Source organism: Leptolyngbya sp. UWPOB_LEPTO1, from assembly GCF_017302695.1.
Classification (GTDB): domain Bacteria; phylum Cyanobacteriota; class Cyanobacteriia; order Leptolyngbyales; family Leptolyngbyaceae; genus Leptolyngbya; species Leptolyngbya boryana.
This window is the reverse complement of record NZ_JAFLCJ010000003.1, coordinates 1-57,671: the sequence shown is the minus strand read 5'-3', so window position 1 is coordinate 57,671 and position 57,671 is coordinate 1. Positions and strand designations below refer to the sequence as shown.

Sequence of the window (57,671 nt, the reverse complement as noted above, 5' to 3'; positions counted from 1 at the left end):
CCAACGATTGCACGCGATCACCATTCAATTGAGCGATCGCAAAAAGGGTGGCTGCTTGAACAATTGGATTGTAATGTGAAAGCAACAGCTCTAAGTAGCTGATCGTATCTTGAGTTGAGATTTCTGCTGAATTCGGTTGTACTGAAGTCGCATCTGAATTCTGCTTCCTTAACTCTACGACGATTAACTCCTGTTTGCGCTGAACCGTGTCTTTGAGGACTTTGAGCACTGCTGCCTGACTTTGAAGCATCGGATGATTCAAAGCTCGATCGCATTCGATCCATTCGGACAATCGCGCCTGCAAACCTGCTAGTTTCTGATCTGCTTCTGGAGAAAGACCGCTCTGAATCCAATCTTCCTCTTGTTGGCTAATTGAGTATTGTTGATTGAGTGTGCGAATTGTTGCACCATCTTGCTGTTGAAGCCGCATCAAGCGTTCAAGCGATTTTTGATAGCCTGTTAATCGGATTTGGTTTTCGAGCGATCGCTGACGATTTGGATTTAAAATCTCTGGATCTTCAATTCCCAATTCTTCTAGCACTTCACGGTGTTCATCATCGGAAACGCCCAACTCTTGCCGCATTTGCTTTAAGACTTCTAAGCTACTAGAGTAGTTCACATACCCTTCTTCTAATGCCTCTTTCACGACACCTTTGTAAGCTTCATGGCGTTTCTCACGGGTGAAACCGGGCAGAATTTTCGCAAGAACATACACTTCGTTAGTATGCAGATCATCGAGCGATCGTCCCTCTAGATACTGCGAAACATCAATCTGTAATTTTGCTAACTGCTTGCGGAAGCGACTCGCTAAATTCTCACGTGAATAGAGATCAGAACTCCGTCGCCAAGCCTGTTGTAACCACAGTGTACTGAGAAAAACGATCGCAATATCAAAACTCGCTTGCACCCAGTATGGCATCAGTCGCAGTAAAGGACGACCTGCAAAAAAGAAGAAAAAGTTAAAAACACCGAATGTACAAATTACAAAAATGCGATGCTGAATGATATCAGGATGCAGCTTGAGTTGAGATTTGAGACGGTGCTCGATCAATCGCCCCATGAAATAAGCGATCGTAGTCGATGCACCTAAGACGAGAGGAACTGCCAAAATCTTAGGGATTGGAAGGGGTTGCCCGTTCAAGTACAGCCCAGGACTCATCAAAGATGCAAGCTGATCAGCATCACGATTCCATGCTCCAGAAAAGTAATAGTCCCAATTACCCGCATAGAGATAGTAGTAAACAAAGTAACCGATCACTAATCCAACATAGCCATATCGAATCAATGATTCTTCCGGCTTATTCAAGCCATCCCAGTAAGTTCGCTCAGAGTCAATGTCAAGACAAGGGCTTTGACAGGCAACACACGCACTTTTTTCTTTGCCATCGGTCTCGACTGTCCGACACATCGATTGCGTAATTTGGCTATCACTCATGTGCGCTTTACTGCCAAGTAGTCCTCTCGGCTCACTAAAAACAGTCTGTACCGGAGCCATCGGACAAAAGTACTGACACCAAGATTTGCCGCTATAGAAATAGCCAACTGCGATCGCAGCAATGATGGTAAAGACCAGCCATAAGCCCAAAACGAAGCGATCGGCATTAAAGAACAGAATTCGTCCACACAGTCCTACAAACAGCCAGCCAAATTGTACATAAAGATAGTTCCGACCGAGCCACGAATCAGAATTGACCTTTGCTAACTCATAGCGGACTTTCCCTGTTTTCTGATTTTCCCGTTTGAACTGACGCTGCCAACCCAGGGCACGTGGAATTTGAGAGAGAAAACTCAGCGGACAGATGCGCCGCCAGAGTTCGTGTCCAAACACAAGCAGGATAAAAATTCCAGCAGGAACGATCGCCCCCCAAAATAAGATGGCTCCGATCGCGTAAGGTGCTTCAGCAATACAGGTTCCTTGAACTTGCACACATTCTCCAGTCAGGCGCAATGGACTCCAAGGATGACTTTGTTCTGTCAAGGCTGGAGTCCAAGGGTCATAAAACAGAGAGGCAATAACAAGAAGCCACCCGATCGTAAGAACCCATCGAATGACGTGCATTTGACGTTCTGGCAGTTGTGCAAACATTAGGTCGCTCCATTCAATAGAGAACTGTTGATAGCTTTCTTCAGAAGAACTCAGTGTTCCGCCCTTCTTAAATCACGTTGGGAATTTTCCCAAACGATTACGAATCCGAATGAATGGATTTCAGCATCATAACTTTGTACTGCTCTCGTTGTATGGCTTAAGTTCTCCAGATGACTCATAGAGTAGAATCACTCCTCTCAAGGTGGATTCACTCTGGAACTTCCATGCTTCAAGTTGAGCGTGAGCTAAGCCTCAAGAGCGATACGAATCGCTTCGCATTTTCATATTCTATGCTGAGAGCGATTTCGCCCTTGTGGCATTCTACTTTAGCGCAGAGGATACATGAAAGGATTAGCAGGCAAGACGGTTTTAGTGACGGGAGCAAGTTCTGGAATTGGTCAAGCGATCGCGATTCGTTTTGCTCAAGAGGGCTGCAATGTTGTCCTGAACTATCGAAGTGATTCTGAAGAAGCAGAACAGACCGCAGCGATCGCGCAACAGAGCGCAACCGAAGCGGGACATTCTGTGCAAACGCTTTTAGCTCAAGGTGATGTTGCTCAAGAAGCTGATATTCTGCGGATGGTGCATTCTACAATCGAACAGTTTGGAGGCTTTGATATTCTGGTGAATAATGCTGGCATTCAATCAGAATTTGCGTCTCACGAGTTGCCCACTGAGAAGTTTGATCAAGTGATCAATGTCAATTTGCGAGGAGCCTTTCTCTGTGCGCGCGAGTCGATCAAGCATTTCCTAGCACAACACCGTTCTGGTGTGATTCTGAATGTTTCTAGCGTTCATGAGATCATTCCCCGTCCGATGTATTTGAGCTATTCCATCAGTAAGGGTGGAATGGGCAACTTGACGAAAACCCTAGCGCTGGAATACGCTAGTCGCGGAATTCGCGTGAATGCGATCGCACCTGGAGCAACGATCACTCCGATCAATGAGAGTTGGGTCGAAGATCCGCAGCAAAAAGCGATCGTCGAAAGTCATATCCCGATGGCGCGAGCGGGATATCCTGAAGAGATGGCGGCTTCGGCTGCATTTCTTGCATCTGAGGAAGCGGCCTATATTACTGGGCAAACACTATTTATTGATGGGGGGCTGACGCTGTATGCAGATTTCCGAGAATCCTGGTCAGCCTAGTCCAGTTGTTGCGGCACGTGCCCGTTTGGGCGAATGTCCAGTGTGGGATACCGAGCGACGAGTCTTATTTTGGGTCGATGCTTACAATCATCGAGTGCATCAATTTGATCCAGCAACTCGGAGAAATCGCTATTTGGAAACGGGCGATATCGTCAGTGCAATCGTGCTAGCGGGTCAAGATCGCTTACTCATCGCATTACGCGATCGGCTTGCTTTTCTCGATGTAAACACAGGCGCGATCGAGGTTGTATATCAAATAAAATTCCCTTGCCCGAACACTCGCTTCAATGATGGCAAGTGCGATTCTCAAGGGCGATTCTGGATTGGTGCGGTGAGTGATGCGCCAGAGCAAGCAGAACTTTATCGCTATGATCCTGATGGTTCGATGCATGTGATGGAAACAGGACTAACAATCTCAAATGGATTGGGGTGGAGTCCGGATGATGCAACGTTCTATTTGACCGATTCGGCTAAGCACTTAATCTATGCTTATGACTTTGATGCGAAAAGTGGTGCGATCGCGAATCGTCGTGTCCTGATCGATTTGAGCAGGGAGAGTGTCGATGGTGTCGTAGTTGAACCAGATGGCATGACGATCGACCAAGCCGGAAATCTCTGGATAGCCCTCTGGAATGGTTGGCGAGTCGCTTGCTTTAATCCGAACGGTGAAGAGATTCACAGCATTCAATTACCTGTTCAGCGACCAACGAGCGTTACCTTTGGCGGGGCTGAACTCAGAGATTTGTATATTACCAGTGCTTCAGTTGGATTGAGCCAGAAAGAAATTCAAAAAGGATTTAACGCAGGAGATTTGTTTTGTGCTGCGGGTCAAACCGCGATCGCAAAGCCAAACTTTAGATTCGGACACGATCCCTTGTAATCACTCCCCACTCCCCAAAGTAAATACCCTCAATAGCAACCCAATCACTCGATCGCTCTCCCCTGCCGACTGCCAAACAGATGAGCATACACATAAGTAAACACACATCCAAAGAGCACAATCTGAAACGTCAGAAAAATCCACAGCATCAAAATCATCACACTGCCAATCACACCATAAGATAGAAAAGCAGCCCCAAGCGAGATCACACTATTACTGACTAACTGCTGTAATCCGACTAATCCAGCAGTCGTCAGTAATGCTCCTAACCACACATCTTGCCAAGCCACCCGCACCGAGGGCAAAATCTTGAACAATACACAAGTTGCTAATGCCAGAATAAAAAATGCTGATCCAGTTTGCAGCCCTTGGCTCAATTGTGATTCGTCGATCTGGAGAAAAGCAAAGGTCGCTTGAAACGTAGACACAAGTTGCAGAATTGCTTTAATCGCAATGCTAGTTATCAGCGAGGAGAGCAACAATAAACCTGCTCCCATCATCAATAAAAACGAAAACAATTTGTTCACAATAAAGAAAAGCACGATCTTTGGAACTGAGCTACTTTCAGGCGATCGATTGGACGATCGCCAAATCTTATTCACTGAAGCTCTCAAAATCTCAAACACCGAGCTAGCTGTCCACAACAGCACTCCAAACCCAATAATTCCAGCGCCAGCACTATTTCTGTACAGTGCAAGCAGTGTGTTTCTGACTAAGCCATGAACTTCAGGGGGTAGAAAACGCTGTCCTGCTGCTTGAATTTGTTGAAATGCTTCTGTTCCGGGTTGAACCCATGAGCCAATCACGCTCAAAAGCACGAGAAGCATAGGGAACAGAGAAAACAGTGCAAAATAAGACAGAGAAGCTGCCATTCCAGGACAATTATCGTGATTCCACTTCATTCCTGTCCGAATCAGCAATTGGGCAGGCTTGGAAGGCAGAATATTCGATCGTAGATAGTGCAGCATTCTAGAGCGCCATCAGTGAGATAGGTTCAATGTCTGGATCATAGCTCATCAGATCGCGTGCTCTTTGAGCGATTGTCGTGCTGTGATCAGAATTGACTTTCAGAGTGGAGTAGACATCGGAATTGCCTGAGATTCATCAAATTCAGGTAGCGTTGCTAGCTTACGAATCGAAACATGAACATCCATATTCAAGTAATCGCCAGTTTCGCCAAACCATGATCCCGACAAAGGAATCACCTGCCCTGGATGCCGTGCGATCGCCACTCGAATCAAATCATATCCTGCTGTAATTCGGTTCGTGGGATCATACGCTCGCCATCCCGCACCGGGTAAGTAAACCTGCACCCAAGCATGAGTCGCTCCTGAACCTGTCATTCCAACTTCACCGCCATCTAAAGCAGAATCATAGAGATAGCCACTGACAAATCGACAAGCAAGCCCCAATCGCCGCAATGCTTCAATCATGAGCCAAGCATAATCCCGGCAAGTTCCCGACTTTAAGCGCAAGGTTTCCGCTGGACTCTGAGTTCCTTCGACTTCGCGCCCTTGATAAGTCAACGTCTGGTTAATGGAATCCATCATCCGGTGCAAGACATCCAAGGTATTGTCTTGATCCCCTGCGACAAAATGTTTTGTCCATGCAGCGAGATGACCTTCGGGATCTTCAGTGTGGGGACGAATGAAACTCGATAAATCATTCCATTCGTCTGGTGTGTATTGAACGGGGATCTCTTCTGCACGGTGATCGAGGGGAAAATCCGCGATCGCTGGAATCCCAAAATGCTCGCCTCGCATTCGGTAGGTCACGATCAATTCCTTGGCAGGCTGGCTAAATGTTAGTAACGTCACATTATTCGAGAGCGTATCCATCATCCAGCGCATCTCACAGGGAATATTCGCCTCTAATGAATAGCTAAGGATGCGCCCACCAAATCCCATACTGGGCAAAAAAATTGCTCGATGCTCCCCAAACGTTACCGGGTTTTGATACCGATACGTGGTGATGTGTTCCAGATCGTAAATAACACTCATAGTATTTCATCAAAATTTACTAGTAACTGAAGTCTGTTCTGCCCGGCTTGATGAGGGTTCTCTCAAAGACCATACGATACAGTAAAGCCTCAGCGATCGCGAAGTCCGCTGAGGCTCTGGGTTCAATGAAGCAGGCTAAATTTCTTCGTCTTTGCGTTCTTGGCTGAGGCGATTGATCAAATTCAGGACTTGATCGCCGCGCTCTAGGGATCGATCTTCGATAAAGATAACTTCTGGGGTGCGGCGCAGCCGAATCCGTTGTCCTAATTCACTCCGAACATAGCCTGTCGCAGATTTTAATCCTGCCATCGTTTCGGCTTTGGCCGTTTCGTCGCCGTAGATGCTGACAAAAATCTTGGCATGTTGTAAATCGCCCGAGACATCGACATCAGTGACGCTCACCATACCCGTTCCGACGCGATCGTCTTTGATGCCATTTAACAACATTTGACTCACTTCGCGTCTGATCGATTCTGCGACACGAGCCATTCTTCGATCTGTCGCCATAACAATTCGTTCCTATGAGGTGCTTAAGGTTTTGATTCTAACATTTCCGATGTTCTACACAGGATTTAAGCCCAACATCGCCCGTAAGGTGAAAGAAAGAAAAGCAAAACTCGCGAGGAGGATGCCAACGGTCGCGATCGCGGTAACAGGGCGTTTGAATAGAGGCGCAAAGGGTGCAAGCACATTGAGAATGACACCGAAAATGACACCAAAGATAAAACGTGGATACTTAGAAACAGTATTCCAAAGGTCTTGCATCATAACGTTAGGTTCCTAAACTATTCTCACTTTATCAATTTTGTCCACTCGTAACTGCTTTGACTAATGCGTCAAATAACCAAATCGACACTTTGCGGCGAGTATAAGCCCGCGCCAGCTTAACTTTCACGCCTTTAGGTTTTTCGTTGCTGTGTAAACTGTAGCGATCGAGTGCAGCTTGATGCAGTTGGCGCGCTTCCAGGATGCGAGCATTGCTCGTTTTAGTGCTCGTTTCAATCCGGGTGAATATCCATAGCCAGAGAGCTTTTCGACACAAGGATGAGCCGCCAGCGCGCGATTTTTTGCTACTGCCTGAGTCTTCACGGACTGGAGCACATCCGATCGCTTTTTGAAATCGTCTCAGTGACAGATAGCGCGTGGTGGGATTGCCTGAATTTCTGCCCTTGCGAATATGTACTTCTGGTTTGCCATTGAGTAGAAAGTCTTCGAGTGGATAGATCGCTGATAGCAATAGGGCTGAAACTTTTTCACCGAAGCCAAATTCTGCAAACACTTTCAAGTAGGGTGTGAATTGCGGATCGCTCTGCACTAAGTGGCGCAGTTTTTGGGTGATGAACTGCTCCTCTCGAAAGCAGGCGGTGAGCGCTTTGGCTTGTAGCTCAATTTCGTCGGTAATTCCAAACCCGATCGACTGCTCTAGCAGCCTATCGTAGCGCTTTGAGTTGCGCTCTCCAGCGAGCCAGCCCCAAAATAGCGGCGCGCCATCGCAGTGTGCGTTCATCTTCTCCGGAAAGGCTTGCGCCAGGTCTTGCCGCAGTCGATTGACGATCGGATTTTTGCGGCGATCGAGGTGCTGGAGCCGAAGGACGAGTGAGCGAATCTGTTGAATTTTAGGCTCGCGTTTTCTCAGATAGTCGAACTTGCTTTGCTTAAATGGGTCGAGTCCATAGCAGGCGAGTGCGAGCGAGTCGGCAAAATCATCCTTGTCGGGTAAGCCTAATGATTTACGGTAAGCTCGCGCTTTGCCGTGATCAACGGCACGACACTCAACTCCTGCTTCTTCGAGTCGCGCTACCCACAATGCAGAATAAGCCGTTCCGGTGGGTTCATAAATCGCGATCGCGGGTTTGAGAGCAAGCAGCTGATTTAAGCCCTCTCGATTGAGGGTGAATTCATGAAAGTCGTATTGCTGGTAAAAGGTCTGCGGATGCGTGGGGCGCTCGGTGAGTAGGCACGCAACAATTTTGCCGGAACCAATATCGATTCCGACGACGCGGGGGCTGTTCATACTTTCTATCCGGGGACTAAATTGAGTGGAATTGTGTCAATCAAGCCTACGAGTCCCCACAATCGGTGAGATTAATTCACTTTTCAGGCGTTGAGATTGACAAATTGAAAGACTTTGAGCCGCGCTTAAGGGAACTAGAGGCACATGAGCCTACTTCATCATGAAAGCGCTTAGCTAAAAGCCACGGGACGATCAACCGCGCTTAGGAGAATAGAAAGGCAATATGCCTACTTCACTTTGAAAGCGCGGGACTCATGCCGCGACAGACATAATTAGGCATTCAATCGAGGGATTTAAACATCCGAATTATGTCTGTTTCATTTGCTGAGTTTGGCAAAATCATCAGGCGGACTGAAATCGGAAAAGTATCGGACGGATTTCGGAAAAGTATCGGAAAACCTGATCGGATGGAAATCCGCTAGGCTTTTCTGTCCGAATCCGATTTGTCCGAAAATCCGAAGTTTGTCCGAACGGACGGGTTAAAGAGTTAGGAGAAGTCGCCATTCTTTCTGGTCAGAATTGCGCCATTCTCCTGCTTGAATTCCGGTTAATGCTGTTAGTAATTGCCTCACTTGCTCAGTGTTCAAGCCGTATTTTTTAGCCCAGTTTGATCGCAATTTCTCAACCGCAATCCATCCTTCTTGATCGCCATACTGCGCGCCTTGACCACTGAGATATTCAACGCATAGCCAGCCAATATCGCCACACGCTTGCATCACGTCCTGCTTGATTTTGAGTAAGTAGGTGGCTTGTTCTGGCGGTGCAAGTTCAGAGTGAGGAGTCACTCCCCACTCCCCACTCTGCTCCGGGTAAAGGTTGCCTAACTCCTGCATCTGCTGATTGTGATCGAGATCCATCGTTGCCAGGTTTCGGTGATGCTGATTCATCATGCCGTGTGAGATTTCTCGCTCGATCAGTGACTCGGTAAGTTCCTGTCTACGTCCTTCTTTCTGCCACTTGGGGAGAATGTGCAAGGCGTGGATAAAGCAGAGAATCGGAACCAGAAAAGTGAGCAGCTGGATCGACGGCGGCAAGAGTTTGGCAAAGCAGATGAGGATAAACCAGGTAAAACAACCTGCACCAAACGTGACTGCCCATTGTTGCCCGTAGTCGGCTTGAGGCATCCAGGTCATGAAGCGAGCCATCCGATTAGACCTCCAATCATGAATACCAGGAAAAGTGCGATCGCTAAACCGAGTGAGGTGTCCTCCCCCCATCCAAAATGCTGATCGAGCAGTGGACCCGCGAAGTAACTCATGAGGGTGAGAACGAGCAGGATGAGAAGAACGACCCATAATCCGACTGTGAGCGGGGGAAGGTGGCGCGCCATTAGCCCAATAAAAGAACTAATGGCTAGACCTAACCCCAATAGGGTCGCGAATCTAGCCATTTTGAACATATTCGATTAGCTCCAGCGGTTGCTTACGTCAGAGTAGAGCGCTTGGTATTCCGAGACTTTCATCTGAGCATCGTGGTGAGACGCGCCCAGGCTGTAGCCCATTTGAGCGTATGCCGGGGTGAGGTTGTAAAGCGTCTTCGCCTTGCTGACATCCGCTTTTTTCTTGGTGGCAGTTGTGCGAGCCACGGTCGTTTGATAAGCGCGGAAGCTGGATTGATCCGCTGCATCTGAGGATTCAATCGATCGCAATGCCTGATAAGCCTGACGGTTGTTTTTCGCCTGACGTTTGCGAGTGGCGGCGGTGATTCTCAGTTTGTCCGCTTCTTCTTGGGTGAAGTTGCGATGTCTGCTGACAACTTTCTCGGTGCGAATTTCGCTACTGTCACCCGGATTCCAGGGAGTAGGCGCGCCGCTGGCGACATTCATCACGTCGTTTGGGGTCATGATTTGATTGACCTTGGACATTTTACCGTTTGAACTTCCGAGTCTCATTTGATGTGCTCCTTAATTTGCAGAATGAATTTATCGATTGCAGAATGCGAGACAGTTGGTGGGAACCACTTTCTCTTGAGTGACGATCACGGGTTTTTCGATAATTTGCGGCTGAGCCGTGGCAGCAGCTGGCGGTGTGATCAGATTGATAGCGACGTGAGTGACGGCGGCGATCGCGACGGCAGCCATGCCCACTGCGAACCAGAACAAGCCGTCTTTATCGGAAAGTAGCTTGACGAGTGCAGAGTCAGGAACCAGCCGATAGTCTGTGCCGTTGTGACGGTAGACCGGGTAATCGGTCGGTTTGGTGCTATGCCATTGAATTGGCTGATGTTTGGTTAGATTTGGCATGATATGGATGAGTAGATTTGCACAAACAAATCAGCGATCGCACTTCCGCGGAGAAGCACGATCGCTGATTTCATTGATTGAATTCTGAGGTTACTTGCATAATTGGATTGCTCCGTCTGGGTGATGCTTGTACGGGGCTAGGGGGAGGCGAACTCCCCCGAATCAAGAATTTATTTTGGCTGCGATTTCACCTCCTATGGAGTTACTGTGTGCGCTGAAGTGTAGATAAGGACTACGCTTCAGTGTTTTCTGTTTCTGCAAGTAGCGCGTTCCTGTCTGGAAACTCGAAGCCTATAGCTTTCAAAACCTCGTCAACAGGCGTTTCTGCGAGTACAGACACCTTGAGAACAAAATCAATCTTGTCAGGCAAGCGTCCTTCGTTCTCGTATCTCTGCCACATGCGAGGCGACACGCCGACAGCTTTCGCCATCTGCGACCTGTTAAGTCCAGCTTTTTCTCTTAGAGCTTTCAAGCCTGCATTACCTCGAACTGAAGTATTGACCTCCATATTATCAGACATCCGTGTCCGTCGGACATAGATGTCTGGTATCCTTAAGGACAGGACACCCATGTCCGGTGTGCATCCGTGCGGGGAAGGACTGCCAAATCTAGCCCTGCACGGCTAACCAAATGATCTAACGAATCGGACATACACTTCCGATTCTCTTTACACCAGTGAAAAAAGTACTCAGATTTAAGTCCGAAAAAAAAGCGCGATCGCATTTCTCCGGAAGGTGCGATCGCGCGCTTACCTGAAACGAGGCTATCTCATGACTAACGAAGAAATCATTGATCGCTTACGCCGTCTCACGACCTGGCTCGCTGAAGACCAGCAGGAACAAGCAGCCGACTTACTGGATGAACTGAGCAGCCGACTCAGTGATCAGGTCATAACCATGAATCTTGGTATTAGTGGCAGTCCAGCAATTCTGGCGGCTGCAATCGGCAAAATCATCACGGACAACACCAGCGAAGCCGATTTAGAACAACTTCGCAACGACTTGATGTTGAGCCTTGCCAATCGACCGGACTAAGAAAAAAGCGATCGCACCACTTCCTGGCAGTGCGATCGCTCAAAAAAAATTGCTTAAAGATGTAACCAAAGGATAGCTTATGCAACTCCAATCAAGACCAACAAATCGCGATGCCGATATTTTGGCGGCGATCGCGCTGGAACTTGGGGACTATCTTGAATTTCTCACCCCAGAGCAGCGCCGTGAGGCTTTACTCCTGATTTCGCTCACAACCTATACAGGCTCGATCCACCTGGCGGCAAATCATTTTGCCCTGTCCATTTCCACGATGTCGCTCCCCCGAAAATTCGGTTTACTGGCGGGGCGGTTGTCGCGAAATGGGCTGCTCACTTTGTCGATCTCGCTGGCTCAATCCCTCAAGGACTACCCATGAATGATTTAGAACGAAATCGCATTCGTCGGTTAGAAAACCAAGTCAACGCCTTGATTGCTCAACTTGCCATCACAAACACCGATTTATGGCATGTGGTCGGAGAACTTTACAACCTCTACGATCCGAGTCATCCGAGAGCGATTGAACTGAGTAAGAAGCAACTCTCAATCAGCAATCGGATCGAAGCGATTCGATCGCTCAATCCTCAACCCAAAACCTTCTAACACCAAACAAGCCAGCGGGAAGATTTGACCCCTTCCCCGCTGGCTTGTTCTCTGAAAGCGCAAATTCATCTACCGATGCCAACAAATAACCGTTTGCTGGCGTTTTTACACGAGAAAAATTACGTAACTAGGACTTAGCTCAAATGGTAACAAGCCATAACGCCCCCGTCTACTTCGATATCCGCAACTTTGTGGAATTCGACAGCCAGAATCGCGCAATCTGCCCCGCTTGTCAGCAGGACAAAGGAACGGATTACACCAAGCGCAATTTGAGTGTTGCGACAAACGGGGCGTACAAGTGTCATCGCGGCTGCACTACCCAAGAAATTCGAGATGCACTCGGACAATCTAAACCGCGCATCGTTCCCACTGCCCTCGCTGCTCCCGTCGCTGCTCCGACTACGACTGTTTCTCCACAGAAGATCAAAGAGTCTTGTGAGCTTCTACTCAAATCTGACAATCCCGCTCGCCAGTGGCTCAACGATCGCGGCATTGATGACGGCATGATTGCTCGCTATCAGCTAGGGCTAACCAGATCGCGCTGCAATGGTCAGATGCTGCAATCGATTTCAATCCCTATTCCCGCAAATGCAGACGGCACGCAGTTCTACCAAAAGAAACGAGTCGCCCCGTGGTTAGAGTCGCCACCACCGGGGTATCAACCGTGGTCACAGAAAGGAATCCCTGCTTCAACTTGGTTCACCTGGAAGCCTGTAGAGGCGACTGCCACCTATTTGTGTGAGGGTGAATGGGACGCGATCGCACTCGGTTGGGCAATGCGACAAGCTGACATTCCGATTGCGGTTGCCTCATTCACCTGCGGCTGTGGCACTGTACCGTCAGACGAGCAACTTTCTCTACTCCCTGGTACGGTCTACATCTTCTACGACCGCAACGATAAGCCAACGAAAAACGGCACACGACCAGGCGAGGAAGGAGCCAAAAAACTGGCGGCTGCTCTTGGCGATCGTGCGCGCATTGCTCAAGTTCCGATGCCTGAATCCTGCACTGTGAAAGGTTGGGATGTCTCGGACGCGCTGAAAGCAGGATTTAAACCCTCTGACTTTGTGAGCGCTGCTGAATCTGCCACGGCATTGCAGCCAGAACCGATCGAGAATAACCCCCTCTGGGCGCGATTGCAGTGGAATGACGAACTACTCGACACCGCACCTGACTATACCGAATGGCTTGTGCCCGACCTGCTCACAGCAAATGAATTGTTTCTGCTTGCCGCTGGACCTCGTACCGGAAAGAGCTTGCTCGCAATGACACTCGCCCTGTCGGTTGCAAAAGGCGAGTTATTTCTGGGTAGACCGACGACTCAGGGCACGGTTCTCTACATTCGCATGGAAGACAGTCCTGCTAAAACCAAAGAGCGTGAAACAGCGCAGGGCTGGACAAGAGGGCTTCCGGTCGTATGGCTCGACAAATTTAAACTTTCAGAACTGGCTCACTTACGTCCGATTGTGGAGCGACTTGATCCGCGCCTGATTGTGATCGACACCCTCTCACGAGTCAAAGACTCCCAGGTGAGTGAATCCAGCGCTGAAATGAGCCAAGTTTTAGAACCTCTACAAGAACTGGCGGGTGAGTTCAATTGCTGCGTCTTACTCGTTCACCATACGGGCAAGGTTTCAGTTGATGCAGCTGACAAAATCGACATTTTTGACACGATTCGCGGTAGTTCAGCGATTCGCGCCGTCTGCCGAGGCTCACTCATCCTTGCCGCCGGCGATCGCAATTTTCGCCTGCTCGCTGAGAACGGATGGGGAAAACATGACCTCAATATCTTGCTGGATGCCAACACATTGCAGTGGCGCTTATTGGGTCACTGGAATCCGATGGTCAACGGTGAACAGAAAGAAATGGTGCTGGAATTCATGCGCCACACCGAGAAAGCCTCGCTAGAAGAGTTGCACGAGGCGTTAAACATCCCGAAACGTAGTCTATACACGGTTTTAGACCGTTTACAAACCACTGATATCGCAGGCGAAAAAATCGTCAAGGAAGGAAAGCGCAGAAGCTATTTTTATCGCCTAGAGCATAAAGACGCTATTCAACAAGCGGAATATCTGTTGAATAGGCGTAATCCAGATGACGACTGCGATAGAGGGCTATATTCAACAAAAAATACATTTTTTCCTGAAAATGGATCGATCATCGATCAGAACTCCGAAACTGGCACAATCTACGCACACGAAGCTGATCGATCCGAAAAATCAGATTTGCCTGTTGAATTGCCAAAAACAGGGGTAAAACAGCCCTCAAATCCGCATGAAATAAGGGAAGCTCAAAATCCACGATCGATGATCGATCAAAATCCGGATGCTCTTTTGTTGAATAAGGGGGCTAAAACAGGATCAAAGCCAGATACAGAGGGCAATGCGCCTATTCAACAGCTATTCAACAGTATTCAACACGTTGAATACGACTGTCACACACCTTCTGTGATCGATCCAATTCAACAGCAAATATTCTCTGGCGGCATCGATCGCAGAATTGACCCGCGAAAATTAGCCCTTGAAGAAGGTGATCGCGTGGAGATTTGCGAGGGTCGATTTTCGGGGTCAAGGGTCAAAGTCGTAAGCATTCTTGACAACGGATTAATCGAAGTGAAAGCCGATCGCTGGCTCGTGACGCAGAAGTATGAGCGCAAAGATTTGAAGCTGCTGAAGAGGTTCACCGAATGATTACCGCTTCTCAAATCTTTGCGGCTCGCGAGGCGTTGCTGAGAATGGCGCGTGGTAGGCAGTTGGCATTACCGATCACCGTGGAAGTTGTGCCGATAAAAAAGCACTCTCCCTTACGTCGGATGAGGGAGAAGCGGCGGTATGAGCAGCTGAGACTGTTCTAGGGGTGAGATGCGATCGTCACTCAGATGTGAATGCCGGATATTCCGCGATCGCAGTTCTAGAAGCTGCGATCGCTCGATACTCTTGAGCCAGCTGCTCTAATCCCAACGCAAGCTCTAAATGTGAAATGCCACCTATTTCTGGCAAGTGAATCACTAAAAATCCAACGTGAGTCTTAACGGCTCTCACGTTCTCCGGGTCCATATTTTCCATTGGTTGTCTCAGATGTGGTGAGGCGATCAAGTTTTTCGTTGAATAAACTCATCTCTTGCTGAATTTGCTGAAGGGCGTGAAAAATCTCAGTTTCCGTCCGCTTGCTCATCTGCAGGGCGAGATTAATATCTGTCGTAGCTGCACCCATTCGCTCGATCGCGAGCGCAATTTTATCGTGACTACCCTTCAGCTGGATCAGCATTTCGGCTTGCTGTTTGAAGTGGATATTGCGATCGTTGCGAATATCCTCAATCAAACTCGCTGTCAGCTTTTCCTCGCTGGCATCTTTCTGCTTGAAAAACCCTACGCCTTCTTTGATCAGGTAAACGACGATCGCCACCATCAGCCCACCTTCCATCAGAGGAGGGGCGGCAGTTGGGAGGGGTGAGGGTTGAAGCGGTTGAGCGGTCATCGCTGAAATATTACTCATGTTGCTTGCCCCCAAAGCAGCATCTCACCGACCGAAACGTTTACGCCGCCTGTGCTGTTAGAAAAGACAAACGTGTAAATCGTGTGAGCGGTGTTGAAATCTGTATCACTAGCGAGGTTGATCGTTTGGACTGTGGATACAGTTGCCAGAGTGCCAGAGTATAGCGGCGTTCCAGCTGTGCTGGTAACTGCTCCAGCAAAGATGCTCAAATCTCTAGGATGATTGAAATTTCCGTTGAACTGCCCTAACCAAAGCTGCACTTGATTAAGGTAGACAGCGGTTGAAAACTGCACTTGTACGAATACCGTTGAAGCATTCGTCACCATCATTCCAACGGTGTTACTACCATCACGCAAAGCGCTCATTGTGTAGGCTGTGCCGTGATAGGTGTAGCTTCCGTTATTGATCGGCGTGTAGGTCAGCGGGTCAAGCTGCGCTGTATTGCGGCTTGAGATTGTGTTAGACACTAAGCCTGCGTTCCTCAAGCAATCTAGAATCGCCACGCTCGTTGTCCTCAATTGCTCGTTCGTTGGGTTCGATGGAGGATTTGAAATTGTGGGCGGTGTAGTAGAAGCCCTAGCAGCGCGGGTTACTGGCATTAGACAAACTCTCGTACTAAAGCGTTTCCACCTGTAGCCGACCAAATCCCGGCGATGTTGCCTGTGTAGGCAATCGGAAGCTCATACAAATCGCCATTGTTGAGCGAGATAGTAAACGCAGAAGTCGAAGCGGTTGCACCTAGCTCGACATACAAAATACCAGTGCCGTTGTTCAAGATAGAAGCGCTCTTTCGGTTTGCGTTTGCAGCGAGCAGCTGGACAGAAGTTGTCGAAGCTGTGACAGCCGAAGCTACGACATTTGAGCTAGTCGGAGTATTTACAGTGACTTGAGTTGCGCCACCACGAGAAATGGGCATAGAAGAAACCTCAATCTGAACATCAAAGGGCGTTGCAAAATTCGGCACTCTGAGGGCAAGAGCGCGATCGCTGAAAAATGGGGGCGCTTCAAATTCGAGAATCCGGGCGTGAGGGGTCGCAGTAATGCGGCGCTCGTCATAGATATCAGTGGAGTCCGGATCAACTTGAGCAAGCCAAACCGGAACACCAGCCGTCTCAAACGTGAGCCTGACATAACCTAACTCTGAGCTAATTACTGGAGTAGATTGCCAGTCTTGCCCTGCGGTAATCGTCGCGATCGTTGTCCAGGTCATCAGAATAAAAGTTGGACTTGCGTTTGCAGTTCTCGAATCAAGTCTTCAGTACTATCGCTTTCTGAGCCGATGTACTCGTACAGAGTCAGAGCAATCTCACTAAACCACCACGGGCAACTAAATTTCAGTTGATAAGTGGTTGAGAACTTCGGGAAAATCAGCAATCTTGCACCATTGCAGGGCAACTGGTAGCGATTAAGCGCCAATTGCCCAATGTCAGACATACCAGAATCGACTAGGGGCGTGAGTGATCCGCCGCTTCTCCAAGTCGATTTAGCGTACTGACTGAACGTTTTAACCGCCAGAATGCGCGATTCTGCTTGCACGGGTAGCACCGTATCAGGAATCAACGATCGCTCTCTGGCGCTGATTTGCTGAGTCGTAAATTGATGCTGATAGAGGAATTGCCAGTTTGTACTGTTAGCGGGATTGATGATTAATCGGCTCATACATGAGGCAACCAGATGATCGTGTCTGCATCCTCTAGAGCCGTTCCCTGATCAATCACAGCGCCAATGTTCTCGTCAACAATGCCCCAGTACTCATCTGGCTCTACGCCAAATTGAGCAAGGCAATCCTCTAACTCATCGATCGTCGCGTCTCCCTTGAGAAACTTCTCAGTTAGGCGCTGGATCGTGAAATGAGCATCAATTTCAGCTGCAATATCGCTTTTGTTGTGATCTGGGGTGAGTCCCAGATCAAGCAGGAACGGCTCTAGAACGTGCATGAATTAGACCTTCTCTTCGACTAAGGTGAATTTAAGGTTAGTCGAAGAACCTTTCGCCTGAGTTGCGATTTCGTTGAAAGCATCCACCATCGTATCCGTGCTTCCCGCTTTACCAAACGGAATCGAAGCGCTTTCGGTGTTGTACTTCAGGTACTTCAATCCAGTGAGCTTAGAAGTAGCAGCAACACCAGTTGTACTAGACTGCTGACGGCGCACGATTCGAGCGGGGCGGTACGTGTTCAACTTGATCGGGGTGTCTGAGCCTAAAGTCGCTGTGACACGGGTGCTTACCTCGCTCAAGCTGCTGAACAAGTTCCAGGACGGAACCAGGGCGGAAGATTGAACTACGATCGAAGTTCCTAGGGGCAAGGCAAAAGGATCAAGGTAAAGCTTAATCGAGTCTGGACGGTTGCCTTTCGTGCCGATTCCCTCGCCTTGTTCAGCCAGTCCTTGCAAGTAATTAAGGTATTTGGTGCGAGCGTTCGCGCCACGCATTCCGCGTAAAACGAGTGAAAATCTGGGTGCTGTTGACATACGTTGTAAAAGTGTTTGAGGGTGAGTAACTATGCGAGAAACTTGCATTCAATTTACCCACCCAAAAACACCTATACGAGTTTCTGGAAAGGTTGAACCTTTCCCAGTAATGTCTAGAATTTTAGGTTCGATAGCTCGTCACCAAAGCATTGTCATACCGTCCAGAGCGGTCGAATAAGTACACGGGTTTCGCTAGACCTGCGAGCTTCACCGTGGCGTATTGAAACCGCACCTCAGCAATTGGGCGACGGCGGGGAAGACGGCGGGATTTGCCAAGAATTGTCTCTCTGGGTGGAATGGTGGGAAAGGCTTCAGAAGGGCTACCGTTCTCGATACGGTTGAAGAACTCCCAATCAGGCGTATGCGATTGCAGGTCTAACACTTTGCCGATAAGGGTTCGCGCGTCGGTTTCATTGCGGGTCAGCAGTTGAAGCTGATAGCCTTTGTCCCAGTCGGTGTAAGAGCAAAGTTCCTTACCCTTGCGCCACACAAACCCTTGACCTGTGCCGAACTCAGTCTTGATTTTGTTGGCAAGGGCGAGAGCTTCGGAGTTAGAAAAGGTTGTACTCGTTTGAGTCATCAGACGGAATGAGACTTCGCCTGAAACGGGGTCATAGCCGGGTTCAACGTCTTCTAAATCTTCCAGGAAGTAGAGCGTCACTTGTGGACGGGTGCGACGTAACACGCGGTAATTCAAATCGCGATCGCTGCTCACTATGCCCTGATTCCATCGCTGTTTAATCAGCATGTCAAAGAGCAGCATTCTCGATAGAGTCATATCCATTGTGTCCATCTCTGCGTGAGTGCAGGCAGTTCTCAAACTAGCTCTAGGGGTGTTGATGTCAGGGTCATCAGTCGTAATGTCGCTGAACCATTCGCGCACCTCTGGGTTATAGGTGCGTCGAATGGTGTCTTGCAGGTGTTCAGCGGGGCTGAAATTGTTCGGTAAAGGCATTACTCTGCATCTCCTTTTGTGCGGTCTGTTGGTTGCAGAGTGGGCGATTTACTTGCGGCATTCGACTGATCAGCCGTGGCTTTTGTCGAATCGTTATCGGGGCGACTGTTGGGGGTTGCTTCCTTGATTGCCTTGTCAAAGGCTTCTTTCTGCTCCCTAAATTCGTTCACTTCTTCAGTGATTGATCGAACCTCGCCCACAACACTAGCAATTGAGCTTGCGGCATCATCTAGGTTTTCTTGACCATCCCTAAATTTCTGCATTCTCTGCTGCCATTTGCTCTGGGCTGTAACCCGCTCTGGCATCCAGGGATAAGCATTCTCGCCCACGACTCGGAAGCGTTTCAGCGCGTTGCCAATTTTTCCGGTATTTTCTGCCGTCCATTCGGCAATTTCGCGGGATGAGTCAGCGATCGATCTGACTGTCCAAACAATTTGGCTCGCAGTGGTGACAATGCGATTGAGCTTAGTAAAGGTTGCTTTGGTCCCGTTCCAGGTTTCTGCCCCTAGCGCATTCTCCATCGTTTCATTGACTGCCTTACCTAGCACTTCGTTAAAGTCAAAAGCTTCGGCGGCGGTCTTATCTACGCCAAACATCGGGGCAAAGGTTTGAACGGACTGCGTAACGACATCGCCCAAGGTTTGACCCAGATTTGCAGACAGCATCGCGGCATTATGCAACGATGCAGCGGTGCTGAGTGTGTTCATCACTTGGGTGAGTCGCGCGCGCAGTTCAGCCAATCCAAAGCGCGATCTGATGTTGGCAGTGCGATCGCCCATCATCTGAGCGAATGGAGCCATATTTGCGGGAACTTGCACGGGTTCTTTTACGAAAATTGGACCTGTGATTCGATTCCAGTTAATGAACTTATCAACCATCACCGTAACGGTTTGATTCTGGTTCTGTTGCCCTCGCTGTAAGTCGGCAATGCAATCGTTTTGGCAAAGTGGCGGAGTCGATAAATCAGGCTCAACTCTGCGCTCTGCCTTATCTTGAATTTCCTGGATTTTGTCAGGCTTCACTCTGCCATCCTTGAGAAAATCAGTAGTCACTCTGCCATCTAATCGCTGTCTTAGCCCAACTTCTGGAGCGAAGTTAGGGCGCTGCCTTAAATTGACTTCTGGAGCGAAGTTAGGGCGCTGATCTGTCCTGATTTCCTGTCGAATTTCATAGCGGGGCTTGGGGTCGATTCCAGGCTCGATCGGTGGGCGCACGGGTGGCTCAAGTCTTCGACCGGGCGGCGGTGGAGCAAAAACCACGGGCGGCGGTGGCTCAAGTCTTCGACCGGGCGGTGGCGGTGGTTCAAGTCTTTGATCTGGCGGTGGCGGTGGCTCAAGTCTTCGACCGGGCGGTGGCGGTGGCTCAGTTACTCGCCTTCCTGGCGGCGGCGGTGCAAAGATAAATTGAAACGGCGGCGGCTCAAGATTTGGGTCGATTCCGTTTTGGCGATCGCCTTGGAATTCGCCGCCATTAAAGGGCTTTGCCGCGTCGGAGTTGTATCGAACTCGAAAATTACCAAACCATAAACCAGCGGTAGAAACTGGCTCCCCGATTAACTCTCTAATCTGCTCGCCATTCGCGTTTTTCCACACCAAATAGAAGCGATTGACAATTCTCATGCCAGATTCATCGATCGTCTGCGGATTAGTGGAATGAGGGGTGCTTTCATCCGCTGTTTCACGCTCGATCGATAAGGGAATTCCGATTCTCGGCTGAAAATTGCTAACATTCGTGTCTTCTTCTCCCGGTCTGAGAGTTAGCGACTTATCGCCCGGATTTGCTACCGATCCGGTGTTTCGGTTGTAACGACTCGCCACAACGAACACTACAAATGTTTGAACTCCAGAGGGTTCAAAGCTGTAAATCGTCGCATCTTGAACTTTTCCTTGCTCCCACGGCTTCCAGCTAGTGCGCGCATCCTGTGTTTTTCTTTGCTGAAACTCTTGTAGCTTTCTGGCTCGCTCAAACGGGTTAGGCTCCTCTTGAATACGCGCGATTTCTTGCTTTTCCTGCTGAGTCAGTGGAGGTTTCCCGATCGCCTGTCGAATCCAATCTGATAGGGTATCGCGCGCTTTGTTGCCTTGAGTTCTGATAATCCAGTCACCCACTGCACTAATCGCAGCGCCGCCAATCGCAGCACCACCCATGCCACCGCCAAACCCGCCACGATTGACGGTGACGGGCGGCGGCGCTGCGTTCCCTTGTCCACGTGGGAAGGGTTGAGCAGAAGTAAAACCCTGATCAAATCGTTGCTGAGCGCTGATTCGATTGCGGTCTGTTCCATATTTGACGATCGATGATGACGAGTCAGTACTACGAATCTGAATTTCATTGGTACTGAACCCTTGGCGGCGATCTGCCTCTGCCATCTTGATGAGGCGGTCTACGTCGATTCTGCCTGTGTTGCGGTCGAAAGCTGCATTAACTCTCAAGGCTTCCGCCATGCGTGCATCATAGGAACCCTGAGAGACGGCGTGAGGCTGAATCGGTTTAGAAGGCGGCGGCTCCGGATTCCTTCCGTTTCCGGTGTAATTTTTCCCGGTGATAGTATCCCAGTATTTTGCGTAATCAATCCGACCTGTACTATCGGTGAAATAAGTACGGGCATACGCTTCGCTAAATGACATAACAAGCTCCTAAACAGAAAAGGAGTGCCTTGCGACACTCCAAACAATGGCTGTGAGGTTGAAATTAATTCGAGGTATATGACGAGGGAATTTGAGTTTGTGAGAATTCCCTAACGTGAAGCCATAGCTTTTTAGAGTTGTCAGAAGCCCATGCCGGATCGATTTCAAAGCTCGCTCGCATCCATAAGCGGGTTGTGCCGTCTGCTGCTTTGAAGATTCCAGAATCGACTACACGTTCATTTGCTAAGTCGGTTTCGAGAACTCGCATTTGTGGGTTCATCGCTTGAAGGGCGAGCAGCGCCCAGGCGGCTGTCCCTTCGACTGTGTTGATCGCGGGTGGAATTTGATTTGAAAGATTGATTGCACTCATGTTGAATTAAGCCTTGCTACGGGCTTATTAATCCCTGCAATGATGCAAATCACAGCGATCGACGAAAAAAGCCCACAGCTGAACCGCTACGGGCAGACGGGAATCATAAACGCGACGGGTTTAGATTCCATAAATTATGAACAGAATGACCGAATGGCTGAACGGATTAACAACCAAGCTAGTGATCGCTCTCATTGTTGCAACTGGACTTCTCTTTGTCTTGAGAAGTTGTCGAGTCCAGCAGTACAGAACCGATGTGACTAAGATGCTTGCCGATGCTGAAAAGAAGGGTGTTACACCAGATATTATCCTTGCTCGTATGGACAACAAGGATTCATCCAGCCGAACCGAGATTGAACCTTACACGATCGCTTTCGGCGAGTTACAGCAAAAATGTCGAGAACCTCGTGCGGATTTGGCGGTCATGGCTGCCGAAATCGTGAGATATGAGAGAAGGTCGGACGCTCAAACGACTTACCTAGATGGACTTGAGTATTTTTCGGCTATAGTCGAGGGCGAATTTGAGCGCTTCCCTGCCAGATGTACAGAGGCGTTTACCGACCACATTGAGAACTACCAGAATGAAGATCACCAAAAAAACAAATTGAAATCACCCAAACCAAAGAAATAGCCCTCGGACTAAATTTGGCTTAAATCGCTTTTCGGTTATGTTCTGAAACCCCGATTCTGTCATTACCTTTGATGCGAATGACAAACGAGAGAATCGGGGTTTCATGCTGAACTTCTGCGGCGTGCTACAGAAGTGCAAGAAAGTTTCTGGGGACTCATCATATCGAGAAGACGATCAATTACGAAACCTGATCAAATTGCCGTCGCGATTTATAGAATTCTGATCAGATCAAATGTATTTTAGATGTTAAATAATAGTCATGATGACTCAAGTGAAAACCCCGGTTTCGCCGCGTCCTTTTATTAAGTGGGCAGGCGGAAAAACTCAACTAATTTCGCAGTACGCTGACTATTTTCCCGATCGCTATTTGAATTACTACGAGCCATTTGTCGGTGGCGGTGCAATCTTTTTTCACCTACAACCGACGAGCGCGGTATTGTTTGATATTAATCTCGAATTGGTGAATGTGTATCGCTGTGTGCGCGATCGACTGGAGGAATTAGTCGATCGCTTAGAAGAACATCACGAACAGCATAGTTCTGATCATTACTATGCCGTGCGTACTGCTATGCAAATCTCGAAATCCGAAGATTGGTTTGCTCAAGGCTCGAATGTTGATCGAGCAGCACGATTTATTTATCTCAATAAAACTTGCTTCAATGGGTTGTATCGCGAAAATTCTAAAGGGCATTTCAATGTGCCGTTAGGAAGTTATAAGAACCCCGCGATTTATGATCCAGAGATTTTGCGAGCAGATTCGATCGCGCTTCAGTCGGCTGAGATTCAACCGGGATCGTTTGATCAAGTGCTGCAATATGCTCACACGTCTGATGATTTTGTCTATTTCGATCCGCCTTACTACCCGATTAGCCCGACGAGCAATTTTACAGCTTACAATCGCTATGCCTTTGGCGAAGAAAAGCAGATCCAGTTGCGCGATGTGGTGAAAGAATTAAGCGATCGCGGTGTGAAGGTGATGTTATCGAATTCCGATTGTGAGTTTGTGCGTAACTTGTACCAGGATTTCAATATTCATACAATTCACGCAACGCGCAATATCAACTGCAATGCTGAAAAACGGGGCAAAATCACCGAAGTCCTAGTGACAACCTATTAGAAATTTTGGGTTGAGAGCAAGGAGATTCCATCAATCCTGCAAATGTGAAAATTGATAGGCTCCAATGCCGGATAACACGATCGCCATGACGAGCAGCACCGGAATCACAAACCAAGGAAATTGCTGAATCGGCAAGTAAGCTGCCGCCCGCATTCCCAAGGTTGTGTAAGTCAGTGGCAGTAGATAGACGATCGCTTTGAGTGCGATCGGTAAAGTGGAAGCATCGAAAAATGTCCCCCCTAGAAAAGACATGGGAACAATCACAAAATTGTTGTAAATCCCAACGCCTTCGAGCGATTTCACATTCAGTCCAACAATCACTCCTAGTCCAGCAAACACAGCACAATTGAGGGTGAGTACCAGCAAAAATAGCGGATTCAGAAAGCTCCAAACTTTTCCTGTAAAGATGATAGCCACCAGAATCACTGAGCTAGCCGTGAGTAATCCCCGCAGAATTCCTGCCATCATTTTGCCCAGATGCACCGCTAACGGGTGAACGGGCATTAATAGCATCTCCTCAAACGTTTTTGTAAATAAGCGATCGCCACAGATCGAAAACGTTGTTCCTCCAAAACTAATCACCATCGAAGACAGTGCAACCATTCCCGGCAGAATGAACTGCAAATAATTGTCCCCGGCACTCGGCTTCGTCACAGTATCTAAAGAACTGCCTAGACCTAATCCAAACGCCAAAATATAAATTAAGGGCGAAATCAACCCCGAAGAGACAATCTGCACAATCCGCACCCGCAAATCCAGCCAATCGCCCCAAAAGACAGTCAAACTATCTTGCAGCAAGGTAGACAATGGAGAACGACGCAGTTGAGCAGAACGCATAAGTTGTGAATCTGTTGATGAATCTTTACAGTGGAGGTATTTTCGCATGATTTGGGAGCGTTTCTGAATCGGTTCACCCCCCACTCCCTACTCTCCACTCCGCAGGTAGCATAATCCCCTTCAAATTCGTCACAATAGGCAGAAGAAAGTCTGGAGATGCCTCGGTGAACTTGCTGCTTGTTCTACTTACAATAGGCGCGATCGCATATTTCTTTCTGTCTCACCACAATCGCCAAATCCAAACGATTCGAGACAGTGATGTTGTCGTGGTCGAAGGCGCGATCGAACGCTATCCGAATTTGCCGTTGGGAAATTTCGCCGTTCCGAATCGATTTCGCAGCCCTGATCGGGTTCAAGTCGTTTTCCCCATGCTCACCGACGCAGGCGACGTGGAATATCTCTACTCTTGGCATAGTCTGCGGGCAGTGACTCCGATGACGTTATCTCGCGACCATCGCCAAAACAAAGTGCGAGTCATGGCAGAACTCGCGCCTTTGATCAAAGAACATCTACGGCTCGAACTCGACCGGGTTGCACTGGAAAACCAACTGATCAAAATTCAAAAACTCGCGGAATTAGTCGCGGTGTCTGATCTCTATTCATCGCAGATCGGAACTTATGAAAGAGCGATCGGCGAAACCGAAAAACTGATCTGCAAAGTTGAAGAACTCAGCCGCATCTATGTCCGCATGGTCAAAGAAGCCTTGATTGGAACCCGAATTGCCGAATTTAATCCGGATCTGCTTTTGGATCTGCATGTTCCTTTAGACGAACAATACACCCGCGTCAAATCCGAATATCAATTCATGAAAGACTCAGCCCAAGCCTATTACGACCTGCTGAAAGAGAGCCAAGGCGCAACAGACTTGACTTCTTAGATAAAATAGAATCCACCCCTTCTCAATGACACCTATGAAGCGTAGACCTAGAGGCAACTCCTACAACGACGATCGCTACGACGATCGTTATGATGAATACCTACCCCCTAATCGAGGAACTCCTCCTGTGAACAAGACACCCTCTTGGTTCAATGCAACCGCGATCGCGGTGATTGCAGGTATTTTCATCTTAGGAATTGGTGTTGGGATTGCTTTTAGTGCTGCAACGCCGACGAATCCCACGAGCGTCGTCACGAACTTACAAATTGATCAACAAGCTCCTAATCCCGAACTTTGTATCCAAAACGGAGCCAGCGCGATTTCGGTGAATACGCGCCTGTATGTGACCCTGAACCCGTTCAAAGTGTTTGTGGCTCAAGCTGCAATGGAACCAGCTTGTATTTTGAGACGCGCCAACTGGACAGTCTTAGAGCAGCGTAAATTGCTGACTTCTGATCAGACTCGCGAATGCCGTCAGAAGATGAACACCTTTGGCTATGTGGGCAATCTCGACAATAAAGATAAAGTCTCGATCGATTGCGTCTACCAAAGCGACAATGCCAAAAATCTCTTCCTTGGCGGCGCTTCAACGCCCACAATTGGCAACGACGATCAGTTCTAACGTCGTCTTTCTCACAACTCTAGAAAGCACTGTGAATCAACAGTGCTTTTTTCTTGCGGTGGCATCGGAACATGGCGCGATGCAGGGGAGATTGTATGTTTTTAGCGATCGCATAACTCAGAAAAATTCAGAGAAGAAAACAACCTCTGATGCGTAGTAGTTAAAGACGATTTTGTAACAAACAATAGGCTGATTCCAATAGATGAATGTTTGGCGTGTTGTAAAACTTAATGGCTTTTTCAAAATCCCTTCAAATTTGGGGCTTAAGCTGCACGATGTAACCTGAAAAAAAAAACAGCTTGCAACTGTAGTTCTTCCCCTTTCGGGCAACACCTGATTACGCAGCCTGTTTGTGCAGTTCATGTTCAAAATGCTCCCACAATTTACCTTCTTTTTGCAAAACCATCCCAACTCAAAACATTCAGTTGGGATGGTTTTAGAATGGCTGAGTTCTTCCATGACTCCTTCTCTCAGTAAAGTATCGTTCGGATGAGGAGCCTGTGTGAGAATCCTGTTGATTGAATCCGAATCCCAGACGACTGCTGCGATCACCACCGCTCTGAATGCTCAACAGTATGCGATCGATGCCGTCGATCAGGGTCAAGTCGCGATCGAAATGGTGCAAGCTTATGAATATGATCTGCTGATCATGACCGCTGGAGCAGAACTTGCGGAGATTCGTTGGTGTCGAACATTACGATCGCAAAATTACTCTGCGCCGATTCTGATGTTGATGACGACGAACAATAGTCGCGATCGTGTACTCGCCCTCAATGCAGGAGCAGACGATTGTTTAGCCAAACCCTTTGATATTGCAGAACTTGTCGCACGAGTTCAATCCCTGCTCCGCCGTCGGCAAGCAGTCTTTACTTCAAGCCTAGACTGGGATGCGCTTAAACTTTATCCCGATAGCCGTCGGGTCACTTGGCAAGATAATCCCCTGAGCTTGACAGCGAAAGAATTTCGGCTGTTGCAGCTTTTTCTTGAAAACCCACTGCGAATTTTTAGCAAAGATGTCATTCTCGATCGCTTGTGGGACGCTTCAGAAGCACCGGGAGAAGGAACAGTCGCATCGCATATCAAAGGACTTCGACAAAAGCTCAAGGCAAGCGGGATCACCTATGAAGTGATTGAAACCATTTATGGACTGGGATATCGGCTCACGCCACCCCCGGATGCAAAAAATAAGTCTACTCTTGCATCTCCCGATCGCGCTGTCTTACAACAAGAAGTTTTAGCAGAAGTCGCTGCAATGCAAGCCGACTTGAGAGAAAGCTTGGATGAAGAAGTTGCCATCTTTGAGCAATTTGCAGCGAAATTAGTGGCTGGACAACTTAATCAGAGCTTGCTGTCGCAAGCCCAATATCAAGCCCATCAACTCATCGGTACGCTCGGCTCGTTAGGGCTTTCAGAAGGATCTCAAGTTGCCCAGCAAATCGATCAACTTCTCCAGACCTCGGGATCATTAGGACAAGCTGACGCAGAGCGTCTCTTACAACTAGTGGCGTCACTCTCGATCGCGATCTCAGCGGCACCCGCGATTGCCATCCCCGCTCTGAGTCCCAATGTGGATTCGATTCGACTCCTGATTATCGATGATGATACAACGCTGACCAAAGTGCTGAGACGAGCCGCGATCGCGGCTGGATTTGAAGTAGAAGTTGCAACAACCTTAGAGCAAGGTCGTGCGGCATTACGTCGCTCCTATAGTGGAGAAATTCCGCCTCCTGATGTTGTCTTACTCGATTTGATCTTTGCAGATTCCGAGGAAGATGGATTGAGCCTACTATCAGAATTGGCTGCGCAAAATTCAACCATTCCAGTTGTGGCATTAACTGTGAGAAATAGTTTGCGCGATCGCATTACAGTCGCTCGTCTTGGTGGACAAGCTTTTCTGCATAAACCCATTTCACTCACGGAGGTGTTGCGAGTTGTGACCAAACTGCTAAACCCGGCTCCACCTTCAGAAGCAAAGGTGCTGGTTGTCGCTCATGAATCACAAATTCTCGAACAGATTATTGAACTCCTACCTCCGTGGGGGTTGCAAGTTACGACCTTAGCTGATCCCGAGCAATTTTGGGAAATCTTGACGGCAACGGTTCCTGACTTGCTGATTTTAGATGTCGAAATGCCAGAGTTTAGCGGCATTGAACTCTGTCAAGTGGTGCGTCAAGATCCGCAGTGGGCAGATTTGCCCATTTTATTGATGACGAGCTATGGCGATTCTGAGGTGATTCATCGTGTATTTGATGCAGGAGCAGATGACTTTGTCGGTAAACCGATTATTCCGCCAGAACTCATTGCTCGCATTACGCGCCGCTTGGAATGGACACGCCTACGCAAACGAAACCGATAATAAAACTTGGAGTGACCGACTATGACAGACGATTACCGAAAAATTCTGATCGTAGATGATTCGCTCATAGATCATGAAATCTATCGCCGCTATCTACAACAAGATGGTGGTCAGACTGATCAAATTTGGCAAGCAGAATCGGGAGCAACGGGATTGTTTCTCTATCAACAGGAGTCACCTGATGTCATTTTGCTAGATTTTTCGCTGCCCGATATGACAGGATTAGAGTTTTTACAGCAGTTACAGCCGCAGCAAGATCACCAGTTCACTCCTGTGATTCTGTTGACTGAACGCGGCGATGAGGAAATTGCAGTCGCTGCACTGAAAAGCGGGGCATCTGACTATTTAGCAAAAAATAAAACGACACCCGAGAAACTGAGACGAGCCGTAGATCAGGTCATTGAGAAAGCTGAATTGAAGCGGCAACTTGAGCGCAGTCAGCGCCGTTTTTATACGTCGATCGACAACATGCTAGAGTGTTGTGCAATTTATCAGAGTGTTCGAGACGCTCAAGGACAGATTGTTGATTTTGTCGTGGATTATGTGAATGCTGCAACCTGCGCTGCCAATCAAATGGAGGCGAGCGAACAAGTTGGGAAATCCTTGTCTGATTTTATTGCTGAAGACTATTATGCCAACATCTTTGCAGGCTGTTGCTCTGTCGTTGAAACTGGAAGACCGCAGAGACGTGAGTTAGTGTTTAGGAATCCCTCTTGTGATTCAGCGGCTCAAGCCTTTGAGGTCAGTGTCGCAAAACTTGAAGATGGATTTGTGGTATGTTGGCTTGATATTTCTGAAAAGAAGCGGCTCGAACTTGCATTACAGAAAGCAAACGAAGACTTAGAACAGCGCTTCCGAGATCACACAGCAGATCTTCTCAAAGCCAATCCCCAGTTTCAGCAGAACTTCCGAGAACGTCAACCTATAGAAGCTGAGTTTCGCGTTTTGAGTGAAGCTGCTCCGGTTGGCATTTTTCGCACGGATGCTCAAGGCGGCTGTATCTATGTCAACCCTCGTGCTCAAGCCATTTGTGGCTATACGTTTGAAGAAGCACTGGGTGATGGATGGCAGCAATTAATTCACCCGGATGATTATCAGCAAGTGCTACCGCACTGGATAGATTCGGCGAAAGCTCAAACTGAATTTTTAGAAGAGATCCGGTTTGTTCATCGCGACCATACCGTGCATCTTGTGCGGGCAACAACGGCTCCAATTTTGTCGGATACGGGTGAGCTGATTGGGCATGTTGGCACGATCGAAGATGTGACTGAACGCAATGTGATCGAGCGAATGAAACGTGAGTTTTTGTCGATCGTGTCGCATGAATTAAAAACGCCCCTGACTTCGATGCGAGGAGCGCTAGCACTTTTATCGAGCGGTCGTTTATTAGATGATCCCGAAACTGCTCAAGAAATGCTCGAAATTGCGAAAGTAGATACAGAACGGCTCGTGCGCTTGGTTGATGATCTGCTCGATCTAGAACGTTTAGAGGCTCATCAGCTAATTTTAACGAAACAATGGTGTGATACAGCGAGTTTAATGCGTCGATCGATTGAGAGTTTGCAACTCCTGGCAGAAGAGTCACAATTAACCCTAGTTTGCCATCCATTAAACGTCGAAATTTTTGTCGATGGCGATCGCATTGTACAAACGCTGATTAATCTATTAGGGAATGCGATTAAATTCTCCTCTGCAGGCAGTGAGGTCTATTTGAAGGCAGAATTGGTCAACGGCGATCAGTGGGTACGTTTCCAAGTTAGAGATTGGGGGAGAGGAATTCCGCAAGATAAGCTTGACCTGATTTTTGAGCGATTTCAACAGGCGAATGCCACGGATGCGCGACAACATGGAGGGACTGGCTTGGGATTGGCAATCAGTCGCGATCTGGTGCAGCTGCACGGTGGGCAAATTTGGGTAGAGAGTGCGCTAGGTGAGGGCAGCACCTTCTATTTTACTGTTCCGATTCGCTAACCTTGTTTCTTCCTCCTGCAAAAGACACATGCGACGAATTGCAATTCAGCAGATAATTGATCTGCGGTGGGGGAGAAAGATGTTATGAGCGGAGACGAACAGCCAAATTTGTCAAACTTAAATCCTTCGTCTCAGATCTCCCAAACGTTTGCAGCAACGATTGATCATCTGACAACAATGGTGCTCGATCGGTTTGCTCAAGAAGCAACCGAGAAGCAGCTTTTTTATCACAACCAAGACCATGTTCGAGATGTGCAGCGACGTTCGCAGCAGATTTTTGCTTTGATTGCTCCGAAGCTTGATCCTGAAATTGATCGAGAGCGGACTCAATCGCTGCTCGATTTTTGTGCGATCGCGCATGATCTAGTGCAGCAGTTTGACCCGAATTCTCCACCGCATACGACTCGTCAGCGGCAGCCTGGTGTCAGTGAAAGAATGACGATCGAGCAACTCATGCGCCTGATTGATCAGCATAATCAACAGACTTCTGACCGTGCTGCACAACTGACTGAGACGGATATTGCAGTCATTCAACAAGCAATTACAGCCACGATTTGTACTTATAATTTACAAGAACAAGCCATCTACCAACCTTTACTGTATAGTGGCGAACCTTTGTCGATCGTCAGTCGAATTCTTGCTTTAGCAGACTTAGGAACTCTGGGAATTGATGGGATTGAAGTTTACAACCGAGAAGGTAGCTTACTGTTTCTAGAAGAAAATCCTGATGTTGTTTCTCTTGTGCAAAGCGGTGAAATCTATCAGCTTGAGGAAACTGACCCGACACTTGCTGAGAATATTCGTCAGCGTCTACTCAAGCGATGCCGTTTCCAGATTAATTTTGCCAAGAGTCGTTTGTCTCACCTAGAACAAGAGCTTCAAGGTTTTCCGGCAGCGATACACCCTGTATTACTAACAAAGATATTTCGGCATCTATCTCCTGCAACGATTCAGACGCTCGAAGCGATCACACCGACTGAACCGGATACGCCTTTGAATGTCCTACTCAAGTTCTTTCAGTTTGAAAAATATGTGCCGCGATCGACTGAATAACGTGCTTCTGAAATGAGGGCAAGTGATCGATTCAACCTCAAATCCAACGATCTAGACGGATTCCAACAGGTGACTGAGTTCATTCTCCCGATGTTGGAGGCGCTCAGCGAGTAAAGCCACAACAAAACGGTGAATGTTCGATGCCAGCATTGGGTCAGAGGTTTCAATCCGCTCGAACGTTTCAGCCGATAAGAAATACAAGGTGCTTGGCTTATCGGCAACGACAGATGCCATGCGTGCTGTGCGACGATAAAGCCCCATTTCCCCGATCGTGTTCCCGATGGTGTAGGTTCGGATTCGTTTGTTCTGTTCATCGCCGAAATTTAGCACCACACTGACTTGTCCCGACGCAACAAAATACAATCCATCAAACGGATCGCCTTGATGAAAAAGATATTCTCCTTCTGCTAAGTGGCAAACTTCCAGGCAACTCATTAAGCGATCGACTTGTTTTGGATCAGAAAAGTCAGCTTTGAGATGAGCCGCTAACGCCGCTTCGGGTGTCTGTATCTGATCTTCACACAAGGGATGATACTGTTGCAGCACTTTGCCTTCGTACCATTCTAGCCCTCGGTCTAAATCTGCAAAAAGATGGCAGAAGGGATCAGTGTCCTCGAGACATTCCCCCTGTTCTAATCGTCGCTTTGCTTGCGTAGACAGATGAGTATAGACCAGATGAATCTGTTTTTGGTGTGCAATCTGTTTGAGTTTGGCAAAGCTCAGAACGGCTGAAGCATCGAGATCTCTCACCATCCGAAAATCTAAAATCACATAGCATACAGGCGGTAGCTGTTCGTCATGAATGCGATCGCGCACTTGATTCAGCAACTTGGTGGCTGTCCCAAAAAAGATCAATCCCTGCAATTCGACGATGTAAGCTTGATCTCCCTGCGCTTCGAGTGTGTCTAATTCATCAGAAGTCCACAACACATTACTATGATGGTAAGTCCCATTACTAATCCGACGAATCACTGTAATCCGACTGTAGCTAATCACAAATAGGACAATCGCTGCTACTAATCCCACTCCCATGGCCTGGAGAAAGCCAACCGTAACCGTCACAATCACGATCAGCACAATGATGGCATAATCTGCACGAGCAAACTTAAACCACGCTTCGTAGAGCCATTCGTTAAAAAACTCGAGCGTAATCAACAACGGCATCCCAATCAAAATAAACTTGGGAAAGAAAGAGAGCAATGATGCCCCGCCCAACAGCATTGCTAGACACATTGCTGCAACAATCCATCCCACTAATCTGCCTCGCGCTCCTAACTGATGAGACAACGCATTCTCCCCAGCACTGGCAAATCCACCGACTCCGCCTCCGAATCCTGCAAGCAAAGAAGCAATTCCTGCGGCTTTCAATTCCTGATTGAGGTCGAGATCCCGCGATGCAACCAGTTCAACGCCATTACAGTGCAGCAGTAGCGCGATCGCTGAAATCAACCAGAGCGCTGCAAGCGTCGGAATCTGTTGAATGATCACATTCCAGTCAGCCTGCTGAATAGCCTCCAAGCTGACAAAGCGATACAGTCCATCACTCGGAACATTGCCTAACAGCCAGCCTCGCTCTGTTGCGTCAGCGATCGAGGTTCCTGTCACCGCGAGAGCTGCATAAAAAAGCGCCACTGCCCCGGTAATGATACCTGGATAAACTAAGACATGCGTAATCCGCTGAGGTAACACAAACATCGCTGTTGCAAATAATGCTCCTGGAAACCATTGCAACAAAACATTCGTCTGAAAGAAAGCTGCCAGCGAAAACGGCTGCAAATTTAGTCCCGATACAGTCTGAAATGCTGCCACCAAAAGCAGCGCACCAATACCTGCAAGAAAACCGCCCACAACCGGATAGGGAATAAATCGAACAAAACTGCCAAGTTTGAACCAGCCCAATCCCAGAAAAATGATTCCTGTGACTAAGCTATTAATCGCCAACGTTGCGACAACGGTCATGAGCTTTTGCTCAACCGATGCATCGGGCATCGCAGCCACAATCTGTCGGGCAATCAGACTAAAAATCGGAACCGTCACTTCTGCGATCGTCGCCACGATCGCAGGATATGAACTGAGGGCAGAAACCACAGCACTGATGATCACCGAACTAAAAAGAAGTAGCCCAATGCCGAACGGCATATAGGGTGCTAGCTCTCCTGAGAAGATAAGCGCCCCAAACGATACTGCACTCGTCACGGTGAGCAGACCCATGATCGCGCCTGCAATACTATTTGAGATCATAAATCCTGTAGCTGCTGATTTGGACTCTGCGATAGGAATCACTGCGGTTAGAGAATAAAATAGAAACTTATCTAGATGTGCTTATCCTATAGAACTTCGTACAAGTCTAGACCGCTCAATCCAGAATTTCCTACTTCGGACATATTTAGGGTAGAACGGAAATTTTTGTTGAAATATAATTTTCCAACCTCAAGGAAGATGTGGGTAATATACACCTGTTGATAAAGTTGCGAAACCTATGCTAATTCAGCAAAATTCTGAGAGGTGTTTTAATAGTATAAAAAAGCTCAGCGCTCACGGTGTCATTCCGGGCGGATGAACGTGTATCAGCGATAACTCTCGAAACGTTCTCTTAGTTTTAAGCTCATTAAACTCATAAGTTGTATCTAACGCAATGTTGCTGCTCCTGTTTCATATTGGAAACAATCTCTGTGCGATCGACACGAGTAAAGTGGTTGAGATCTTACCAATGGTGATACTGAGAAGTATTCAACCTGCTCGTCATTCTGTTGTCGGAGTTTTTAACTATCGTGGACGGATTATTCCTGCTGTTGATCTTTGTCATCTGATCAGCGACAAGCCTAGCCAGATTTGTTATCGCACTCGTATGATTTTGGTGCAAAGTGCGACTGATGCAAAGCCAATTGGTTTAATTGCAGAACGAGTCAGCGAAACCTTAAAAATCTCGATCGAGGAAGCAGAGACAGCAGAATTCATCACTGAATCTCCTGAACTGGGGAAACTCTTGCTCACCGAGCAGGGTATGGTGCAACTGATTCACTGGGAGCATCTTGTCTCAGATGCACTTGCAGCACTCCCGAATGAATCAAAGGAGGGTGAAGGGTGCAAGACTCGATTGAACTCATTCTGAAACAGAAGTTAGGACTCGATGCGAATAGCGTGGGTTCGCGAATCATTGCCCGTGCGATTGCACAACGTCAGGCTGCCTGCCAAGTCCTTGATCAAGCTGCTTATCTCGCCCTAGTTCAAACGTCGCCTCAAGAACTCGAACAATTGATCGAAGCAGTCGTGATTCCGGAGACCTGGTTTTTCCGAGACAAAGGCGCTTTTGCAGCGCTGCAAGAATATGCGCAAACGCAAAGACTGTGCCATCCTCATCAGGTGATGAAACTGCTGAGTTTGCCTTGCTCGACTGGAGAAGAACCTTATTCGATCGCGATAACACTGTTAAAAGCAGGATTCACTCCTGATCAATTTCAGATCGATGCGATCGATGTGAGTCAACAAGCGTTAGCGAAGGCAGAACGAGCAATTTACAGTCAAAAGTCATTTCGAGGCAACAGTCTTGCAGAGTGCGATCGCTATTTTCAGCAGACAAATGACGGTTATGCAGTGCGCTCAGAAATACGTAAAACCATCAATTTTATACATGGCAACATTTTGCAACCGCATTTCTTGATTGCAAAACAGTATCACGTTGTTTTTTGTCGCAATTTATTAATTTATCTCGACCGCTCTGCTCGCCTGCAATCGATTGATGCACTTGACCAAGTTCTTTTGCCCCTCGGTTTACTGTTTTTAGGAGCGGTCGAAACTCCCCAACTTGCTCATCGAGCTTATCAATTGATCCATTATCCTGCTGCATTTGCCTTTCAGAAGCAGTCTCCAGACAATCGGTTACTTACACCCGGCTCTAAACTGATCAAGCAGAAACAACCTCATCAATCCTCAAATTTATCGAATCTCATCAGACAGCAATCGAATTCGATCGCTCTGCCACCTCCGCAGTCTGAACCTACTTTATTAGAGACGGCTCAAGACCTTGCCGATCGCGGAAAACTCCTATCCGCTGCAGAAATTTGCGAATCCTATATCAGAACCTATCCAGGGCAGGCTCCCGCCTACTTGCTCCTCGGACAGATTTATCAAGGACTCAATCGGCTCAAACAAGCAGAACAATCGTTTCAAAAAGCACTCTATCTGAACCCAGACACTTACGAAGCATTAATCTATCTTGCGCTGTTGAAAGAGCAGCAAGGCAATAACATAGAATCACAGCGGTTTAGAAAGCGAGCAGCGCGGCTGATCAATTCAGGATATTCGTCTTCATCAGGTAGTCAACAATGATTCGATCCATGTGGAACAACAGCACAAATCGCATTTTACTCGGTTATTCTATCCCGCTTCTCGCCTTGTTGGGATTGAGTGCGATCGTGTATGGCTCAACCACACGCACGTTTCAACTTCAGCAGGAAAGCAATCGCATCGAGCGGCAAATCCGCAACGTCAACGGCTTGGTCGATGGGCTGAATCGGATGATTGGTCATGCTCGCGCTTATGTGATTTTTCCGGGCGATCAGACTGCGACAAATGCTTATGAGGATGCGCGTCGATCGTTTGCAGAAAATGCCAGAAATGCAGCCACGATCGCAGATGCTCAAACCCGACCCGACGTCATCAGCTTGACTCAATCCGGTGAGAACTATGATCGAGTCTTACAAACGGTGTTTCAGCTTGTGGATGAAAAACAGCTTCCCCAAGCAAGAGCAGCAGTCCGAAAATCTCGAATTGTCGATGCAGTTGCTCAGCGCGATCGCGTTGTGCAAGAACTCCAAACTCAACTCGATCGCAACAATCAAGCAGTTCAAGATGCACAAAATGGTCTACTCAGGTTGATTGTGATTGGAACTGGATTGACCTTTTTAGCAACTTTAGTTGCTGCTTTAGCAACAACTTTACCCTTGCGACGCCAGCTTCCTCCCGTTGTCGATGCAGCGACTGCGATCGCTCAAGGCGATCTGACTCAATCAATTCCCCACAGCACAGACTCAACTGAAATTGGACGATTGCTGAGAGCGTTTGAGGGCATGACCAAAAGCCTCAATAGTCTGATTAGACAATCCCAGCGATCGGGAATTCAAATCAGTACTTCGACGACACAAATCGCAGCAGCAGGCAGACAGCTCGAAGCGACAGTCAATGAACAAGTTGCCTCAATGCATGAAGTCAAAGCAACGTCTCGTCAGATTGCAGCGACCAGTGGAGAACTTGCAAAAGCGATGAATGATGTCGAAGACATTGCTCAGGCGACCACTCAAGCCGCCTCAAGTAGCCAGGACAATCTCAACAAAATTCAAACGGCGATGCAAGGCTTAGTCAGTGCCACGCAGTCGATCGCGTCCAAACTCAAAGTGATGGATGAAAAAGCAAACAGTATTAACAATGTCGTCACCACGATTACAAAAGTCGCGGATCAGACGAATTTACTCTCGCTGAATGCAGCGATCGAAGCGGAAAAAGCAGGAGAATACGGAGCAGGATTTGCGGTCGTGGCAAGAGAGATTCGTCGTCTGGCGGATCAATCTGCTTTAGCAACCTTAGAAATTGAGCAGATGGTCAAAGGGATGCAAACGTCTGTGTCTTCGGGAGTGATGGAAATGGATCGATTTAGCCGCGAGGTGACGCAGTATGTCTATGAAGTCGGAGACATTAGCCACCAGATTGCGAGCTTTATTCAAGAAGTCCAAGGACTTGCGCCCCAGTTTGCAACGATTACTCAGCGTATGGATGAGCAATATCATGGTGCCGAGCAAATTAGTATCGCGATCGCTCAATTGAGTGATGCTCATTTGCAAACGATGCAATCGCTTCAAGAGACGAATAATGCGTTGACTCAGCTTGATGATGCAGCGCAGGGGCTACAACGAGAAATTTCTCAATTTAAAGTGTAATGGCGATAGAGAACTGCTGGAATCAGATTGGTGTCGAAGGAGATCGCTCTTGTGAACGCTTGGAAAGCGTGCAGCATTGTGGAAATTGTTCAACGTACCTGGCAGGCGGACGTAGCTTACTCGATCGTGAAATTCCATTCGATTACCTGCAAGAATGGACACAAACGCTGGCACAGCCGATCGAATCTCAGCTTTCTAGATCACAATCCGACCTGCTCGAAATCAGCCAGGTTCGACAAACTCTATCTGCGATGATTTTTCGTCTTGGGAGTGAGCGTTTTGCCTTACCTGTGTGTCTGTTGCAAGAGGTTATTCGTCCTATCCCCATTCACACGCTGCCGCATCGCAGCAATGACCTGTTTCTAGGATTAGTCAATTGTCGAGGCGAAATTTTGCCCTGTGTCTCATTAAGTCAGTTTCTCCAAGTTGAAATGCCGATTGATCCAACTTATAGTCGTTTGAATTTAAAGCGAATGATGGTCGTTGGGCAGCACAGACCGCTTTGGGTCTTTCCAGTAGACGAAGTGTATTGTGTGCATCGATTTGATCCATCTGAACTGCGAGATCCACCTGTTGTCATTGCCAAAGCAAGCCAAGCCTATACCGCAGGGATGATTGACTGGACTAACGGAAAGGTCAATTATCTGGAGATTGATTCTCTGCTCGATACTCTTGATCGTCGGTTACTCTAAACCTATGTCCGACTACTCGATGCTAGAACTATTTCGCCAAGAAGTGAAGGTTCAGGTCACTCGCCTGAAGCAGAATTTTATGCTGTTTGAGCATCAGTCTCCGTCTGCAAATGAGATCCAAGATGCACTTCATGCTTTAGAAACGGTGCATGGGTTAGCGCAGATTGTCGAAGTAGAAGCAGCCGTTATGCTCTCTGAAGCGATGCAGAGCCGATTGAAAATCATTCAGCCTGAAAAGCGTTTGGACAGTATAGAGTGCGATCGCTTGATTCAATCAGCAGATTGGCTACTTGAAATGAGCTTATTAGAGGACTCAGAGCGTCACAATTGGATTGCAAATCACCAGCAAGCGATCGTAGAAATTCAGGCAAGTCCGACAACAGATTCCTTACCTCTTACTCCAGATTCCTTACCTCTTACTCCAGATTCCCAGACTCGAAGCAATGTTTCTCTTGCTCTGATTGATTCCCAGATGATGGATCTGTTTCGTTTAGAGGTTGAAGAACAAGCCAAAACCCTCAATCAAGAGTTACTGACCTTAGAAGCAAATCCGACAGTGACCCAACCTTTAGAAGCATTAATGCGTGCGGCTCACTCGATTAAGGGTGCAGCTCGCATTGTCGGCATTGATGCGGCAGTCGGTTTAGCTCATACGATGGAAGATTGTTTTGTCGCAGCTCAGAATCGTAGCTTAATCCTGACTGCTGAACTAGTTGATTCATTGTTGAGTGGTGTTGATCTCTTGCAGTATCTTAGCCAAGTCAGTGATCAGGACTTACCGAACTGGATCGAGCACCACCAAGCCGCGATCGCGGCTGTACAATCGAGCATTCAAACCCTACGAAAATCCCCCACACAAGTCTCTGATGTTGCCTTACTCCCGATAGCATCGCCGCAGCAGAGTCTCAACCTGAATCAGCTTTCTCCGATCCAAAATGGCAAAGATCTGAACTCGTCTGACTCATCAACTCAGGATAGTGCTCCCTCTTCTCAGCGAGTTGTGCGGGTGAGTGCAGATAATCTGACTCGTATGATGGGACTGGCAGGAGAATCGCTGATTGAGGCAAATGCTTTACCTGCTTTTGCGGATAGCTTGAGGCAGGTACGATCGCGACAAATTGAACTCTCAACGACTCTAGAAACCTTAGAGCCGCATGTAAATGCGATGTCGGATAAAGTGACTCAAGCGTTATTTGAAACAGTTCGCCAGCAGGAGCAGCAATGCCGAAATCTCCTCAGCGATCGCTTATCAGAACTCGAAGACTTTATTCGTCGTACCACCAATTTATCCGAGCGTCTTTACCAGGAAGTCATTACTTCTCATATGCGACCCTTTGAAGAAGGAATGCAAAACTTTCCTCGGATGGTACGTGACCTAGCTCGTAGTCTCAATAAACGGGTCAAACTAGAAATTCTCGGTCAAACAACTTCGGTCGATCGTGATATTCTCGCCAGATTAGAAGCCCCGATCACGCACATCTTACGCAATGCGATCGATCATGGGATTGAGTCCCCTGAAACGCGCGTTGCAGCAGGCAAATCTGCTGAGGGAACAATCCAGATCGAAGCCGCTCATCGGGGTGGAATGCTCGCGATCGCAATTACGGATGATGGAATAGGAATTGATACTCAGAAATTGCGGCAAGCAATCATTGCCCGACAGCTTGTAGCTCCAGAGATAGCCGCAAAACTGAGTCACAGCGAATTGATGGAATTCCTATTTCTACCTGGGTTCTCTCTATCAGAACAAGTGACTGAACTATCCGGTCGAGGCGTTGGACTCGATATTGTTAAACGTATGGCGCAGGAAGTCGGCGGAACAGTGCGGGTGACTTCTCAGCCAGGCAAAGGAACAGGGTTTTACTTTCAGTTGCCGCTGACCCTCTCAGTTGTCCGAACTTTACTCGTCGATGTCGCAGGAGAAGTTTATGCATTTCCATTGTCGCGCATTGATCAGATTGTCACAGTAGAGCAGTCTGAGATTTTTACGGCTGAAAATCGTCAATACTTCACCTTTGATCAGAATAATATTGGACTCATTCCGCTCTACCAGGTACTAGATTTATCTCGTCCAACGGGCACTTCTGAACGCTATTGGGTGGTGATGCTCAGTGATCAATCTGCTACTTATGGTTTGATCGTCGATCGCTGTTTGGGAGAGAAAGAACTGGTTGTGCGTCCGCTTGATCCGCGACTCGGAAAAGTTCAGGATGTGAGTGCAGCAGCATTGATGAATGATGGTTCTCTTGTGCTGATTCTAGATGTGTCTGACCTCATTCGCTCCACCAATCGACTCTTACAAAATACGCGCCTTGCAAAAGTCAGCGAACTCCGATCGCTGCAACATCAGCAGAATGCAAAACGAGTCTTAGTCGTTGATGATTCGATCACCGTGCGAGAACTCGAACGGAAGCTACTTCAAAATCATGGCTATGTCGTCGATATTGCAGTCGATGGTATGGAAGGATGGAATGCGGTCAGGTCTTACCCTTATGATCTCGTGATTAGTGATATTGATATGCCGCGAATGAATGGCATTGAGTTGATCAAAGCGATTAAACAACATTCCCGGTTTCACGCAATTCCGGTGATTGTTGTGTCTTATCGCGATCGCGAAGACGATCGAATTCAAGGATTAGAAGCAGGGGCAGATTACTATCTGACTAAAAATAGCTTTCATGACGATACGTTGATTCGAGCGGTTACTGACCTAATTGGCGAGTAGAAGAGATGAGAATTGCAATTGTAAACGATATGGTGATTGCGATTGAGGCGATGCGGCGAGTTCTACTCTCTGTCGCGGACTATCAAGTCGTTTGGATTGCAAAGAATGGGGCAGAAGCGATCGCGAAATGTATTCAGGACACCCCTGACCTGATTTTAATGGATTTGTTCATGCCTGTGATGGATGGCGTTGAAGCAACTCAGCAGATCATGCAGAAAGCTCCCTGTGCGATTTTGGTTGTGACTGCCGACATGAAACAGAGCGCAGCAAAAGTATTTGAGGCGATGAGTTATGGTGCGCTAGATGTCGTGAATACGCCGATTCTCGGCAGTTCCGGCGATCCCGAAATGACGCAAGCCCTGCTTCGGAAAATTTCAACGATCGAGAAACTGATCTGCAAATCTGCTCACCCTTCTACTATGATTCGCACAACTCCGACTCGGTCTTTTATGCCGTCTGTTTCTACTGCGCCTGATCTAATAGCGATCGGTGCATCGACAGGTGGTCCTAAAGCTCTAGCAACGATTCTGGCTCCCCTACCCGCTAGCTTTGATGCAGCCATTCTGATTGTTCAGCATATTGATGCACAGTTTGCCGAAGGCTTGATCGATTGGCTGAATGATCAAACAGCACTGACGGTAAAAAAAGCTATGACCGGAGATCGATTGACGAGCGGCACAGCCTTTGTTGCCTGTACGGATGATCATTTAGCGATGCAGTCAAATCGTACTTTAGCTTATGTGAAAGAACCGCTTTACTATCCTTACCGTCCCTCTGTGAATGTTCTGTTTAAGAGTTTGGCACAATACTGGCGACCGCCTGGAACAGCAATCCTATTGACTGGAATGGGGCGTGATGGAGCCGAGGGATTAAGCCTGCTTCAGCAACAAGGTTGGTACACGATCGCTCAAGATGAAGCGAGTAGCGTTGTGTATGGGATGCCAAAAGCAGCGATCGAGCTACATGCCGCATCAGAAGTTTGGACTCCAACAGAAATTGCTCGCCACTTAACTGCAAAACATTCGTGATGTCCTATGAACGAGCCGATTACAGTCTTACTCATTGACGACCAAGCCATCATCGCAGAAGCAGTGCAGCAGATGCTTGCTTCAGAACCCGATATCAGCTTTCACTACTGCAATAATCCACTGCAAACATTAAAAGTGGTGCAAACTTGCCGTCCGACTGTGATTCTCCAAGATCTCGTCATGCCCCAAATAGAAGGGCTGTTGCTCGTTCGACTTTTACGATCGTCAGATGCACCCACCCATCAGATTCCTTTAATTGTCCTATCGAGCAAGGAAGATCCCGTGATTAAAGCTCAAGCTTTTGAGTACGGGGCAAACGATTATCTGGTTAAATTGCCCGATCGCGTTGAACTTCTGGCTCGAATCCGCTATCACTCTAGAGCTTACACCAACTTGCTCAAGCGCGAAGAGGCAGAAGCGCTACTCCGCCAGGAAAATGAGGAACAGGCGCTTTATATTGAACAAGTGAATAAAATTACGGACGCAGCTTTTGCTGTGGAGCAAAATCAGTTCGAGGCAAAGCAGTTAGATGAAGTAGTCGATCGACAAGATGAGCTAGGACAACTGGCACGCGTTTTCACCCAGATGGTCAAAACGGTGAAAGTTCGAGAGGCTGAACTGGAGCGCTTGAAGGATTCTCTAGCTCGGTTTTTTCCAGAGGAGTATCTGCAATTTCTGCGAAAAGATAGTGTGATTGATGTTCAACTGGGCGACTTTGTCAGTAAAACCATGGCAGTGATGTTTAGTGACATTCGTTCTTTTACGACGATTTCTGAGAATATGTCTCCCCGCGAAAACTTTGACTTTATCAATGCTTACCTCAAACGAGTCAGCCCTGAAATTCGCAATCACTATGGCATTATCGTCAAGTTCTTAGGCGATGGCATGATGGCAGTTTTTCCGGATGGAGCCGATGATGCGATCGCTGCTGGAATTGCCAAGCATCAGCGCGTTTGGGAATATAACCAACAGCGTTTAGCAAGAGGCGATCGCCCTATCCGGATTGGCATTGGAATTCACGTGGGGCATATGATGCTCGGTATGGTTGGGGAAAGTAACCGCATTCAAGGAGATGCTTTTTCTGACAATGTTAATCTCACGTCTCGATTAGAAGGTCTGACGAAAGTTTATGGCAGTGCTCTCCTGATCACTGGGCAAACGCTCGAACAATTGAGCAATCCTGAAGCGTATGACGTTCGCTTTCTAGCCAATACGATCGTGAAAGGACGGACTGAGCCGATTTCTGTGTATGAGATCTTGAATGCTGAAGTCGAAGCAATGCGAACGCTAAAACTCCGGACTCTACCTCAGTTTCAGCAGGGGATTGCTTACTACCAAGATCGCGCCTTGACAGAAGCTAAAACTTGTTTCGAGCAGGTGCTTAGCATTCATCCTGACGATCGTATGGCTCAGCTTTACTGCGATCGCGTTGACGCTTTACTATCACAAGGGATTCCTGAAGACTGGCAGAACGTTGGGTCTTTTGAATCATTCTGATTGCGAACCACAAAGCCCAGAACTGACGATTCTATGAACGAATTGCGATCGCACTGGCATGTCTAGATTTATTGACATTGCAGCATTCGGAGAAACGGGAAGAAGGCGATCGTTAACCTGGCTGCCAGTTTCCCTAAATTGCCAGTCAAGTCAATCAACCTGCGGCAAGATAAGATAAATATCGCACTTATCAATTTTTTGGACTTCAATGGCTACTCCTCTCAGCGGCGCTCAAATTCGGCAAACATTTCTTGATTTCTTTGCACAGCGCGGACATCAACCGTTGCCTAGTGCGTCGCTTGTGCCTGAAGATCCAACCGTTCTGTTAACGATCGCGGGAATGCTTCCCTTCAAACCGATTTTTCTGGGTCAGCAAAAATCGGAATTTCCGCGGGCAACGACCTCTCAAAAGTGTATTCGGACAAATGATATCGAGAATGTCGGACGGACGGCTCGACATCACACCTTCTTTGAGATGTTGGGAAACTTTAGTTTTGGAGACTACTTCAAGTCGCAAGCGATCGCTTGGGCATGGGAGTTATCGACGAAAACGTTCGGCTTGCCTCCGGAGCGGATTGTCGTCAGCGTTTTTGAGGAAGACGACGAAGCCTTTGCAATCTGGCGAGATGAAGTCGGAATTCCCGCTCACCGAATTCAGCGCATGGGTGCGAAAGATAATTTCTGGAATTCAGGGCCTACAGGACCTTGTGGTCCTTGCTCAGAGTTGTATTACGACTTTCATCCAGAATTGGGAGACGACCACATCGACCTCGAAGACGACACGCGATTTATTGAGTATTACAACCTGGTTTTTATGCAATACAACCAGGACATTGATGGAAACTTAACGCCACTCCAGAATAAGAACATTGATACTGGAATGGGCTTAGAGCGGATGGCACAGATTTTGCAGAAAGTGCCGAACAACTACGAAACGGATTTGATTTTCCCGATCGTTCAAACTGCCGCAAAGATCGCTGGCATTGACTACTCAACCGCAGATGAATCAACAAAAGTCTCGCTCAAAGTCATTGGGGATCACATTCGAGCAGTCGTGCATATGATTGCAGACGGCATCACGGCATCGAATGAAGGGCGGGGCTATGTGCTGCGGCGATTAATCCGGCGGGTCGTTCGACAAGGGCGATTGATCGGCATTGATCGAGATTTTACAACTGATGTTGCCGAAACTGCGATCGCGCTTTCTGAATCGGCTTATCCGAATGTCCGGATGAAAGAAACGGTTGTGAAATCGGAACTCAAGATCGAAGAAGAACGGTTCCGTAAAACGCTCGATCGCGGCGAAAAACTACTCGAAGAAATTCTGAACCGAGAAACCAAGCAAATCTCTGGCAAAGATGCGTTTGAGCTATACGATACTTACGGCTTCCCGGTGGAACTCACAGAAGAAGTCGCGATCGAGAAAGGCTTAACGGTCGATATGAAAGGCTTTGAAGCTGAAATGCAAGCCCAACGCCAACGCGGTCGCGATGCTCACAAAACCATTGATTTAACCGTTCAAGGAACCTTAGATACCTTAGCTGAAAACTTACAAGGCACTGAGTTTCTAGGCTACAAGCAACCTTCTACTCAAGCTGAAATTCAACTCTTGTTAGTCAATGGTGAACCTGTTGATCGAGTCGAAGCGGGTACAGACGTTCAGGTGATCTTAAATCAGACTCCGTTCTATGCAGAATCGGGCGGACAGATTGGCGATCGCGGTTATCTCTCTGGCGAGGATCTGGTGATTCGAGTCGAAGATGTGAAAAAAGAATCGGCTTTCTTTGTTCACTTTGGACGAGTCGAGCGTGGCACAGTTCGATCTGGCGATAAAGTCACGGCGCAAATTGATCTCTCGTGTCGTCGTCGAGCGGCTGCAAATCACTCTGCAACGCACCTACTTCAAGCGGCACTGCGGAAGATTGTCGATGAAGGCATTTCTCAAGCTGGATCGCTAGTAGACTTCGATCGCTTAAGATTCGATTTCAACTATTCCAAGCCACTCACCTCAGAGCAAATTCAGCAAATTGAAGAACAGATCAATACCTGGATTGCAGAAGGTCATCAAGCTGAGATTGCAGTCATGCCGATTGCCGATGCTAAAGCAAAAGGTGCGATCGCAATGTTTGGTGAAAAGTATGGCGATGAAGTTCGTGTCATCGATTTTCCTGGCGTTTCAATGGAACTTTGTGGCGGAACTCACGTTGCGAACACCGCTGAAATTGGACTCTTCAAAGTCGTGTCTGAAACAGGCGTTGCAGCGGGAATTCGTCGGATTGAAGCAATTTCCGGGGCATCGGTACTGGAATATTTGAATGTTCGAGACAGTGTGGTCAAAGATTTGAGCGATCGCTTTAAGTCGAAGCCTGAAGAGATTCCCGATCGCATTACTGCTCTACAAACCGAGCTTAAAAACACTCAGAAGCAACTCGAAGCCGTTAAGGGACAATTAGCTATCGCCAAAGCTGATCAACTTCTGGCTGAAGTTGACACTGTTGGCGACTTCAAAGTGCTCGTTTCTCAGTTAGAAGCTGTTGATCCCGCTTCTTTACAAAAAGCAGCCGAGCAATTGTTGCAGAAGATGGGTGAAGGAGCAGTCGTTTTAGGATCTGTCCCAGAAGCCGGAAAAGTCAGCTTTGTGGCTGCCTTTAGTCCGGCTGTTGTCAAGCAGGGAATGCAAGCTGGAAAATTAGTCGGCGCGATCGCGAAAATCTGCGGTGGCGGTGGCGGCGGTCGTCCAAATCTTGCACAAGCAGGTGGACGAGATGCAAGTAAGTTATCCGAAGCTTTGACAGAAGCAAAGAATCAACTGAAAGCTGGATTAGTCAAGTAGAGTAACATTGGTTTTTCACGAGGGAAACGATTGAGTCATTGCATTTCGACTTTGCTCAACGCTCAAAATCCGAGGGATGTGTGAGTTGAGTGAAGTCGAAATCCAGACCCAACCAAGGAGCACAACTCAATCACTATGCTCCTGAATGGGAAGCGTTCAAGGTACAATTTAACCCCAATAGTTCAAACAGGTAGAACATGAACCAGCCTACATCAATGCATCAAGTTCTGAACTACTGGTTTGAATACTGTCCCTCGAATGCCGTTCTTGCTCAGTTACCGAATCTAAACGACTCCTTCGATCGTTGGTTTGGGGGCAAAGAAGACGATATACAGCAGTCCCTGTGGGATTCAGTATCGCCGGAGACAGAAACCTGGACGGATACACTTGAGGGACAACTCGCCAGAGTAATTCTCTACGATCAAATTACTAGAGGTTGCTTTCGGCGGACTGCAAGAGCATTTGCTTTTGATGAGCAAGCACTTTTTTGGGCGAATCGTTTTCTCGAATCTACCCCTCTGGGTGACATGGGCTTAGCTTCTCCGATTTGTCTGAGTCATCAATTTATGGTTCTCATTTGCCTGAGCCATTCAGAAAACAAAGAAACTCAGGAACGCTCTCTGCACTTAAGTCAGCAGTTTGCCCAAGAAGTACTGACTCAGAACTGGTTGAGTGAGAAGGTCAAGCAGCAACTCGCTCAAGTTGATCCTGAAGCACAACAACACCATAAAGTCATTCAGCACTTCGGCAGATTTCCACATCGTAATCGCGCATTAAATCGACAATCAACCCCCGAAGAAGAGCAGTTTTTACAAGGTAATTTACCCCAGTGGATGTATAGTCAACAACAGTCACTATAATTGCTGATTTTCTGCCGAAATAATTGTTTCTTTTCTTACAAAAACGAATCAGTATTCTCCTCGATTTGTACCATTGTTTAATAGCTTGCGTCTTTAATTTAACCTTTTAGAGAAACATTTTTTGCCTCTTCAAGGGCAAGCCTGATGTGATTGTTATTATTCTACTTTGCGGTATCACATACTAAGTGTCCTAATAGTCTTCAGGCTTTACAAAGTCTGAAGACTAATGCTAGAAAGTTTCTATAACTACATAGTGTATCTACCTAAATCAAGCCTATTCGATAGCTCACTTCGTTCAAGTGAGTATAGGGGGCTTAAATAGCAATTTTCTACCGTCATTTTCTACTGCTGCTCTAGAGGCTAAAGCACTCAGGCTATAGTTTCGTTGCAACGTGAAGCGATCTCTAACGTCAGAAGCAATGGAAGCAGTTCGATCGATTGGATTGCTTCAACGGTCTTATCCCTAACGACACGACAGCACTTATGGAAGTAAAGGATTTAACACAATGTCCTGTCAAGGACATTGTGAATGTGTATCTGTCTAAATCTGCGATGAATCGATCGAAAGATCCTCGGCAAAATCGCCTTTTCTATTCCATGTCTCCCGTTGGTCATCGTTTTCTAGAAAACATTGATTCAGAAGATCCTCAGTTTGAAGCGATTTCCTCGCTAGCAAAACAGGTTTCTAAAGTCCTTGAGAGCAACTGTAAACAGGGGTTTGAAAATCGCCTCAAAGCTTACTGGGCATCGAATCCACCAGCTTATCCTGTTTGCTCGATTCGAGATTCTGCTTTTGGTGCGGTCTTGGATGAAGTTTGGTTTGCGTTTTTTGCTAGAGCCTGCCCTAACCCCGATCTTGTAGTCAAAGCGGCTCATAACATCTTGATGGTCGTCAAGAACAGGGAAACAGTTGATATAAAATCTAGGCGAAATGCGATCGCATTAGTGGCTGATGCTGTGAAGCTAGGACTCAACCCTCAATTAGAGTTGCAGGAAATAGAGTTGCAGGAAACTTTTACTAACATTCATGAGGTGATCTTTGCACTCATTGTTTCGAGTGTGGATGAACTGAGCGAGGGCTTTGCACATACGGTGATTGCTCTCGCACAACATGCCTCAACTCCGACAAGTTTGGATGAATTTGCACTCGCTTTTTATGAAGCATTGAGGTTATATCCGTTATTCACGCGATCGACAAGACCTAGCAATGATAATACCTGTCTATACAGCCTCAATTACGTAAACTATCACCGTCGAACTGATATCTTTGGCAAAGATGCGCTTCAATACAATTGGCAGCGCTGGCAAGCTAAAAACTGGCTTGGACAAACGTTTATTTTTGGTGTTGCCAGCAATCGATCCTGTCCGGGACGCGGCAGCGCGATCGAGATGGTTCCAAGAATGGTTCAAGTTTGGATGCAGACTTACCAAACGCAGAGCTACATTCGCCACACCAGAAATTTACCCTGTGGCGGGCTTGCGATCGTAACTCCAATCGGTAAACGTGTGCCTTGGTTCTTATCCTGGCTGCATTTTGGGGCATGGATTTATTCACATGCAAGCTTTTGCTTGATTCAAAGAGCTTGGGTTAACCATCAAAATGCTAAAGCTTCCAACAAACGCCGTGAAGCCGATCGCTATTATGCATCGCTCAAGGCTTTGCGAATTCCAGCAGCAGCTTCACACGGTTCGGTTCAACCCTCTCGTTTATCCGCAAAGAGCTAGGTCTTTTGCACGAGGTTATTGTCAAACTGAACATTATTTAGGTGCCGTCGAACCATGCAAGTCACTGTAGTAACCAATCAAGGTGTATCAGAAACTCTAGCGAGCCTCTCTCAATTCAATACAAAGTGGGGAGAGCGTTGGCCTTTTATTGCAGAGCATCGCCTGATTTCAGCCTGCGATCGCCAATTTGTCAGAGATCAACTGCCGCAAATTTTAGCCGCAGAGGCAGATCCAAGAGCCGCGATCAATTCGTTCTTGCAAGACTTTCATCCTGACATCACGGATAATCCCAACCAATTAGCGGCTTATCTTGCCCTGCTGACCTATTTAGCATTAGGATTTCGTCGCCCTTATATCGAAAAAGATCCTGAAAAGCTAGCAGCCACCCCGATCGTCAGTGAGCAGTCAATTCAATTTCCAGAAAAGCTATCGACGCTCTGGACAGTCGTCGCAAATCGCTTGGGAATTGAAGCATCTACCTCGCTCACCGCGCTGGTTTACTGCAACTTTTCCTGTAACCTATCCGATCTGCCGATTTATACCGATCCGTTGGAGGAACTTCACAATATTGATCGCTTAATTCTGCATCAGCGAACTCGGTTAGCACAATCTGCGATGCAGTTTTGCAATCACGAGAATGTTCAGCATCGACAGATGTATTGCGAATTTCTCAAGATATTTCTGTACTCTGAAATTGTGGGTCGGCGAATTTGTGCCTGGGCTGAAACAGCCCTGAACGCTTTCGTCACACATCAATCTCCTGAAAGAGTGGTAGATTGTTTAGCGGTGATGATTCGATGGTCGATCGAAGCGTTGACGCAGCACTTAGAAGCAAACCAAGACATTCCTAAAGAAGCACTCGCGATCGCTCAATTTACTCCTGCAATTAAGCTTTCAGAACGTAAAAGCACGCCTGGTGTCACAGGATTTTTGGTTCCTTTTCTGGATGAGTTTTTCGGCTTTACGTCTGAGTCAAGCCCGTACCTGGAGAAAGTAAGAGCATCCCGCTCTTTTCTCCTACCGGAACTGGCTGCAATCTTAGAGTCTTGTCAGACACATGCTCCATTTGACACAATTTGTGCTCAAATGCCGCCTGCACAAAAAGCGCAACTCGAATCCCTAAAACTTACCTTATGGGAAGTGATGAAGGAATGGCGCATTTTTCATCGCAATCAAGTGGGTCGATTTCTAGCAAAAGGTGTGGAATCTCAACACACTACACCCAGACTCAAGACCTTTCTCCGCAATTTTATTCAAAACATGAATGAACGGATGCGAGCATTCGAGGCAGAGCAAAAATCCGAAGCCTATTCTCTGAACTATGGCAGTCAGGGCAAAGCTCATGAGGCAGACCATTTGTGAATCGTTTTCTGAATCTGCGAACAAAATCGCTCAACTTTTTCTTGAGTCAGCGACTCGGCTTCGTAGCAGGTCAACATTCCAAACCGACACCTAGGAGCACACATGCCCAAAATTGCCATCTTGAGCACCCGTTTCACAGGTTGCCACAACAGGAGGTAATCAACCCACCAAGGCGAATTGAGCGATGTAATCGCAAGCGCTCTCTGAAGGTTGTGAAGTTTTGGCTGGAGTAAACCACCCGGCTGAGGCGCATGGTCGAAAGCAAGACCCGGTGACCACACTCGATCAAACCAACCTTTGAGAATGGCAGGTAGACTAAACCACCAGGTTGGAAAGACAAGCACAACTGCTTCAGCAGCAAGCAACCGTTCAACCTGTGGCTGAACAGTCGTTGCATCGAACGGAGGCTGAAAATAGCTTTGACGTTCACTGCTCGTGATCACTGGAGAGAAGCTGTTTTGATAGAGATCCTCGATTTCGACTTCGTGACCTGCGGCAGTGAGTGCCGCGATCGCAGAACGTGCCATTGTGTAACACAAGCTATCTGGAAGTGGATGAGCAATCACAACAAGACATTTCATAGCAAAATCAATTGATAGAACTTGAAATTTGCAGTACACGCTGATGAAAATGGATGGGCAAAAATGTCAGCATTTTTGGACAAGATGCTGCCCCTGCCTATGCACATTCAGCTTAGTTCTGAAGGTAGATTTGATGAATCGGAATCTGAATCACAAATTCCGTTCCTTGATCAGGAACGGAGTGACAGGTGATCTGCCCACCATGCTTTTCAGTCACAATTTGATAACTGATCGACATGCCCATCCCTGTTCCTTGACCAACCGGTTTAGTTGTAAAAAATGGATCAAAAATTTGAGCTTGAATCGATTCTGGAATTCCGACCCCATTATCTACAAAGCGGATGATGGCTTTTTGATCCTCGGTGATTGCTGTCGTAATTTCAATAGTGGCAGGGTGAGATGGAACTTGCGCTCGCTTCTCTTCCACAGCATCGATCGCATTGGTGAGAATATTCATAAACACTTGGTTGAGTTGCCCTGCAAAGCATTCAACGAGAGGAAGTGCTCCATAGTTTTTGATGACTTCGATTTCAGAGTCATTTTGCCTTGCCTTGAGACGATTTTGTAGAATCATCAACGTACTCTCAATCCCATCATGAAGATCGACGGGCTTGAACTCAGCTTCGTCTAAGCGAGAGAACAAACGCAGTGATTTCACAATCTCTCGAATTCGCTCAGTACCAACTTTCATTGAGTTTAAGAGCTTGGGCAAATCGTGGCGCACAAACTCGAGATCCAGGTCTTCGATTTTCGCGGAGATCGCATCTGTCGATTCGGGATAGCTTTGGTAATAGAGCGTCACGAGATCTAATAAGCTCCGAGCATATTCATCCACATAATTCACATTGCCATGAATGAAGTTGACCGGATTATTGATCTCATGAGCAATTCCTGCGACCAACTGCCCCAAACTCGACATTTTTTCACTCTGAATCATCTGGGCTTGAGTTTGCCGTAGCTCTTTCAAGGTTGCTTGGAGTGTCTTGCTCTTGCTCCGACTTTGCTCATAGAGATCGGCTTGATTAATTGCGATCGCGAGTTGATCGGCAACTGCCTGAACTAGCTCAACTTCTCGATCTGTCCAGGTATGCTGCTGTTGCTGATGGTCACAGAGAATCATGCCGATCTGTTCCCGTTGAGTTTGAATGGGAACACAGAGCCGTGACTGAACTCCCGATGCCATCAGAGAGGCTCGATGGCTCGGTTCTTGATAGCTCTCGGCTTGATCAATGCGAATTGTATCTAGGTGGGGGATAATTTCATCCGTTGAGCCAATGAGATCAGGTGAACAGGAACCCACCAAACTCGATTGATGATGAGATTGATCAGCGACAACCTTCCAAACCGCAGGCGTTACGCTTGGATCGTACCAAGTAAAGGCGCACCAATCGACTTGGAGTAATGTGTAAAGCTCCTGAATCGTAGTTTCGAGAATACTGTTCACATCGAGTGAATTCCGGATCTGATTCGTTAACCGATTGATCAAGGCTTGACGTTCCGCATACTCTCTGAGTGCAGCTTCGGCAGTATTCCGCTCCATTTCTACGCCAACTCTTGCCGCAAAAAGTTGCAAAATAGATTGAGCGGTTTCCACATTCTCGGCGAAATGTCGCGTATCGATGACCCCGATCGTTCCGATCGCTTGACCTTGAGAATCGGTAATCGCTGCACCGAGATAGCTTTCAGCCTGTAAAGTCGCGAGATTGGGGTCATCTGGAAATTGAGTTTGCAGCGATTCTAGAAAGAGACCCACTTTGTTCTGCAACACATATTCGCAAGGTGTTTTTGTCAGGTTAAAAGTATAAGGCTCTGCAAAGTCTTGCCCTGTCCAGAGCACCAGCATGTCACACTGAGAATAAGTTTGATCAGTACACTGAGTAATAAAAGCGTACTGCGTTTGAAAAATTTCACTCAGCGATCGCACACAACTGCGAAAGAACTCGTCTCCCGTTTTTGACACGGTTTCTTCCACAATAAAGCGAAGTGCCGCTTGCTGCTGTTTGGAGGCATGAATATCTCGGATAATGCCTTGCACAGACGTGATTTTTCCGTCTGCATCTTGAATCGGAACCATGTTGATCGATGACCATAGCCAGTTCCCTTGTTGGTACTGTCGCCGAAACTCAATACCTGAATGTTTTTTGCCTGTTTCAACCGCTTGTTGACTTGCCATGAGACATCCAGGCAGATCGTCAGGATGAGCAAGTGGAGCAAACGATCGACCCACCCACTTGTCTGGCGAATGACCGTACAGGGTATAGAAACCGGGAGAGAGGTAAGTAATCGTACCGTCTAGAGTCCAGGTTGTGATTAAATCATTCGCATTTTCAACTAAGTGACGGAATTTCGCTTCACTTTCCGCCAGGATGTTATAAGCCTGTTGTTGCTCAATTTCTGCTTGGATACGATCGCTGATGTCGATAGCACTGATCAGGACTTGATCAATCTGTTCGTCTTGATTTTTCAGGGGATTGATCGTGATCTGCCACCAACTTTTCTGTCCATTGCGATCGAAGCTTTGTTCAAAAGTAATCGGCTGATTTGAGTGAATACACTGCCAACAACAGTCGTGATAGATTCGGGTAGTTTCTGTTGGTAGAGCTTCGTTGAGAGTTTGACCAATTAAATGCTCGATGTCAACCGAACTCATCGCAGCAAATTTTGAATTTGCTGCGACGTAGCGAAATGTTTGTTCTTGCTTTAAGACTTCTAGCAGAGCAAGCCCATAACTTACTCCTTCCCAAAGATGGTTTAGAAGTTGAAGTGGATTTTGTTTCAGACCGATGGGAAAACGATGTAACTCCAAGAGCCTGTAATTGACATCTGCCATAAGTAAGAGAAAGGAAGTTTCACCCAGAATTCCCTTCTTGAGAAAAGAGTTGAACTTTTCTCAAGAATTCTTGTCCGGGGGGAGAACTTAAGTCATGCTCTTACATCAAGTAATGTTTTTAACTCAGTACGAATCTTGGTAATTTGTGAGATGACTCAGTTCATCTCACAAATTACGATCGCTTAACTCATCACCCAATCAACGAGCAATCTCACTCCATATCCAGTCGCGCCTGCTCCGTTGTAGCCATTCTCTTTATCTGCCCAAACGGGACCTGCTACATCTAAATGCGCCCAAGGCGTATCTTTGACAAATTGCTTCAGAAAGATCGCGGCGGAGATAGCACCACCAGCACGCGCACCCGTGTTTTTCATATCTGCAATGCCCGACTTCATACTCTCGAAGTACTTCTCTTCCATCGGCATCCGCCACAGTTTTTCACCGGACTCTCCACTGGCTTTGAGCAGCTGATCTGCGAGTTCATCGTTCGGACTCCACAAGCCCGCAATGTTATCACCCAAAGCAATCACACAAGCTCCGGTCAACGTTGCGAGATCGACGATCGCGTCTACTTCTAGTTTCTCGGTATATACCAATGCGTCTGCAAGGGTTAATCGTCCTTCTGCGTCGGTGTTATTGATCTCGATCGTTTTGCCATTTGAGGCGGTGAGAATGTCGCCTGGGTGAATGGCTCGCCCGCTGATCATATTTTCAGTGACGGCAGTAATAAAATGCACTTCGACATCGGGTTTGAGTTGAGCGATCGCTTTTGCGGCTCCTAAGGTTGCGCCTGCTCCTCCCATATCGGTTTTCATCATTTCGATGCCGCTGCCAGCCCCTTTAATATTCAAACCGCCCGAATCGAAGGTCAGTCCTTTACCGATAATTGCCAGTTTTCGTCTCGGTGTACCTTGCGGCTTATAGGTCAGATGGATAAATTTGGGTGGCAAATCAGAAGCTTGAGCAACGCCGAGAAATGCGCCCATGCCAAGTTTTTCACAATCCTCTTTTTCGAGAATTTGAATTTCTAAACCATGCTCATTCGCGATCGCTAATGCGGTTTCTGCCATCGTGATCGGCGTAACGTAATTTGCTGGTGCTGCAACGAGTTCACGAGCTAAGAAGACACCTGAGCAAATTTGGCGAGCTGTTTGAATCGCTGCTTCTTGACCTGCCAAACCGAGCAGTTCGACCGATTCGATTTTGCCATTTTGATCCGGCTCTGACTTGAAGCGCATATCTTTGTATAACGCCAGTTCGAGTCCTTCCACGATCGCTTGCGTCGTCGCTGCTGCATCCTCAACGGTCGGGAAACTGAGTGCAAGCGTTTTACACCGTTCGCGCTTTGCCAATTTTGCAACCGATGCAGCCGCTTGGCGGAGCTTTTCTAATTTCAGATCGTCAGGGTTGCCGAGTCCAACTAATAGAATCTTACGGATAGAACTGCCTGCGATACGAGTTGAGGCAGTATTGCCTGATTTGCCCTTAAATTCTACCTCTGCAATTAATTCTGCGATCGCACCGGACAGTTTTTGATCGAGCGCAGCGACATCGCCAGATAATTCTGCGCCTTCAAATAACGCGATCGCTAGACCATCTCCTGACCAATCGAGGAGCGACGTTCCCGTGACTGTTACGTTCATATCTATCCCTAAATCGTGGGTTCTTAATGTCTGATATTCAGTATCGATCAAAACGCTCGAAACCGTCGCGAAATGTCATACGTAATACTTTCATTGAATGTGCTGATTTATTCCTCATCTTCGGTGAATCTTTGCTATAACTGCTTAGAGTTCTGCGTAGATCTGCCCCCTTTTCCAGGAAGAGTTTGAATGCTGAAGCAACTGTTGAAAGAGCGGCGTTTTTGGTTGATGTTAGCGGGTGGCGCGGGTGCGATCGGGTTGATTGCAGGAGCGTTATTACCCGTTGAGAAACTCAAAGAAGCGTCTCAAGCACCGAATGGCTTGATGGGATCGCTCCAGTCGTTTCAGGGACAATCTGAGGGGAGCGGAATCGGCACACCGAGCCAAGTCATCAGTCCTTTGGTGACAAAGCCTGCAGGAGAACGGACAGACGCTCTAAAGTTTGCTGCCGATCGGTCGAGCACGATGCTAGAGCGCAATCGCGCCCGCTATTTGTTAGCAACAGATTTTATTTCACAAAAGCAAGGCGATAAAGCGCTAGAGCAGTTAAAAGATTTAGAGCAAAATTATCCAGTTTTGGCAGCGCAGATTGGGGTGAAACGTGCTCAGGCATATGAAGTCGCAGGCAAACGCCAAGAAGCGGCTCAGGCATGGCAAGCAGTCGTGAAAAAATACCCGAAAGAGCCTGCCACGGTAGAAGCTCTCTTTGAGTTAGGCAAAAAAGATCCTCAATATTGGAATCAAGCGATCGCTCAATTTCCCTCTCATCCGAGAACCGTTGAGATTGCTAAAACGCTTTTAAAGAAAAATCCGAAACAGCTTCCATTGCTGATGCTGGTTGCGAAATATGGCATCACCAGCGACGGGTATACGGCATTAATGGATAAATTGGTTGCCGAGTTTGGTAGCCAGTTAAAGCCTGAAGATTGGGACGCGATCGCATTTGGATACTGGGAAAATCAAGTGTATGACAAAGGTGCGATCGCGTATTCGCGCGCGCCTCAAACTCCCTTAACGGCTTATCGATCTGCGAGAGGATTACATCTCAGCGGCAAGCCGGGGGGAGAGCAACGCTACCGCCAAATGATTCAACAATTTCCGCAGTCGGATGAAGCCGGATTAGCCTTGACTCGGTTGGCTCAGTTAGCAGAAACGCCGCAAACCGCGATCGCATATTTGGATCAAATTGCTCAGAATTTTCCCGATCGTGCGCCGACTGCCTTAGTTGAGAAGTCAAAACTCCTCGACAAAATGAAAAGCGAAAAGACAGCTGCTCAAGTTCGTCAGTTGGTTTTGACTCAATATGCTCAATCCGATGCTGCCGCAGAAATGCGCTGGACTTATGCTCAGCAAGCTGCCAAAGCAGGCAATATCAAACTGGCAAAACAGTGGGCAGAGCCAGTTCTGACGAACAATCCGACCAGTGAAGTTGCCGCTGAAGCTGGATTCTGGGCGGGTAAATGGGCACAAAAATTGGGCGACAATGATCAAGCAGTCCAACTGTTTCAGAAAGTGCTCAGTGAGCATTATGAGTCTTATTATGCTTGGCGATCGGCTGCAATTTTGGGCTGGAATGTCGGCGACTTCAATACGGTACGATCGCTGAATCCAAAAGTAGAAAAACCTAGTCTCCGAGCCGAATTACCAGCCGGATCTCCAGCGCTAAAAGAACTTTATCAGTTAGGTCAAGAACGCGATGCTTGGTCGCATTGGCAGATTGAATTTCGGAATCGAGTTCAACCTTCGATCGCCGAACAGTTTACCGATGGTGTGATGCGATTGGGTGTGGGCGAAAATCTAGACGGACTGTATATGATTGGGAGTCTGCGCGATCGCGAAAAAGCAGAAGAAAAAGCTCAGTATGAACAATTGAGAAAACAGCCTGCGTATTGGCAAGCACTGTATCCTTTTCCGTTTGTGAATTACATTGAAAACTGGTCACAGCAACGGCAAATGAATCCGATGCTCGTGACAGCTTTGATTCGGCAAGAGTCCCGATTTGAGCCAGATATCAAATCGAGTGTGGGTGCTGTGGGATTGATGCAGGTGATGCCTGAGACGGGAGCTTTCATTGCAAATAATATCAAGGTGAAAGAGTACAAACTCAGTGATCCTGAAACGAGTATTCAGTTTGGAACCTGGTATTTGGATCATACGCATTTGGAGTACAACAACAATTCGATGCTAGCCGTAGCAAGCTATAATGCTGGGCCTGGTGCAGTTGCAGGCTGGCTTGGCAAAGCAAAATCGCAAGATCCAGATGAGTTTGTTGAAGCGATTCCTTATCCTGAAACCTATGGATATGTGAAAGCAGTGCTCGGTAACTATTGGAACTATTTGCGGCTGTACAATCCTGAAATTTCTCAGAAAGTTGCTCAGGTAAAACGCGATCGATAGAAATAGATTTGCTTTGGTTAAAGTCTACTCCAGTGATCCCGTTCAGTCTCCCGAATTAGGGCAAACGCATGAAAATTATTGAGACAGGATTTTGAGAAGATAACCATCATCCCATCCCGCCTTTTTCCGTTTCGCCGCAATGCCTGCCTTCGTCGTTTTATCTTGTCCAAGTAAGTTGAGCGC

General features: G+C 47.5%; 52 protein-coding genes (1 of these 52 running past the window's edge). 26 read left to right on the top strand and 26 right to left on the bottom strand.

Features of this window, described 5'->3' with window-relative positions; translation table 11 throughout:
- A protein-coding gene (locus tag J0L70_RS05600; RefSeq protein ID WP_287453489.1) for a cyclic nucleotide-binding domain-containing protein crosses the window boundary here: on the bottom strand, window positions 1–2,086 show its 5' portion. Its footprint begins 497 nt before the window's first position; only the first 2,086 of its 2,583 coding nucleotides appear in the window; its start codon is at window positions 2,084–2,086; its stop codon lies beyond the left edge, outside the window.
- A 342-nt stretch (window positions 2,087–2,428) separates the two neighbouring features.
- Here J0L70_RS05600 and J0L70_RS05595 point away from each other — a divergent pair, with 342 nt between their 5' ends.
- Window positions 2,429–3,232 (top strand): glucose 1-dehydrogenase, encoded by an 804-nt coding sequence (locus J0L70_RS05595; protein WP_017289391.1) that lies wholly within the window; start codon window positions 2,429–2,431, stop codon window positions 3,230–3,232.
- On the top strand, window positions 3,201–4,112 hold the full coding sequence (locus J0L70_RS05590) for an SMP-30/gluconolactonase/LRE family protein (protein WP_287453488.1): 912 nt from the start codon (window positions 3,201–3,203) through the stop codon (window positions 4,110–4,112). The genes J0L70_RS05595 and J0L70_RS05590 overlap by 32 nt, the downstream gene beginning before the upstream one ends.
- Before the next feature lie 44 nt (window positions 4,113–4,156).
- Here the strand turns inward: J0L70_RS05590 and J0L70_RS05585 are convergent, their stop codons facing one another.
- The 10 genes from J0L70_RS05585 to J0L70_RS05540 all read right to left on the bottom strand — a co-directional run bounded on the left by J0L70_RS05585 (window position 4,157) and on the right by J0L70_RS05540 (window position 10,939).
- Window positions 4,157–5,080, bottom strand: a complete 924-nt coding sequence (locus J0L70_RS05585) for a YihY/virulence factor BrkB family protein (protein ID WP_287453486.1) — start codon at window positions 5,078–5,080, stop codon at window positions 4,157–4,159.
- A gap of 99 nt (window positions 5,081–5,179) precedes the next feature.
- A complete protein-coding gene (locus tag J0L70_RS05580) occupies window positions 5,180–6,112 on the bottom strand; it encodes a transglutaminase family protein (RefSeq protein ID WP_287453484.1) in 933 nt (310 codons plus the stop codon).
- A 135-nt stretch (window positions 6,113–6,247) separates the two neighbouring features.
- Window positions 6,248–6,619, bottom strand: a complete 372-nt coding sequence (gene rbfA, locus J0L70_RS05575; protein ID WP_017289387.1) for a 30S ribosome-binding factor RbfA — start codon at window positions 6,617–6,619, stop codon at window positions 6,248–6,250.
- A gap of 54 nt (window positions 6,620–6,673) precedes the next feature.
- Window positions 6,674–6,880, bottom strand: coding sequence for a DUF751 family protein (locus J0L70_RS05570; RefSeq protein ID WP_017289386.1), 207 nt, complete (start codon window positions 6,878–6,880; stop codon window positions 6,674–6,676).
- A 31-nt stretch (window positions 6,881–6,911) separates the two neighbouring features.
- A complete protein-coding gene (locus J0L70_RS05565; RefSeq protein WP_017289385.1) occupies window positions 6,912–8,126 on the bottom strand; it encodes an IS110 family transposase in 1,215 nt (404 codons plus the stop codon).
- A 479-nt stretch (window positions 8,127–8,605) separates the two neighbouring features.
- Window positions 8,606–9,271 carry a hypothetical protein gene (locus tag J0L70_RS05560; protein ID WP_287453483.1) on the bottom strand — a complete coding sequence of 222 codons (666 nt, stop codon included), beginning with the start codon at window positions 9,269–9,271 and terminating at the stop codon, window positions 8,606–8,608.
- Window positions 9,256–9,516, bottom strand: coding sequence for a hypothetical protein (locus J0L70_RS05555; protein ID WP_225885687.1), 261 nt, complete (start codon window positions 9,514–9,516; stop codon window positions 9,256–9,258). Before J0L70_RS05555 ends, J0L70_RS05560 begins: the two co-directional genes overlap by 16 nt.
- A gap of 15 nt (window positions 9,517–9,531) precedes the next feature.
- Window positions 9,532–9,969, bottom strand: coding sequence for a hypothetical protein (locus J0L70_RS05550; RefSeq protein WP_225885688.1), 438 nt, complete (start codon window positions 9,967–9,969; stop codon window positions 9,532–9,534).
- A gap of 78 nt (window positions 9,970–10,047) precedes the next feature.
- On the bottom strand, window positions 10,048–10,368 hold the full coding sequence (locus tag J0L70_RS05545; protein ID WP_287453482.1) for a hypothetical protein: 321 nt from the start codon (window positions 10,366–10,368) through the stop codon (window positions 10,048–10,050).
- Between the two features lie 232 nt (window positions 10,369–10,600).
- Window positions 10,601–10,939: a helix-turn-helix transcriptional regulator gene (locus J0L70_RS05540; protein WP_287453481.1), complete on the bottom strand. Its 339-nt coding sequence runs from the start codon at window positions 10,937–10,939 to the stop codon at window positions 10,601–10,603.
- A gap of 199 nt (window positions 10,940–11,138) precedes the next feature.
- Between J0L70_RS05540 and J0L70_RS05535 the strand changes: the two genes are divergently transcribed.
- The 5 genes from J0L70_RS05535 to J0L70_RS05515 all read left to right on the top strand — a co-directional run bounded on the left by J0L70_RS05535 (window position 11,139) and on the right by J0L70_RS05515 (window position 14,853).
- Window positions 11,139–11,402 (top strand): hypothetical protein, encoded by a 264-nt coding sequence (locus J0L70_RS05535; protein ID WP_287453480.1) that lies wholly within the window; start codon window positions 11,139–11,141, stop codon window positions 11,400–11,402.
- A 79-nt stretch (window positions 11,403–11,481) separates the two neighbouring features.
- Window positions 11,482–11,775, top strand: a complete 294-nt coding sequence (locus J0L70_RS05530; protein ID WP_287453479.1) for a hypothetical protein — start codon at window positions 11,482–11,484, stop codon at window positions 11,773–11,775.
- Window positions 11,772–11,999: a hypothetical protein gene (locus J0L70_RS05525; protein WP_287453477.1), complete on the top strand. Its 228-nt coding sequence runs from the start codon at window positions 11,772–11,774 to the stop codon at window positions 11,997–11,999. Before J0L70_RS05530 ends, J0L70_RS05525 begins: the two co-directional genes overlap by 4 nt.
- A gap of 143 nt (window positions 12,000–12,142) precedes the next feature.
- On the top strand, window positions 12,143–14,689 hold the full coding sequence (locus tag J0L70_RS05520) for a bifunctional DNA primase/helicase (protein ID WP_287453476.1): 2,547 nt from the start codon (window positions 12,143–12,145) through the stop codon (window positions 14,687–14,689).
- Entirely contained in the window at window positions 14,686–14,853 is a 168-nt protein-coding gene (locus J0L70_RS05515) for a hypothetical protein (RefSeq protein WP_287453475.1), read from the top strand. Before J0L70_RS05520 ends, J0L70_RS05515 begins: the two co-directional genes overlap by 4 nt.
- A 16-nt stretch (window positions 14,854–14,869) precedes the next feature.
- Here the strand turns inward: J0L70_RS05515 and J0L70_RS05510 are convergent, their stop codons facing one another.
- The 10 genes from J0L70_RS05510 to J0L70_RS05465 form a co-directional block, all read right to left on the bottom strand.
- Window positions 14,870–15,064, bottom strand: coding sequence for a hypothetical protein (locus J0L70_RS05510; protein WP_190651315.1), 195 nt, complete (start codon window positions 15,062–15,064; stop codon window positions 14,870–14,872).
- Window positions 15,027–15,494, bottom strand: a complete 468-nt coding sequence (locus J0L70_RS05505) for a hypothetical protein (RefSeq protein ID WP_287453473.1) — start codon at window positions 15,492–15,494, stop codon at window positions 15,027–15,029. Before J0L70_RS05505 ends, J0L70_RS05510 begins: the two co-directional genes overlap by 38 nt.
- Window positions 15,491–15,997 carry a hypothetical protein gene (locus J0L70_RS05500; RefSeq protein ID WP_268184682.1) on the bottom strand — a complete coding sequence of 169 codons (507 nt, stop codon included), beginning with the start codon at window positions 15,995–15,997 and terminating at the stop codon, window positions 15,491–15,493. The genes J0L70_RS05505 and J0L70_RS05500 overlap by 4 nt, the downstream gene beginning before the upstream one ends.
- 95 nt (window positions 15,998–16,092) lie before the next feature.
- On the bottom strand, window positions 16,093–16,704 hold the full coding sequence (locus tag J0L70_RS05495) for a hypothetical protein (protein ID WP_287453472.1): 612 nt from the start codon (window positions 16,702–16,704) through the stop codon (window positions 16,093–16,095).
- Window positions 16,704–17,153, bottom strand: coding sequence for a hypothetical protein (locus J0L70_RS05490; RefSeq protein ID WP_287453471.1), 450 nt, complete (start codon window positions 17,151–17,153; stop codon window positions 16,704–16,706). The genes J0L70_RS05495 and J0L70_RS05490 overlap by 1 nt, the downstream gene beginning before the upstream one ends.
- Window positions 17,150–17,431 carry a hypothetical protein gene (locus J0L70_RS05485; RefSeq protein ID WP_287453470.1) on the bottom strand — a complete coding sequence of 94 codons (282 nt, stop codon included), beginning with the start codon at window positions 17,429–17,431 and terminating at the stop codon, window positions 17,150–17,152. Before J0L70_RS05485 ends, J0L70_RS05490 begins: the two co-directional genes overlap by 4 nt.
- A 3-nt stretch (window positions 17,432–17,434) precedes the next feature.
- A complete protein-coding gene (locus J0L70_RS05480; protein WP_287453469.1) occupies window positions 17,435–17,965 on the bottom strand; it encodes a hypothetical protein in 531 nt (176 codons plus the stop codon).
- 121 nt (window positions 17,966–18,086) lie between these two features.
- Entirely contained in the window at window positions 18,087–18,920 is an 834-nt protein-coding gene (locus J0L70_RS05475; protein ID WP_287453468.1) for a hypothetical protein, read from the bottom strand.
- Window positions 18,920–21,547, bottom strand: a complete 2,628-nt coding sequence (locus J0L70_RS05470; RefSeq protein ID WP_287453467.1) for a hypothetical protein — start codon at window positions 21,545–21,547, stop codon at window positions 18,920–18,922. Before J0L70_RS05470 ends, J0L70_RS05475 begins: the two co-directional genes overlap by 1 nt.
- Window positions 21,548–21,611: 64 nt before the next feature.
- Complete coding sequence (locus tag J0L70_RS05465; protein WP_287453465.1) at window positions 21,612–21,917, bottom strand: hypothetical protein; 306 nt, start codon at window positions 21,915–21,917, stop codon at window positions 21,612–21,614.
- A 136-nt stretch (window positions 21,918–22,053) separates the two neighbouring features.
- On the opposite strand from J0L70_RS05465, the gene J0L70_RS05460 reads away from it, so the two are divergent.
- Both J0L70_RS05460 and J0L70_RS05455 read left to right on the top strand, forming a co-directional pair.
- The gene (locus tag J0L70_RS05460) at window positions 22,054–22,548 is read left to right on the top strand and encodes a hypothetical protein (RefSeq protein WP_287453464.1); all 495 of its coding nucleotides are present in this window, start codon (window positions 22,054–22,056) and stop codon (window positions 22,546–22,548) included.
- Between the two features lie 259 nt (window positions 22,549–22,807).
- Complete coding sequence (locus tag J0L70_RS05455; RefSeq protein WP_287453463.1) at window positions 22,808–23,665, top strand: DNA adenine methylase; 858 nt, start codon at window positions 22,808–22,810, stop codon at window positions 23,663–23,665.
- Window positions 23,666–23,695: 30 nt separating this feature from the next.
- Here the strand turns inward: J0L70_RS05455 and J0L70_RS05450 are convergent, their stop codons facing one another.
- Window positions 23,696–24,502, bottom strand: coding sequence for an ABC transporter permease (locus tag J0L70_RS05450; protein WP_287453462.1), 807 nt, complete (start codon window positions 24,500–24,502; stop codon window positions 23,696–23,698).
- 164 nt (window positions 24,503–24,666) lie between these two features.
- Here J0L70_RS05450 and J0L70_RS05445 point away from each other — a divergent pair, with 164 nt between their 5' ends.
- The 5 genes from J0L70_RS05445 (at window position 24,667) to J0L70_RS05425 (ending at window position 31,382) form a co-directional block, all read left to right on the top strand.
- A complete protein-coding gene (locus J0L70_RS05445) occupies window positions 24,667–25,380 on the top strand; it encodes a hypothetical protein (RefSeq protein WP_287453461.1) in 714 nt (237 codons plus the stop codon).
- 34 nt (window positions 25,381–25,414) lie between these two features.
- The gene (locus J0L70_RS05440; protein ID WP_017289359.1) at window positions 25,415–26,002 is read left to right on the top strand and encodes a DUF3172 domain-containing protein; all 588 of its coding nucleotides are present in this window, start codon (window positions 25,415–25,417) and stop codon (window positions 26,000–26,002) included.
- Window positions 26,003–26,504: 502 nt separating this feature from the next.
- Window positions 26,505–28,358, top strand: coding sequence for a response regulator (locus J0L70_RS05435; protein WP_287453460.1), 1,854 nt, complete (start codon window positions 26,505–26,507; stop codon window positions 28,356–28,358).
- A 21-nt stretch (window positions 28,359–28,379) separates the two neighbouring features.
- Entirely contained in the window at window positions 28,380–30,329 is a 1,950-nt protein-coding gene (locus J0L70_RS05430; RefSeq protein WP_287453459.1) for a hybrid sensor histidine kinase/response regulator, read from the top strand.
- Window positions 30,330–30,413: 84 nt separating this feature from the next.
- Entirely contained in the window at window positions 30,414–31,382 is a 969-nt protein-coding gene (locus tag J0L70_RS05425) for a hypothetical protein (protein WP_287453458.1), read from the top strand.
- 51 nt (window positions 31,383–31,433) lie between these two features.
- On the opposite strand, the gene J0L70_RS05420 is transcribed toward J0L70_RS05425, so the two are convergent.
- Window positions 31,434–33,623, bottom strand: coding sequence for an SLC26A/SulP transporter family protein (locus J0L70_RS05420; protein ID WP_287453457.1), 2,190 nt, complete (start codon window positions 33,621–33,623; stop codon window positions 31,434–31,436).
- A gap of 394 nt (window positions 33,624–34,017) precedes the next feature.
- Here J0L70_RS05420 and J0L70_RS05415 point away from each other — a divergent pair, with 394 nt between their 5' ends.
- The 11 genes from J0L70_RS05415 (at window position 34,018) to J0L70_RS05365 (ending at window position 50,037) form a co-directional block, all read left to right on the top strand.
- On the top strand, window positions 34,018–34,494 hold the full coding sequence (locus tag J0L70_RS05415; protein WP_287453456.1) for a chemotaxis protein CheW: 477 nt from the start codon (window positions 34,018–34,020) through the stop codon (window positions 34,492–34,494).
- Window positions 34,467–35,711, top strand: coding sequence for a CheR family methyltransferase (locus tag J0L70_RS05410; protein WP_287453454.1), 1,245 nt, complete (start codon window positions 34,467–34,469; stop codon window positions 35,709–35,711). Before J0L70_RS05415 ends, J0L70_RS05410 begins: the two co-directional genes overlap by 28 nt.
- Entirely contained in the window at window positions 35,708–37,315 is a 1,608-nt protein-coding gene (locus J0L70_RS05405; RefSeq protein ID WP_287453452.1) for a methyl-accepting chemotaxis protein, read from the top strand. The genes J0L70_RS05410 and J0L70_RS05405 overlap by 4 nt, the downstream gene beginning before the upstream one ends.
- Window positions 37,315–38,007, top strand: a complete 693-nt coding sequence (locus tag J0L70_RS05400) for a chemotaxis protein CheW (RefSeq protein ID WP_287453451.1) — start codon at window positions 37,315–37,317, stop codon at window positions 38,005–38,007. Before J0L70_RS05405 ends, J0L70_RS05400 begins: the two co-directional genes overlap by 1 nt.
- Before the next feature lie 4 nt (window positions 38,008–38,011).
- On the top strand, window positions 38,012–40,732 hold the full coding sequence (locus tag J0L70_RS05395; RefSeq protein ID WP_287453450.1) for a hybrid sensor histidine kinase/response regulator: 2,721 nt from the start codon (window positions 38,012–38,014) through the stop codon (window positions 40,730–40,732).
- 5 nt (window positions 40,733–40,737) lie between these two features.
- Window positions 40,738–41,760: a chemotaxis response regulator protein-glutamate methylesterase gene (locus J0L70_RS05390; protein ID WP_287453449.1), complete on the top strand. Its 1,023-nt coding sequence runs from the start codon at window positions 40,738–40,740 to the stop codon at window positions 41,758–41,760.
- A 6-nt stretch (window positions 41,761–41,766) separates the two neighbouring features.
- Window positions 41,767–43,257: a response regulator gene (locus J0L70_RS05385; protein WP_287453448.1), complete on the top strand. Its 1,491-nt coding sequence runs from the start codon at window positions 41,767–41,769 to the stop codon at window positions 43,255–43,257.
- 208 nt (window positions 43,258–43,465) lie between these two features.
- Window positions 43,466–46,090, top strand: coding sequence for an alanine--tRNA ligase (alaS, locus tag J0L70_RS05380; RefSeq protein WP_287453447.1), 2,625 nt, complete (start codon window positions 43,466–43,468; stop codon window positions 46,088–46,090).
- Between the two features lie 197 nt (window positions 46,091–46,287).
- Window positions 46,288–46,950 carry a DUF924 family protein gene (locus J0L70_RS05375; RefSeq protein WP_081614759.1) on the top strand — a complete coding sequence of 221 codons (663 nt, stop codon included), beginning with the start codon at window positions 46,288–46,290 and terminating at the stop codon, window positions 46,948–46,950.
- 483 nt (window positions 46,951–47,433) lie between these two features.
- Window positions 47,434–48,675, top strand: coding sequence for a cytochrome P450 family protein (locus tag J0L70_RS05370; RefSeq protein ID WP_287453446.1), 1,242 nt, complete (start codon window positions 47,434–47,436; stop codon window positions 48,673–48,675).
- A gap of 54 nt (window positions 48,676–48,729) precedes the next feature.
- A complete protein-coding gene (locus J0L70_RS05365) occupies window positions 48,730–50,037 on the top strand; it encodes a hypothetical protein (RefSeq protein WP_287453445.1) in 1,308 nt (435 codons plus the stop codon).
- Here the strand turns inward: J0L70_RS05365 and J0L70_RS05360 are convergent.
- The 3 genes from J0L70_RS05360 to J0L70_RS05350 all read right to left on the bottom strand — a co-directional run bounded on the left by J0L70_RS05360 (window position 50,016) and on the right by J0L70_RS05350 (window position 55,091).
- Window positions 50,016–50,618: an NAD(P)H-dependent oxidoreductase gene (locus tag J0L70_RS05360; protein ID WP_287453443.1), complete on the bottom strand. Its 603-nt coding sequence runs from the start codon at window positions 50,616–50,618 to the stop codon at window positions 50,016–50,018. The genes J0L70_RS05365 and J0L70_RS05360 overlap by 22 nt on opposite strands.
- Before the next feature lie 112 nt (window positions 50,619–50,730).
- Window positions 50,731–53,448 carry a PAS domain S-box protein gene (locus J0L70_RS05355; protein ID WP_287453442.1) on the bottom strand — a complete coding sequence of 906 codons (2,718 nt, stop codon included), beginning with the start codon at window positions 53,446–53,448 and terminating at the stop codon, window positions 50,731–50,733.
- 182 nt (window positions 53,449–53,630) lie between these two features.
- Window positions 53,631–55,091, bottom strand: coding sequence for a leucyl aminopeptidase (locus tag J0L70_RS05350; RefSeq protein WP_287453441.1), 1,461 nt, complete (start codon window positions 55,089–55,091; stop codon window positions 53,631–53,633).
- Window positions 55,092–55,280: 189 nt separating this feature from the next.
- Here J0L70_RS05350 and J0L70_RS05345 point away from each other — a divergent pair, with 189 nt between their 5' ends.
- On the top strand, window positions 55,281–57,488 hold the full coding sequence (locus J0L70_RS05345; RefSeq protein ID WP_287453439.1) for a transglycosylase SLT domain-containing protein: 2,208 nt from the start codon (window positions 55,281–55,283) through the stop codon (window positions 57,486–57,488).
- Window positions 57,489–57,671: the final 183 nt, after the last annotated feature.

Excerpts from the sequence above, each read along its gene's own strand:
- J0L70_RS05595 (WP_017289391.1), top strand. The coding sequence starts at position 2,429 with ATGAAAGGATTAGCAGGCAAGACGGTTTTAGTGACGGGAGCAAGTTCT.
- J0L70_RS05590 (WP_287453488.1), top strand. The coding sequence starts at position 3,201 with ATGCAGATTTCCGAGAATCCTGGTCAGCCTAGTCCAGTTGTTGCGGCA.
- J0L70_RS05585 (WP_287453486.1), bottom strand. The coding sequence starts at position 5,080 with ATGCTGCACTATCTACGATCGAATATTCTGCCTTCCAAGCCTGCCCAA.
- J0L70_RS05580 (WP_287453484.1), bottom strand. The coding sequence starts at position 6,112 with ATGAGTGTTATTTACGATCTGGAACACATCACCACGTATCGGTATCAA.
- rbfA (WP_017289387.1), bottom strand. The coding sequence starts at position 6,619 with ATGGCGACAGATCGAAGAATGGCTCGTGTCGCAGAATCGATCAGACGC.
- J0L70_RS05570 (WP_017289386.1), bottom strand. The coding sequence starts at position 6,880 with ATGATGCAAGACCTTTGGAATACTGTTTCTAAGTATCCACGTTTTATC.
- J0L70_RS05565 (WP_017289385.1), bottom strand. The coding sequence starts at position 8,126 with ATGAACAGCCCCCGCGTCGTCGGAATCGATATTGGTTCCGGCAAAATT.
- J0L70_RS05560 (WP_287453483.1), bottom strand. The coding sequence starts at position 9,271 with ATGGCTCGCTTCATGACCTGGATGCCTCAAGCCGACTACGGGCAACAA.
- J0L70_RS05555 (WP_225885687.1), bottom strand. The coding sequence starts at position 9,516 with ATGGCTAGATTCGCGACCCTATTGGGGTTAGGTCTAGCCATTAGTTCT.
- J0L70_RS05550 (WP_225885688.1), bottom strand. The coding sequence starts at position 9,969 with ATGACCCCAAACGACGTGATGAATGTCGCCAGCGGCGCGCCTACTCCC.
- J0L70_RS05545 (WP_287453482.1), bottom strand. The coding sequence starts at position 10,368 with ATGCCAAATCTAACCAAACATCAGCCAATTCAATGGCATAGCACCAAA.
- J0L70_RS05540 (WP_287453481.1), bottom strand. The coding sequence starts at position 10,939 with ATGGGTGTCCTGTCCTTAAGGATACCAGACATCTATGTCCGACGGACA.
- J0L70_RS05535 (WP_287453480.1), top strand. The coding sequence starts at position 11,139 with ATGACTAACGAAGAAATCATTGATCGCTTACGCCGTCTCACGACCTGG.
- J0L70_RS05530 (WP_287453479.1), top strand. The coding sequence starts at position 11,482 with ATGCAACTCCAATCAAGACCAACAAATCGCGATGCCGATATTTTGGCG.
- J0L70_RS05525 (WP_287453477.1), top strand. The coding sequence starts at position 11,772 with ATGAATGATTTAGAACGAAATCGCATTCGTCGGTTAGAAAACCAAGTC.
- J0L70_RS05520 (WP_287453476.1), top strand. The coding sequence starts at position 12,143 with ATGGTAACAAGCCATAACGCCCCCGTCTACTTCGATATCCGCAACTTT.
- J0L70_RS05515 (WP_287453475.1), top strand. The coding sequence starts at position 14,686 with ATGATTACCGCTTCTCAAATCTTTGCGGCTCGCGAGGCGTTGCTGAGA.
- J0L70_RS05510 (WP_190651315.1), bottom strand. The coding sequence starts at position 15,064 with ATGGAAAATATGGACCCGGAGAACGTGAGAGCCGTTAAGACTCACGTT.
- J0L70_RS05505 (WP_287453473.1), bottom strand. The coding sequence starts at position 15,494 with ATGAGTAATATTTCAGCGATGACCGCTCAACCGCTTCAACCCTCACCC.
- J0L70_RS05495 (WP_287453472.1), bottom strand. The coding sequence starts at position 16,704 with ATGACCTGGACAACGATCGCGACGATTACCGCAGGGCAAGACTGGCAA.
- J0L70_RS05490 (WP_287453471.1), bottom strand. The coding sequence starts at position 17,153 with ATGAGCCGATTAATCATCAATCCCGCTAACAGTACAAACTGGCAATTC.
- J0L70_RS05485 (WP_287453470.1), bottom strand. The coding sequence starts at position 17,431 with ATGCACGTTCTAGAGCCGTTCCTGCTTGATCTGGGACTCACCCCAGAT.
- J0L70_RS05480 (WP_287453469.1), bottom strand. The coding sequence starts at position 17,965 with ATGTCAACAGCACCCAGATTTTCACTCGTTTTACGCGGAATGCGTGGC.
- J0L70_RS05475 (WP_287453468.1), bottom strand. The coding sequence starts at position 18,920 with ATGCCTTTACCGAACAATTTCAGCCCCGCTGAACACCTGCAAGACACC.
- J0L70_RS05470 (WP_287453467.1), bottom strand. The coding sequence starts at position 21,547 with ATGTCATTTAGCGAAGCGTATGCCCGTACTTATTTCACCGATAGTACA.
- J0L70_RS05465 (WP_287453465.1), bottom strand. The coding sequence starts at position 21,917 with ATGAGTGCAATCAATCTTTCAAATCAAATTCCACCCGCGATCAACACA.
- J0L70_RS05460 (WP_287453464.1), top strand. The coding sequence starts at position 22,054 with ATGAACAGAATGACCGAATGGCTGAACGGATTAACAACCAAGCTAGTG.
- J0L70_RS05455 (WP_287453463.1), top strand. The coding sequence starts at position 22,808 with ATGATGACTCAAGTGAAAACCCCGGTTTCGCCGCGTCCTTTTATTAAG.
- J0L70_RS05450 (WP_287453462.1), bottom strand. The coding sequence starts at position 24,502 with ATGCGTTCTGCTCAACTGCGTCGTTCTCCATTGTCTACCTTGCTGCAA.
- J0L70_RS05440 (WP_017289359.1), top strand. The coding sequence starts at position 25,415 with ATGAAGCGTAGACCTAGAGGCAACTCCTACAACGACGATCGCTACGAC.
- J0L70_RS05430 (WP_287453459.1), top strand. The coding sequence starts at position 28,380 with ATGACAGACGATTACCGAAAAATTCTGATCGTAGATGATTCGCTCATA.
- J0L70_RS05425 (WP_287453458.1), top strand. The coding sequence starts at position 30,414 with ATGAGCGGAGACGAACAGCCAAATTTGTCAAACTTAAATCCTTCGTCT.
- J0L70_RS05420 (WP_287453457.1), bottom strand. The coding sequence starts at position 33,623 with ATGATCTCAAATAGTATTGCAGGCGCGATCATGGGTCTGCTCACCGTG.
- J0L70_RS05415 (WP_287453456.1), top strand. The coding sequence starts at position 34,018 with ATGTTGCTGCTCCTGTTTCATATTGGAAACAATCTCTGTGCGATCGAC.
- J0L70_RS05405 (WP_287453452.1), top strand. The coding sequence starts at position 35,708 with ATGATTCGATCCATGTGGAACAACAGCACAAATCGCATTTTACTCGGT.
- J0L70_RS05400 (WP_287453451.1), top strand. The coding sequence starts at position 37,315 with ATGGCGATAGAGAACTGCTGGAATCAGATTGGTGTCGAAGGAGATCGC.
- J0L70_RS05395 (WP_287453450.1), top strand. The coding sequence starts at position 38,012 with ATGTCCGACTACTCGATGCTAGAACTATTTCGCCAAGAAGTGAAGGTT.
- J0L70_RS05390 (WP_287453449.1), top strand. The coding sequence starts at position 40,738 with ATGAGAATTGCAATTGTAAACGATATGGTGATTGCGATTGAGGCGATG.
- J0L70_RS05385 (WP_287453448.1), top strand. The coding sequence starts at position 41,767 with ATGAACGAGCCGATTACAGTCTTACTCATTGACGACCAAGCCATCATC.
- alaS (WP_287453447.1), top strand. The coding sequence starts at position 43,466 with ATGGCTACTCCTCTCAGCGGCGCTCAAATTCGGCAAACATTTCTTGAT.
- J0L70_RS05375 (WP_081614759.1), top strand. The coding sequence starts at position 46,288 with ATGAACCAGCCTACATCAATGCATCAAGTTCTGAACTACTGGTTTGAA.
- J0L70_RS05370 (WP_287453446.1), top strand. The coding sequence starts at position 47,434 with ATGGAAGTAAAGGATTTAACACAATGTCCTGTCAAGGACATTGTGAAT.
- J0L70_RS05365 (WP_287453445.1), top strand. The coding sequence starts at position 48,730 with ATGCAAGTCACTGTAGTAACCAATCAAGGTGTATCAGAAACTCTAGCG.
- J0L70_RS05360 (WP_287453443.1), bottom strand. The coding sequence starts at position 50,618 with ATGAAATGTCTTGTTGTGATTGCTCATCCACTTCCAGATAGCTTGTGT.
- J0L70_RS05355 (WP_287453442.1), bottom strand. The coding sequence starts at position 53,448 with ATGGCAGATGTCAATTACAGGCTCTTGGAGTTACATCGTTTTCCCATC.
- J0L70_RS05350 (WP_287453441.1), bottom strand. The coding sequence starts at position 55,091 with ATGAACGTAACAGTCACGGGAACGTCGCTCCTCGATTGGTCAGGAGAT.
- J0L70_RS05345 (WP_287453439.1), top strand. The coding sequence starts at position 55,281 with ATGCTGAAGCAACTGTTGAAAGAGCGGCGTTTTTGGTTGATGTTAGCG.